A 54,892-nucleotide genomic window follows, 5' to 3' on the forward strand; every position below is an offset into this window, starting at 1 on the left:
TTTTTTATCAAACAGGTTACATAATAATTGATTGAAATATTAATAATCCCATCTTATTGAAATTAATTTCCCGCTTAAATATAAAACACAGTTTTTAAAAAATAATTTTATATAGTGGTGTTCCAAATAAATACAATTAAAGTTTATTGAACAAAGTCACAAAGTTTACATCTACTTCACGTCAAAACTACCCTTCACTCATTTTTTCGATAATATAGGCTTTGTTTGAGGCTTATCCGGTGTTAATGAGCACTCAAAACAATTAAATACTTCGTTATACTATGGTTGTATGAGGCGATTATGAGTTGTTCCAACCCATTCCCAGGACAAACTACAAATATTTTTAAAGACAAGTTTTGTAAATGGCCAAGACTGCTTCAAATTAGTATCGTTCTCTCTTTTCTACCTATTTTTGCTGTTCTCATTGCAGTAAAGCAAAATATAGCCTCGTTACAATCACTCTCTGATACCATTGTCGTGATGGGTTTTTTTAATATCTTTCTTCTTGCTTGGGGTTTGATCCTATTTTTTAAGGCTCGCAAACATTGGTATCGTAATTACCACATAGGGAAAAGCCTATTGGTTGCGGTTCTTCCGGTTTTTTTGAGTGGTTATATCCTCATCAACGATCTTCCTGATAATCGTACCGTGCAGCAAGAAACCTCTAAAGTTGTAGAATTTTCCATCAACTAATCGATTTTTAAAGATTTTTTGCTTTTGCTGAAATAAAAACGCGCTACCCTCGGTCTTTGTTGCTAATTCAGTACACTTTGACAGTAAGGGTTGTCCGTGCGTATTCAAGCTAAGAAAAAATATTCCATCTTTATCCGCCCATTACTTTGGTTACAAGAACGACACTATGGTAGCGTTTTAAATCCAGCCAAGTTATGGGGACGAAAGCCAACACTATTTTGGCTTGTTGCAGGATTCTTTGGATACTTAGACCGCTCGAAGTCCCCCCTATCACCTGTTTTACGTTCGCTCGTCTGTGTTCGAGTATCACAACTTAACGATTGCGCCTTTTGTGTTGATGCCAATGGAATGAAGCTTGCTGAGCGCTGCAATTCTGTTGATAAAATCAAACAACTTGCACATTGGCAAGAGAGTGAACTATTTTCGGATCAGGAGCGTGTCGTTCTTGAATACACCGAAGCCATGACCATTACAGGTTCAAAAGTGACTGAAGAGATGATCGCAACATTAAGTCAATGGTTTAATGAAGATTCGCTGGTGGAGTTAACCGCTCTGATTGCGTTTCAGAATTTATCGGCCAAGTTCAATACAGCACTTGATGTTCCCGCTCAAGGTTTTTGCTCATTACCAATTCAACCAAAATCAGAGCAAGAAAAGAGTCAGGATAATAGCGATATTTAAACGTTTAATTGAGGTCTGTTTATGGACAAAAGAAAACTCTTTTTACTTGGAATAATCGCGGCCGTTATCGGGATATGGTTATATTTTGATTTAAGCCAGTATTTCACGCTAGAGCAAGCAAAAGCACAGCAATTAGCTCTTCAAGACACCATCCAAACACACCCTGTTTGGGCAAGTCTTGTTTTCTTCTTTGCTTATGTTGCCGTCACGGCCCTTTCTCTGCCAGGAGCTGCCATCATGACACTGCTTGGGGCAGCTTTATTTGGCTTTTGGTGGAGTTTAGTATTGGTTTCCTTTGCCAGTACTATTGGTGCAACCCTTGCGTTCTTATTCAGTCGCTTTATTTTACGCGATTGGGTACAAACTAAATTTGGTTCACGCTTATCTGCAATTAATGACGGCGTTAAAAAGCAAGGCAGTTTTTACTTACTCAGCCTTCGCCTAATTCCAGTGTTTCCTTTTTTCTTAATCAACTTATTGATGGGATTGACCCCAATAAGGGCAAAACAGTTTTTCTTTGTTAGTCAATTGGGCATGCTACCCGGAACGGCTGTTTATGTTAATGCAGGAACACAGCTTGGAGAAATTAATACTCTTTCTGGAATTATCTCTTTGCCGGTACTGATTTCACTGGCGTTGTTGGGACTTTTCCCCCTCATAGCAAAAGCGGTAATGAATCAAATTCAAGCGCGTAAGATCTATCAGAAATGGCAAAAACCGACCTCTTTTGATCAAAACATGGTCGTGATTGGTGCAGGTTCCGGCGGTTTGGTGAGTGCTTATATTGCAGCGGCAGTAAAGGCAGAAGTTACTCTGATTGAAAAACATAAAATGGGTGGCGATTGCCTTAATACAGGTTGTGTCCCTTCAAAAGCACTGATTCGTGCTGCACATAATATGGCCGAAATCCAACGAGCTGCTGAGTTTGGGGTTTCAACAGGTCCTATCGCCATTGATTTTAAACAGGTTATGACGCGAGTACAAAAGGTTATCAGCAAGATTGAACCACATGACTCTATCGAGCGCTACCGTTCTCTTGGCGTCAATTGTATTACGGGTGAAGCGATCATTCGTTCTCCTTGGGAGGTTGAAGTCGCTGGTAAAATCATTACCACAAAAAATATCGTTATTGCTACAGGTGCTCGTCCATTAGTTCCTAATATTCCAGGTTTACAATCGGTAAACTATTTAACCTCAGATACCGTATGGTCGCAGCAAGAACAGCCACAAAAACTCTTGGTATTAGGCGGTGGGCCAATTGGGTGTGAATTAGCTCAAAGTTTTGCTCGCCTTGGCACAAAGGTCACATTAGTTGAAATGGCTCCACAATTATTAATTCGTGAAGACAGTGATGCGGCAAAATTAGTCCAAGATAGCCTTATTGCAGATGGGGTTGAGATTAAACTGGAACACAAAGCGATGCGTTTTGAATCCATTGTCGATGCGAATGGAAAAATAATGGGGAAAGTGTATCTTGATTTCCATAATGAGCAGCAGGTAACCGTTGAATTCGACGCCGTATTACTTGCTCTAGGTCGAGTTGCGAATGTTCAAGGCTTTGGCTTAGAAGAGTTAGGTATTACAACAACAGCAAGAGGTACTGTTGAAGTTAACGACTACCTCCAAACCCAATACCCTAATATATACGCTGTGGGTGATGTTGTCGGTCCATATCAACTTACACACGCGGCAAGTCATCAAGCGTGGTATGCCGCTGTTAATGGGCTATTTGGGCAGTTTAAACGCTTTAAAGCCGACTATTCTGTTATGCCTGCAGCAACCTACACATCTCCAGAAGTTGCTCGGGTTGGCCTCAATGAGAAAGAGGCAACCGCCCAAGGTATTGAGTTTGATGTTGTCACTTATGGCATTGATGATCTTGATCGAGCGATTACAGATGGAGAAGATCATGGCTTTATCAAAGTTATTACCCCAAAAGGCAAAGATACCATCTTGGGTGCGACCATAGTAGGTACAAATGCAGGCGATCTTCTTGCTGAATTTACCCTAGCGATGCGCCATAATCTTGGATTAAACAAAATCTTAGCGACCGTACACCCCTACCCAACCATGAGTGAAGCGGTAAAATATACTGCCGGAGTTTGGAAACGTAATAATGCTCCCGAAAAATTATTAGAGTGGGTCGCAAAATATCATCGCTGGATGCGTAAATAAGGATTGGATGCTTTATGTTAACAAAATCATTTAAACACATAGCCTGCGCATTATTAGCCAGCTTTTCTCTGCTTTCTTACGCACAAGAAAGTGATTCCAAGCAGGACCTCACTTCACCATTACATGACAACTGGCAGCATATTGTCGCAAAAGCTAAGGGGCAAACAGTCTATTTTAATGCTTGGGGAGGCAGTCAAGAGATCAATGAGTATCTACGTTGGGCTAACCAGGAGTTGCAACAACAATATGGCGTCACGCTAAAGCAAGTTAAGGTTGCCGATATCTCCGAAACGGTACAGCGTCTAGTAGCAGAAAAAGCGGCTGGAAAAAACCATGACGGCAGTGTCGATATGGTCTGGATTAACGGCGAAAACTTCCGAACCATGAAACAAAATAATCTTCTTTTTGGTCCTTTTGTTCATCAGTTACCCAATTGGGCATTAGTGAACAAAAAACTTCCCGTAGAACAGGACTTTACACAAGCAACAGAAGGTTACGAAGCGCCATGGGGAGTTGGTCAGCTGGTCTTTATCTACGACAGTGCTAAGTTAAGTAACCCACCGAAAAGTTTTACTCAGTTATTAACTTTCGCTCAGCAACACCCAGGAAAAGTAAGCTATCCTAAGCCGCCAGAATTTCATGGCAGCAGTTTCTTAAAAGCGGCACTGCTTGAATTAACACCGGATAAAAAGGCCTTATATCAACCATTAGTATTGCCACAGGATCAAGCAACGTTTGATCGTGTCACAGCTCCACTTTGGCACTATTTGGATCAGTTGCACAAGGTCGCATGGCAGCAAGGTAAAAAGTTCCCTTCAGGATCGGCTGAGATCATGCAACTACTCGATGATCAGCAACTTCTATTAGCCATTACCTTCAACCCAAATGCCGCAAAAGCCGCTATTGAAAATGGTAATTTAACTGAAACGGCTAAAACTTATGCTTTTGACCAAGGAGCATTAACCAATGTGCATTTTCTTGCTATACCTTGGAATGCGCAGGCCAAAGAGGGAGCGATGGTTGCAATCAACTTCTTAATGAGCCCACAAGCTCAGGCAAGAAAAGCTGATACAACAATTTGGGGCGATCCAACGGTGTTAACCACTCAAGCATTGCAGAAAGATCAAGCTAAAGGCCAATCAACATTCCAACTTTATAAAGCCATTTCTGAACCAGATCCGAGTTGGCTAACCGCTATTGAGCACAAATGGCAACAGCGTTACGGTAACTAAATCATAACGGATATCTCACCCAATCTAACCCAGTAGATAATCATATAAAACTGGGTTAGATTTTTTATCAAAATCGTCAAGAACCTTTTATGCGTCGTAGCTTATTCATACTAACAATCATTATTGTTTTTCTGCCTATAATACCTGGGTTATTTGGCGTCATCTTACCTGCATTTTCTTATATCCCAACCTTGGGGTTACACCATATTTCGCTTCAAGGCTTTTATCAGGTATTTCAATGGCCTCATGTTACAGATTCCATTGTTATCACCGTTTGGAGTGGACTAATTAGTACCGCTATTTCACTCTATTTAACCTATTCTTTTTTACGACTATTTTGGTATACAGATCAATGGAAAAAACTGGAAGCATGGCTATCACCGCTACTTGCCATCCCCCATGTTGCTTTTGCTATTGGTTTAGTTTTTTTAGTCAGTCCAACAGGATGGCTTAATCGTTTATTGGATTTAATCAGCTCGAAACTGGCGATCATTAATCTGGCTCAAGACCCTTATGCTCTTGGGTTGATTTTGGTTCTAACAATCAAAGAGACACCTTTTCTTATTTTGATGAGCATTGCTGTATTACAACAGCTTAATACGCCGCAATTAGTTCGAATTAGTGCCAGTCTCGGTTATTCACCCCAACAAACATGGCAAAAAGTGATTTTTCCGCAATGGCTACCAAAAATTAGGCTCCCCCTTTATGCGGTTGTTGCTTATGGTTTATCCGTGGTCGACTTAAATCTAATCATTGGGCCTAGTCAACCGAGTTCATTTTCGGTATTGGTTTGGCAGTGGTTTAACGACAGTGATTTATCTCTACTACCCAGAGCAACAGCGGGAGCACTCGTTTTACTGCTTATTGCCGGTATCGTATTATGTGTTGTCCGTAGTCTGGAGTGGGTTATTCTCCATCACAGACGACACTGGCTGATTAAAGGAACAAATAGCGATTATCCACCAGCCAATGGTTGGTTTGTTAGCACAGCTCCATTACGCAAAGCGAGTCTATTGATATTTCTTAGTTTGCCTATTGTGACTCTACCTTTGCTGGGAATATGGTCTTTTGCGCTACGTTGGCGTTTTCCCGATATTTTACCCTCTCGTTGGTCTGAACGTTTTTGGCAACAAGAGATAGATCAAATCACTCAGCTATTAACCACCAGCACTTTATTTGCCGTTCTGAGTGCTTTGATTTGTCTTATTTTAGTCATAGGAAGTTTAGAATTTAGAGATAAGTACCAACTGAATATTCCAGTTGTAATTATTGCGATACCTTTAGTCGTTCCACAACTATCTCTATTATTTGGTATTCAAATCACTACATTATATTTTCCGACCAATACTTATTTTTTATGGGTGTTATGGGGCCATATTTTTTATGTTTTTCCCTATATGTATTTAGCTCTCGATGGCACATGGCGCAGTTATGATCCTAGATACTCTTACACTGCTGCAAGCTTAGGAATATCGCCAATACGAGTTTGGTGGCAAGTAAAACGGCCACAGTTAATGACTGGAATCATATTTGCTTTTGCTATGGGCTTAAGTGTTAGTTTTGCCCAATACTTACCAACACAAATGTTAGGGGCTGGGCGAATAACAACACTCACAACAGAAGCCGTTGCTCTAGCCAGCGGACAAGATCGCCGAGTAACTGCAATTTATGGTTTGCTCCAAGGTCTATTACCTTTAGTTAGTTTTACTCTTGCTTTAATTTTCAGCAAAAAATACCGGATAAACTCATAGTATGACATCTCTTATTATTAAAGAACTTACGGTCAAAAATCACCATACCCCAATATTTGGTCCTATGAGTTTTACCGTAAAACCAGGAGAAGTTTTATCTCTTATGGGGCCTAGTGGTTGTGGTAAGTCCACGCTTCTCAATATCGTCGCAGGACACAACAATACGCCATTTACCTATACTGGAAATCTTTATCTTGGTCATAAATCTCTCGATAAACTCCCAGCATATCAGAGAGAAATAGGACTATTATTTCAAGATGATTTACTGTTTCCTCATCTTAATATTTGGGAGAATCTAGCGTTTGCCTTACCAGCAGAAATAAAAGATACAAAACGTCATCAGCAAGCCCTTGAGGCATTAGAATCTATTGGCCTGATAACCCTAGCTAATCACCATCCTAGTCAAGTATCCGGTGGACAGAGAGCAAGAATAAGTCTGATGAGAACATTATTAGCAAAGCCCAAAGCCATATTACTTGATGAACCATTTAGTAAATTAGATCCCGATTTACGCCAAGATTTTCGACAATTTGTGTTTAATCACATATCTGACTGTAATGTTCCAACTTTAATGGTGACGCATAACAGCGAAGACATTCCATTAAATGGTAAAGTATTAACTTGGCCTTGGTAATATTGAATTAATCATCTCTCAATAACAGCTAAATACTGGGTTATAGCCCGCACTTAAGACCGTTAGAGTCTATGAATAGGAACACGAATGTTAGATCGTTACGCAATAAAAATTATAAAATTGCCACTTAAAACGCTAGCTGCTTTACCTGATAAATTGGGTATTAGTGCCAATCAAGTAACCATCACAGGATTTATTATTGGTCTATTTACTCTACCGGCCCTTACTTTTCAACGTTATGACTTGGCGTTAATCTTTATTGTTATTAATCGCCTATTAGATGGATTAGACGGTGCGATTGCACGGCGCCAAGGCATTACCGATTGCGGCGGTTTTTTAGATATTACGTTGGATTTTATCTTTTACTCTTTAGTGCCATTTGGATTTGTGTTAGCCGATCCAAATAATAATGCTATTGCTGGTGCGTTCTTAATTTACTCATTTATTGGTACAGGTTCGAGCTTTCTGGCATTTGCGATTATGGCAGGTAAGCGTAATATCGAAAGCCCTGTGTATAAACAAAAATCACTCTATTACATTGGTGGGTTAACCGAGGGAACAGAAACCATTGCCTGCTTTGTTTTGTTCTGTTTATTTCCCTCATACTTTTCGATAATTGCGTGGATATTTGGTGCCCTTTGCTGGGTGACAACAGCGACTCGTATTTGGGCTGGTTACCAAACATTAAAACAGCAGCCTTAACGCATCCAATCTCGGTGCAGTTTGTCGCTGTCACCGAGGTAATCTAAAATCCATGTTACCGCAGGGCTTAATCGTTCTTTATTCCAAGCCAAACAACATGGACTGACAGCAGGTTTAACCGCCAACTCACGTTCAACCAACTCCCCTTTCTCTAATAATGGTATGGCCATATGAGTGGGTACCACAGAAATTCCCAGCCCCGCTTTTAAACACTGTAACGCACTATGCCAATTAGGAACCATAATTCGTCGCTGGTTATCCATTAACCAAGTAACTCGTTTGGGCAGTGTTCTTGATGTATCTTCCAAACAGATTGCAGGGTATTTTGCTAACTCATCTGAGGTTAATGGTTCTTTAGCATCGGCTAATGGGTGATCTGGCGCGAGTACAAAAGTCCAAGTCAGCATTCCCATGTCTCGATAGTCAAAATTTCCTCCCACAGGAACCGCAGCTGTCGCACCAATGGCGATATCAGCGCGACCATCAGCAAGAGCATCCCAAACACCATTAAACACTTCCATTGTAAGGTGCAGCTCAACATCGGGAAATTCACGATAAAAATCTCTTACCAGCATATTGGCCTGACGTTCTCGAACCACAGTATCTAACGCAACCGAGACACTCTCAGACCAACCATTAGCGACTTGTTGAGTACGAAATTTGATCTGCTCCATTTGCTTGATCAACTTGCGGGCTTCTTCGACAAAATACTCACCAGCAGGCGTTAATTTCACCTGCCGATGCATGCGAACAAATAAATCGACAGCTAATCGCTCTTCTATTGAACGAACTGTATAACTTATCGCACTTGGAACTTTGTGTAATTCTTCAGCAGCGGCGGAAAAGCTGCCACGACGGGCGACAACGTCGATAACAAGGAGATCATGGTAAGAGAACATTTCACATCAAATTTTTTGAAAGCAATGTTTAAATTTTACCGTTTCACAGCGCATTTGGCTATGGGTACACTACACAATAACGAAACACCAATAAAAGACTATAATAATGAATCAACAACCATCCAAAATGACTCTAATCTGGTTTGCATGTTTAAGTATGCTTGGTTTCCTAGCAACCGACATGTATCTACCAGCATTTGAAACGATTCGTGTTGCATTTGGTACAACGCAATCATTAATCGGCTTAACTCTTAGTGTATTCTTACTTGGAATGGCACTAGGTCAACTTGTCTATGGACCTTTATCTGATCGCATCGGTCGTAAAAAGGTTCTTTTAGGCGGTATGGCATTATTCAGTGTCGCTACACTACTTTGCTCTATTGCTCCGAACATTGAAACTTTCTTAATTGCCCGTTTTGTTCAAGCTCTAGGTGCCTGCTCTGCAACTGTTATTTGGCAAGCCGTTGTTGTTGATCGCTACCACGGTAAAACTTCAGAGCGTATCTTTGCGACCATCATGCCTCTTGTTGCTTTATCTCCTGCGCTTGCACCACTTGCAGGTGCTATGCTGGAGCATCAACTAGGCTGGCGTAGTATCTTTATTACACTTGTCGCTTTTGGTGTCATCATGTGTGTTATGACACTAAGCGAAAAAGAAAGTGCACCAATCGATAAAGAACATGAAAAAGTATCGATTCAGTTACGCCGTGATTACCGTGATATTTTAAGTTCAAAGAAATTTGTTGGTAACATGCTTATCTTTGCCGCATGTTCAGCTGCCTTCTTTGCCTACTTAACAGGTTCACCATTTGTCATGTCAGCGATGGGTTACTCAGGCGCAGATATCGGCTTAAGTTATGCACCTCAAACCGTAGCGTTTATCGTTGGTGGTTATGGTTGTCGTACTTTACTTAACCGTTACGAAGGTCGTCAGATTCTACCTTGGTTATTGGTTCTGTTTTTCGCTAGTGTGCTTATCATGTTTGTTATTTCTATCAGCATGGAAGTCACAACGATTTGGCCAATTCTTATCCCATTCTGTCTACTTGCTGTAGCAAATGGTGCAATTTACCCAATCGTGATTAACTCAGCACTAGGCGACTTTAAACACTGTAGTGCAACTGCGGCAGGCTTACTGAACTTCTTGCAAACAATGGTCTGTTTTGCGGCAAGTGGCCTGGTATCAACATTTGCAGGTTATGGCTTAATTACAGTGACTACAGGTATGTTCATTGCTGGATTCGTAACATTAATTGGCTACTCATTTGTAAAAAGTGCACACCATCAGCAGTCAATGAAACCTGCCGAGGCTTAATACTGAAAAGTTAGCGCTCTACTTATATCGCTAATGTAACCACCAAGCCACTCGCTTAAGTCTGCTTTTCATAAAGAGTCTTATGCGGTGGCTTTTTCTTTATAGATACACACTCATCTCTTTTCTTCTGCCCTCTCCTTCGTCGGTTTATTCCTTCTTATGCATATTTCTAGCGATAACAGTCTTTTTTAAGCAGACTTTTGCTAGTTATTTGCATTCAAAGTCGCCAATATTAAATAAAGAAGAAATAATTATGCAAACCACACCAACCAACAAATAAGAGTCCATCACGGAGCTCTTTTATCACAAACAGCAGAAGCGGACTAAAAACCAACACAAGCAGACTAAAAAACTAGCAAAAACCCATTAATTAATAAGAAAACACAGCAATAAAAATTTTTATACATTTTTATTGCATAAAAAAACAATTGGGATAGTATAAATCACAGGTGAGAAATAATGCAGATTTTTAACATGGGTATTCAAGTTAGTAACGTAAATAAATCCTATGGGACCACCCAAGTACTTCATGATATCAACTTTGAATGTGATCAAGGTGACACTCTGGTTTTGCTCGGTCCTAGTGGTGCAGGAAAAAGCTCTCTTCTAAGAGTGCTAAACCTTCTTGAAGATGCAAACAGTGGGCAACTCAATATCGCCAATGGTCGGTATGACTTCGATGCTGGTATCTGTGAGAAAGAGGGCTTAGCACTACGACGAAAAGTAGGCATGGTATTTCAGCAATATAATCTATGGCCTCATATGACGGTATTAGAGAATCTAATTGAAGCGCCAATGAAAGTTGCAGGGCTTAATAAAGACCAAGCAATAAAAGAGGCAAAAGATATTTTGAGAACACTTCATTTAGAAGATAAAGCGGATGCTTGGCCTCTACACCTATCTGGTGGGCAACAACAACGGGTAGCGATTGCAAGAGCGTTAATGATGAAGCCTGAAGTCCTCCTATTTGATGAACCGACTGCAGCACTTGACCCTGAAATTACCGCACAAGTTGTCAATATCATCAAACAATTAAGTGCAACGGGTATTACTCAAATTATCGTGACTCACGAAGTCGATTTTGCCAAAAAAGTAGCCAGTCATATTTTGTATTTGGAACAAGGAAAAGTCGTTGAGCATGGCGATAGCAGTTCATTTACATCACCCAAAACACAAGCATTTTCTGATTACTTAAAACATTAATTAAACACAACATATATAAAGCAGCGATAAGTTCGCATGGAGTAACGCGATGAAAAAGATTGTTTTAGCAACCCTGATTGGCCTGGCATCAACTCACGCTCTAGCAGCAGAGCAAGAACTAAAGTTCGCAATGGAAGCAACTTATGCCCCATTTGAGTACATTGATGAGAATAATCAGATTCAAGGTTTCGACGTGGATTTGGCTAACGCCCTTTGTCAACAGATGGACGTAAAATGTACGTTTCATAATCAAGCTTTTGATAGCCTAATCCCCGCTCTAAAGTTTAAACGCTACGATGCCGCTATTTCTGGCATCGATATTACTGAAGCTCGTCAGCAACAAGTGAGTTTTTCAGAACCCTACTATGACAATGCAGCCGCCTTCGTCAGCCTAAAGGATAAAGTCGCCGATCAAGCAGCCTTAACCGGTAAGCGTATTGGGGTGCAAAATGGCTCCACGCACCAAAGTTACTTGCTTGATAACATGTCAGGAGTGACTGCAGTACCCTATTCAAGCTATCAAGATGCATTTATTGATATGCAAAATGGACGTATCGATGCAGTCTTTGGTGACACAGCTGTGGTTGCAGAATGGTTCAAAAAAGATCCTAATTTAGCTTATGTTGGTAAACCCATTACCAACCAAAAATATTTCGGCAACGGCTTTGGTATTGCAGTCAATAAGTCAAACCAAGAGTTGGTCAATAAGCTAAATACCGCGCTTAAAACAGTAAAAGCAAACGGTCAGTACCAAGTTATTTACGATAAATACTTTAGTAATAAATAAGATACGGTAAAAAAATGGGATTAACAGGTTACTCTTTATCCCTGCTAGAAGCGAGTTGGATGACTATTCAGCTCGCTTTTACCAGCCTTGCTGTCGGTTTGGTATTAGCAGTGATTTTTGCAGCAGGTGAGATGTCGCGGCATAAATTATTAGCTTGGACAACAACTGGTTGGGTTACTCTGCTTCGTGGATTACCTGAAATACTGGTTGTATTGTTTATTTTCTTTGGCTCATCTCAGATTTTGTTTTATATCACTGGCGACTACATTGAAGTCAGCCCTTTTCTTTCAGGGGTTATTGCTCTCTCCCTCATTTTTTCAGCTTACGCCTCTCAAACCATCCGAGGTGCTCTTAAAGCCGTATCAAAGGGGCAAAGAGAAGCCGCATCCGCATTGGGGCTAAGTTCAGGGCGTACTTTTTTCAAAATTATTTTGCCACAAACTGTACGCCATGCTTTGCCAGGTTTAACCAATCAATGGTTAGTGCTGCTAAAAGATACCGCGCTTGTCTCGCTCATTGGAGTAACGGATCTATTAAAACAAGCACAATTAACCTCAGCAGCAACTCATGAGAGTTTTACGTGGTATGCAACAGCGGCTGCTATTTATTTAGTCATTACGCTATTAACGCAACAACTTATCAAAGTAGTAGAAAAGAAATATCAGATTCAAGATACCCAAAGTTACGATATAAAAAGTAAAAAGAAAATTAGCAAGAAACCTATTGCTCAAGGAGTTTCATGATGAATGAGCACTATTTTTGGCAACTCGTTGAGGGATTAGGTACCAGCTTACAACTCACCGTTGTTTCTTTAGCTGTCGGCTGTACCCTAGCCTTACTCATGACATTAAGTTTGATCCTAAAAACCCCCGTTATCTCTCAACTTAACAAAGGGATCATTATCCTATTTACGGGTACACCATTGCTGGTTCAAATATTTCTTGTTTATTACGGACCAGGACAATTTGAAGCAGTAAGGAACAGTTTTGTATGGCACTGGTTAAGTCAACCTTGGTTTTGTGCCATGCTTGCGCTAGCTCTAAACACCGCAGCCTATAGCACACAGCTGTTCAAAGGGGCGTTTAATGCAATACCATCTGGTCAATGGCTAGCTTGTCGAGCTTTAGGAATGAATACCCGTCAGTCTCTCGGGGTCTTATTACCTTTTGCCATCCGCCGTGCAGTGCCCGCATACTCAAATGAAGTTATTTTAGTATTTAAAGGGACATCGCTAGCCAGTACGATCACCATTATGGATTTAATGGGCTATGCACAACGTATTAATGGGCAAACATACGATACCTTAACGGTGTTTGGTATTGCAGGCGCTATGTACTTGTTGGTTAATGGCATTTTAACCTTAATTTTCCGTCAAATCGAAAAAAGAGCGCTCGCGTTTGAAGTAGCGAACTGATTCTAGTTCCGCTATTATCAAGTCACTTGGATATAAGCAGTCAGTACATAAGAAAGGTTATCAATGGAATATTTGCATACTATGGTTCGAGTAGCGGATCTGAACCAATCTCTCGACTTTTATTGCAATCAATTAGGGTTAGTGGAAACACATCGAAAAGAGAGCGAAAAAGGCCGTTTCACCCTAGTCTTTCTTGCCGCACCCGGTGATGCTAAACAAGCTGAGCAGACAAAAAGTCCATTATTAGAACTCACCTACAACTGGGATTCAGAAACCTATACTGGCGGTCGTAATTTTGGTCATTTAGCATTTCGTGTCGATGATATCTATGCGCTATGTGAACACATGCAACAAGCGGGTGTTATCATTAATCGACCACCACGCGATGGTCATATGGCATTTGTAAAATCACCCGATGGTATCTCGATTGAACTACTACAAAAAGGTGAGCCATTACCACCAGCAGAACCGTGGCTTTCTATGGAAAATACCGGAAGTTGGTAATTACCAATTCATGCGTTCACCATATTAAATACCATGAGTATGGTGAACGTTTTTACTTAGCTCAGAACCACAATACCCAATTGATTGAGTAACTGCTCTTGCTGCCAATCACAAATTTGTACTCCAGTAAAATCAACGTAGCGAATATCAACACCATCAAGATCTACATGAGTCAAATTTACTTTATGCCAAACACACTGCCGCCACTGCTCTTGAGAAAACTCTCCTCGACTTAAATCAGAACCGACAAACGAGACCCCTAATAAATTGGCACCATTCCACCGATTTTCAAATAACTCACACTCTTCAAATTTCACATCTTCAAAATTACAGTATGAAAGGTTGCATGCCGAAATATAAGCTGAGCAAAAATACGTATTATGAGAGATATAATTAGTAAATGAAGCCTGCTGAAAATCGGCCCCTTGCAAATTAGTTTCTCTTAATTCAAGGCCAAAACACTGTGCCCCACGAAAGTTAGCAAAACTTAGATTACACCCTTTAAAACTGGCATCTTTTAACTGGGCGTATGCAAAGTCACAGCCTTGACTATCGCCAGATTCGATAAAGCAACAATCAATAAATTGAGTATCAGTAAGGTTAGCTCTTGAAAAGTCACACAGAATAAAACGACAGTGGCGATATATTTGTCCTGCTAAATCTTGTTGACTAAAATCTTCTCGCTCAAAATGCATCTGTTCCAACGTTCTATTCCTTTCAATAAAAAAACCACCAAGACTCTTAAACTCTAACCAAAGTTAGAATAGAACCTTGATGGTCATTATACTTGATACTCAATAGGTTAAGTATTGTTTACTTGCGTATTTCTTATTCGTGATGAGAGCCGCAGTGATGTTCAGTCTCTTCAGCAAGTTTTACTTCTTTTACGTCGTACTCACCTTTTAGGCTACGGAATACTTTCGCTGCGTACTCTTTACCATCTTCAGTCGTAAACTTAACGTAGTAGTTAAGGCCCGCAACAACTTGCTGGCTCACAGAGTCAACTTGTTTTAGTTTTTGATCTGCACCAAGACTCTTCACAGCGGCATTTGCTGCATCGATAACTTCAGGGGTAATCTCGCCTTTAGACCAGCCACCTGGCAAACTGTGGTGAGATTCAGCACACTCAGGAGAGGTTGCTTTACGAACTTCATCAGCACCAGATGCAACAGCAGCAGAGATCTTATCTGCAGCCTCATTGACTTGCTCAGCTGTTTTATCTGACATATCGCTTGCAGCAACCTTCGCTGAATCACTTAACTCTTTTACTTTTTGTGAAGCATCATCTGCCGCAGCTTTCGCAGAATCGCCTAGCTCACCCGCTTTTTCTGATGCGGTATTTAGTAGATCTTTTGCCGACTCTTGTAAATCAGCCGCTTTTTGCTGTAGCTCAGCTTGCGCTTCTACTTGAGTGTCTTGCTTTGGCTGTGGATCTTTAGCATCACAAGCCATTAATGTCATTGAACCTAATGCGACAACTAATAATTTTTTATACATATCTAAATCCTTCTTACTGCAACACAAAACAGAATAATTGTTTTAATTGTAATATCCGATGATCATAGTTCATGGAATTTCGAACACTGTATCAGGTTATAATGTAACAACTGTCAATAACTTGCAAAATGATAGCGACAGAAAACACTTCTATAAAAGTAGTAAACCTATAACTAAATACCAAATAAACTCATCATTCCTCACCCTCTTAAGATAGAAAATACTTAAGAAGCTTAAACTAAGTATTAATACAACAGATAGGCATTGGATTTCCATAGCAGTAAAAAACCTAAAATAAATTATACGCATATATTTATTGCACGTTATTTGTAAATTACAGTTAATTATATAAAAAACATTGAGTTATTAGCTAATCGTTGAATCCCCCTCTCATAATAGCAGTAATCTACTTGCCAACTTGCATCAAAAGAGAAATATTCCAAATAAGAATAAAAATAAGATAGTTATCGTCAGCAACACTTTCAACTCATGCTAGGTTAAATCAATTATGAAAAAGTCAGTACTTACATTGACGCTTGCTTTACTGTGTTCACAAAATGTATTTGCACAAGATCAACCAACTCTTGATCCAGGTAAATCAACTTATACTTCTGTACGTTGTTGGTATCGTTCTGGTGCAACTCATGACGAGGCAAGCACAGAGTGGAAATGGGCCAAAAACAGTGATGGTAGTTATTATACAGTTCCAGGATACTGGTATTCTTCAGTATCACCGGTGAATATGTTTTTTACCGATGTAGGCCAAGAGACCATTAAACAGCAGTGTAAACAAACTTTAGGTATTGATCATAACGCTGCTGATATTACCTATTTTGCCTCTGATATGCGTTATTCATTTAATCACTCATTTTGGACAAACGATAAATCAAACCAGACAGGTAAAATTAATAAAATCGTGAGTTTTGGTGACAGTATCTCTGATACCGGAAATATCTTTAATGCGTTTCAATGGCGTTTCCCAAACCCAAACTCTTGGTTCTTAGGCCACTTCAGTAATGGATTTGTCTGGACTGAATACTTAGCGCAAGAAAAACACTTACCGCTTTATACTTGGGCTGTTGGTGGTGCTGCGGGTGAGACTGAATATGGATTTTTATCAGGTATTCATGACCAAGTGAACTCCTATCTTCAATATATGACGATGGCGAAAAACTATAATCCTCAAAATACATTGTTTACGATTGAATTTGGTTTAAATGATTTTATCAATTACAACCGTACTGTTGCTGAAGTCTCAAAAGATTTCACAACGGCACTCACAACGCTATTCAAAAATGGTGCTGAAAATATTGTTGTTTTAACGCTACCAGATGCTTCTATTGCCCCTCAATTTAAATACTCAACACCTGAACATGCACAAGAAGTGAGCGCTAAAATTAAGCAATTTAATCAGTATGTCACAACTGAGGCGATGCGTTTTCGTATGGAAGGCCACAATGTTGCACTATTTGATTCAATGGCTTTATTTAATGATATGACAACAACCCCTGCTAAATATGGTTTCCATAACATTAAAGATGCCTGTTTAAATATCAACCGCAGTTCATCTAAAGACTATTTAATGAGTCATGCTTTAACCAACGATTGTGCAAGCTATGGTTCGGACAGTTATATGTTTTGGGGTGTAACCCATCCAACGACTCACACCCACCATATTCTTGCTGAAGAAGTCGCTAAAAAAGTATCGTCACAATTTAACTTCTAACTAAATAAGGCTCTGGTAATATTACACCAGGGCCTCATATTTCTTTGCCCGCTTCTTTTTATAGATAAGCTATGTGCGTAAGAGGCATCAACCTTTAAAAGGTAAACACTTTATCAGCCTCAAGAGTCCACTGTGCCAAATCATCCAAGGTTGCAACAGAACATCCCTCTACAAGAGCGATATCACTAAGCCCTCTCGCTTGAATACACGTTTTACACATTTTGATCTCGCTTCCCTGAGCTAAAGCAATCTCTAACATTTGCTGAATATCATAACCTTCGGCTGGATTCTGCTTAGTAATAGCGCACGTTACCGCATCAGACATTAAGAAAATTCGGACTTGAGCCGCCTCTAATTCTTGCTCATTGAGTTTAATCGCTAAACGTAGCGCATTAAATGGGCGTTCACTCCCGTATGGAGCATCATTAATTATAATAAGAATGGATTGCATGATTGCGTATTCCTTTAACAATATAGACTGAATTAGTTCAGTCGTCTTTATACCCAAGTGACTTCAAGATGTGAGGTTACTTGGGTATATATATAATACAAATTATCTGAGCATTTCCTGTTTATGCTCAAATTTATGTGTAAAAATTAAACATAAGTTGGGATTTCATAAGATTATCCTATGATCTATAGACATAATTTGGCAAAGTACGCACCTGCTTGCTATCGTCATGCAGATTGTTACTATTTCCAATTTACTTCCAGCTCTCAGAGAGGCGGCTGATGACACCAAGTTTGAATCTAACCTACGCACCAAATGTTTTATTTCTTTTTGGCCTATCAGGGGCTGGGAAATCTTATGTTGGAGACGTAATCGGTCAAAACAGTGGCTGGCATGTATATCATGCAGATGAAGATTTAACTCAAGAAATGCGCCGAGTCATTAGCGAACAGAAGCCTTTTACAGAGCAAATGCGTGACGATTTTTTTGTTAAAATTGTTTCTCGCATCAAACAATTACAAAAACAACACAAGAAAATTGTCGTTACTCAAGGTGCATACAAGAATAAACATCGCCATTATTTACTGCAAAGTATTGATGATTTAGAACTTATTATGGTTTCAGCATCTGACTCTCTTATTCATAAAAGATTAGAACATCGCCATAACGGTATATCAAATCAGAGTGCTGCTGCAATTAAGCATGTATTTGAAACGCCTAACCATTTAGCTCATGTCATTGAAAATAATGAAGGGTCAGAATTTATCATTCAGCAACTTAACGCGTTATATGCCAATGCTCGTAGTGCTGCGGCCTAAATTCTATCTGATAAAGCAGACATAAATATATGCAACTTTAGACTTATATCACTATACTCAAGTGTAGATGAATATAGGGATATAAGTCTAACATGAAACAAGTTCTCATTCGCTTTATTGGAATTTTACTGCCTTTGATTGCCATTGTCGCAACCGCTTCGTGGTATTTCTACCAACAAGATGTTGCCCAACTGCAAGAGCGAGTAAAAGAGAAAGAGCACAACTACCATTCATCTCTGATGCAGATTCATAAATTGCATTTTAAATCGACTATTCACGATTTAACTTACCTTTCAGGAAAAATTCAGCCACAGCATGGCAACAAGCTCTCAGTTGAAGAGATACGCAAAACATTTAACCAACTGATGATTAATACTCCTGAATATTTTTCTATTGCTTTATTGGATAAGAAAGGCTATCCCATAATCCAAACTAACTCGCTTAAGTCTCAACAGAATCTTCCACCCCAAGATATTTATCGACACTATCAAACGATAATAAAGAACATTCCGGAGCGCTCAATTCTTGTTTCGCCCTTCTTATACTATGAAAATGAAATTCTATACAATTTCATGTTAACCATAGGTCATAACAAGTTCTCTTCTATTCTTCTTTCTTATCGGCTAAACACCTTTTTAAATGATTTTTCGAAAGATTATTCTTGGACTAATGGAAAAAACTTCATACTTGATGAAAATGGCAACTTAATAGTTAAAGCTGAAAATGAACTTTGGCCATATTCAATGACAAAAGAGAAGTTCAGCGACCTATATAAAAAAGAATGGGATTTAATTAAAAATAATAAACAAGGACAATTCACGATAGAAGGTCAACTTTTCACCTTTACAAATTTTTCATTAATTAATATAACTGCTTCAAACTCAAACATTCCCTCAGTAAACTTTCCTTGGGTTATTATTACCAAAACAGATATTCACCAAGAAGTGAATCATCTCTTATATTCGCAACAAAGAATTATTAAGATCATTGCTTTCGTTGTCTTTATTATGTCACTTTTTTCAGCTTGTATCGTTCTTGCTTGGCACTTTTCGCAACAACTCTTATATGAAAAGAAACTAAGAAAGGAACGCGATAATATTTTAGACCGATACTCATCCGTAATAAGGAATACGGCTGATGGATTAATTTTAATCAACCGTAAGAAACAGATAAAATCATTAAACTATGCAGCATGCAGTATCTTTAATATTACAACAGACAGCGTTGGACAATCTATCCTTTCCATCACGACTGACAAAACCGTAACCGCAGAAATACTACGATTATTTAACCTTGTAAGTGCAGAAAAACCCAATTCTAAGCATACTATTTTTAAAGCAAAAACAATTCTTAATACAATATCAATTCGACATATTGAACTGATGGTATCTAAAATTGATTCCACTAACCAAGATGAATTTCTATTCAATATAAAAGATATCACTTATTGGGTACAACGAGAAAATAAAATAAGAAATCTATCCCAAGTTATTGAACAAAGTGATGATGGTATTGTTATTATTTCTTTTGATGGCATCATTGAGTATGTCAACAAATCGTTTGAACTAGCCAAAAACAAGCGCTCTTATGAATTGGTTGGAACCAAAGCTGAAGTATTGTTAGAACCTTATAATATTCCAGATTTAGAGCTAGAACAATTACATAAAAAAATACAACGCGGTGAAACAATCCAATATATTGTTGATTATTTTGATAATAACCATAACACTATCTACGAACATAAGAAAATATCACCAATTAAAAATAACAATGGGGATATCACTCATTATGTTTCAATTACTAGAAATATTACCGAACAAATTATAGCAGAAGAAAAACTTAAACGTTTAGCACATTATGATGATAAGACTAGTCTACCTAATCGAGTTCATCTTACTAATAAAATAGCTAACTATATTCAATCCTCAGAAACACCGGCTATTTTATTAGATATAGATTTAGATAATTTTAAAACAGTAAATGAAACATTGGGCATGGAATGCGGAGATGAGATATTACTTGTTATTGCGCAGCGACTACAAATTTTTGCTCAATCAGGCATTATAGCAAGAGTTAGCGGTGATGAATTTGTACTATTTTTAACAAACTTGGCCGTTATCCCTGATTTTCAGCGCTTTTGCCAACAAATTCATGAGTATATTAGCCAACCAATACAGATTCAGCATAAGAGTTTATCCATTAATATCAGTATAGGGATCGCTCGATACCCTCAAGATGCAACAACAACCGATAGTTTAATTAAATACGCAAATATTGCTCTTTATGAAGCTAAAGATCGCGGACGTAATAGAGATTGTTACTTTGATATAGAAATGGCAGAGCGTTCAACCAAACAGTTACAACTTGAGATGCAACTACGAGAATCGCTAGGAACTGAGCGATATGAATTATTTTATCAGCCAAAAGTAGATACACGTACTCATAAATTAGTTGGCGCAGAGGCTTTACTTCGATGGCGAGATCAATACGGAAAGCTGGTTTCACCTACAGATGTCATCCCTATTTTAGAATTATCAGGTTTAATCATCCCTGTCGGTGAGCAGTTAATTACACAAGCTTGTATGACGTTAAAACGTTGGCAAGAGCAAGGATTACAGTTACATCTAGCTTTAAATCTATCGGCGAAACAACTGGAAGATTCAGATATCGTTGAAACCTTTGAACGTAGTATTATTCTCACAGGTTGTGATCCGAGTCTACTCCAAGTTGAGCTCACCGAGAGCATATTAATGACGGATGTTAAATTGGCTTTAGATACGCTAACTCGCTTACAAACATTAGGTATTAAGATTGCCATTGATGATTTTGGTACTGGCTATTCATCTCTCGCGTACCTCCATACATTTCCAATTCATATACTCAAAGTTGACCGTTCATTTGTAAAAGACTTACCCTTCTGTGCCGATAGCATCACAATATCTAAAGCCATTGTTGAACTAGCCCATAGTTTGAATCTTCAAGTCGTTGCTGAAGGCGTGGAAGACAAACATCAAGCCGCTTTCTTGAACTCAATTAACGTTGATGAGTTACAAGGATTTTACTTTGGGAAACCAATGCCAATTCAAGATTTTGAAACACATTTTTTGCCAAATAATAGTAAGAATCACTCGCCATGTTCAGAATCAGCTAAACAATGAGAAAAATCACTCGCAAGTAAATCAGCCGCGACTTCTGCTTGATCTTCATCAACCATAAGTCTTACGCCACCCATGGCATTGGAATATAACCACTGCATATTCACCGTATGCTCATCGGCAAGAAAAGCATGTATTCCTGCCGAATTTAGACTGGCTTTAGCAATATGTGCTTCGTGAGGAAAAAGAAAACGTGCAATGGTGATCATAAGTCGTACTCCCAAATGGCGTCTACTAGAGTATAATTCTTAATCAGCATATACCCAAACCACTTGGTAAAACCAATTCAGATACCTTGTGCTGGTGCAAATTTGATACAGATCCTGTTGTGTAATACTCTCTTTACCCAAGCCTTTCTTATCGAAGCCTAAACTTGAGAATTACTTGGGTGTAGAACCGATGTATTGAGAATCCCTACTCGATTATTCGGTTCATTTAGGTATACAATGAACCTATGGTTGATGCTCACGGTGCAAAAAATGAATTTTAACAATTATCAAAGTTTCAGTGATTACCTTGATGATCTTAATAAACAAAAACAGAACGCACAAATACAAGGTAAACCACAAGCCTACCCTCAGCGTACTCAGGTTGTTGTAGACCCAACCGATCAAAGTAAAGCAAGAGAAGCGCTAGCTAAAGAGCAGGAGCTTGCTTCAAGAAAGGCCGAACAAGAAACGAAAATGCAGCATTATCGTATTAGTGGCCGCTACGTATTGGAAAATGAAGCCGTTTCTCAACAAAAACAACAGAAACCAACACGACCAGCAGATCCAAATCGAATTGCATACATTCAGCAGTTACGTAAAGAGCTAAAACTGGTGAAGCGTTAAAATAAATTAGATAGACCAAGCAGTAATCGATCATTTTTTAGCATTACTGTTTGGGGTTAATTTCCCCTTTTTATCCTACAATAAACCCGATTTCTATTATTCTTACTCTGCATTCTTTACTTCATTTATAGTTTATCGCTATATCATCTGTAAAAATTTCCTCTTTTTAATTTTCTCCTATTATCAAAATAAACCACGCACCTTCTCTTATATCGAGTAAACAATTTTATATCAGGTAAAAAATTTCGCTACATCTCGCCTATTGAGAATTGCGACTAATGAATTAATAGATCTTTCCTACTGATTCTTCTCACTCTATGAGAGGATTTTTTTTATTATTACCCAAAATAATCTTTCGAACGCCGTTTTATTAACCAGAAAAATGTCTTAATTTAACAATTGAATGGTGTTTTTATAAATATGAAGGAAAAATAATCGATGAAATTTAGATTATTTTTCCCACAATCTCATCAAATGAGAATATTAAATTTATTTTTTATTCCAGTTTTGGCAAATCATATTTCATATTAACTTATTGATTACACACCATACGATATGAACATAAGAGAATTAGATAAAAACATACGCCAATAAAAAACATAACCACATGAAATAAAAGAAAATAAAATCAACACCTAAATAATAATCTCAAAAATGGAAAGGTTAACAAATAAAAATGCAACTACCATAAGATTAGAATGAGCAATAATAAACAAAACAATAAATATACATATAGCTAACAATTATATTTTTCATTTGCCATTTTTAACATAAATAACAAATATCACCCAAAGTTTTTTCTCATTGCCTACACTAAATCATAAATTAATGCAATATATGCAGAAGGCTTTTTAGGGGTTAAAATTAGCCCTCATAAGAAAGAACGAAGAAGATTAATGATGAACACAACAATTCATATTAATGAACTTGAGTCATTGCTTATCGCAATCATTGTGCTTTTTCTTGGCTCATTTATTAACTCTAAAATCAAGGTTCTGCAAAAATACAATATTCCAGAACCTATTGTTGGTGGTTTGATCGTTGCTATCTTAATTACATTACTTCATTTAGAAGGTGTTGATGTTGTTTTCAAACTCTCAATGAAAGACACATTAATGCAAATGTTTTTTGCCACGGTAGGCCTAGCAGCGAGTTATAAGCTACTTCTACAAGGTGGTTCACGTGTATTACTATTTTTAGGCTTAGCTACAGTATTTATTATTATTCAAGATGCTGTTGGTGTGAGCTTAGCGAAAGTACTTGGACTTGACCCACTACTTGGCTTAATTGTTGGCTCGATTACCTTATCTGGTGGACACGGTACAGGTGCCGCTTGGTCTCAAACGTTTGCCCAACAATATGGCTTAACCAATACACTTGAACTTTCGATGGCTGCGGCAACGTTTGGTCTGGTAATGGGTGGTATTATTGGCGGTCCGATTGCACAAAGACTGATCAAGAAACATAACTTAACTTCATCATTTGGTGAAGGTAAAAACCACCATGACCAACACCCTGAATTGGTGACATACAGTGAAAATGAAGAAGATCGCATAACCTCTAAAACAACGATTGAGGTTCTCTTTATTCTTCTTGTTTGTGTGGCTGGTGCTTCACATGTAAAAACCTTTATTGATGGTTTTGGTATTAGCTCACTCAATATTCCAGAATTTGTTTACTCTCTGTTTATTGGTGTGTTTATTACTAACATTTGTGAAAGTACAAAAGCATACAAAATTAACAATGAAACAGTGGATGCACTAGGTACCATTTCTTTATCGCTATTCTTAGCAATGGCCTTAATGAGTTTGCATCTATGGGAATTGCTGGATCTGGCGTTACCGATGCTAGCTATTCTTGCGGTTCAAACGGTAGTTCTTGGTCTATTTACCTACTTTGTGACATTCCGTGTTATGGGTAGTAACTACGATGCTGCGGTTATTGTCGGTGGCCACTGTGGTTTTGGTATGGGTGCAACCCCTACAGCTGTGATGAACATGGGCTCTTTGGTGTCTCGTTATGGTCCATCACCGCAAGCCTTTATGGTTGTTCCTATTGTTGGTGCATTCTTCATCGATATTGCCAACCTAATTGTGCTACAAGGTTACTTGATGTTTATCGCACCAAACTAACAGTTAGTATCGAAATCTCTCAAAAGGGAAGGTTTTATGCCTTCCCTTTTTGTTATATTTCAGAACCATATTCCCTATAAGGATTATGAAGAAAAAAGCTGAAATATGACAAACACCTTTCATTTGTAACAAATCTTTTCCCCCTATTTTCTCAAAAAATAATACTGATAGAATCCGCGCTCATTTTGCTGATTAGCGTGATACTTATCACAGCTAGTTGTCGTTAGCATTTTATTTTTTGAGAGAACAATGAAGAAATTTGATAGAGCAATGCAGATCCTATTCGCAGGATTCTGTATCAACCTTTGTATGGGTATCCTTTATGCGTGGAGTGTTTTCAAAAAAGCTCTAGTCGTTGATCTTGGCTGGTCAAACGCTGACGCATCACTACCATACACAGTTGCCATTATTACCTTCTCTCTATCCCTTCTTGTTGCTGGTATTCTTCAAGACCGTATGGGCCCTCGCAAAGTGCTTATTTTAGGTACTGTGATGGTTGGTCTTGGCATGATTGTGTCGAGTTTTGCTAATTCACCTATGATGCTGGTGCTTACTTTTGGTATCTTAACGGGTTGTGGTATTGGTTTTGGCTATGCCTGCCTAAGTCCGTCTGCGATGAAGTGGTTCCACCCATCGAAAAAAGGGTTAGTTAACGGCTTAATTGCTGCAGGTTTTGGCTTGGCTGCGGTTTACCTTGCTCCACTAACATCAATGCTAATCTCAACTTATGGTATTAACACCAGCTTCTTAATTCTTGGTATTGCCGTTATTATTATTGCGGTTCCATTAGCATTTACTATCAATAATCCACCAGCTGACTACGTACCAGAAGCTCCTAAAGGTTACGATGCAACAAATAAGTCAACTAAGATCGTTGATATTAACTGGCGTGGAATGTTGAAAACACCTCAGTTTTACTCTCTATGGGTAATGTATGCTTTTGCGTCAGCGGCAGGTTTAATGATCATCGGTAACATCACGTCGATTGCTGCAACGCAAGCTAATATCACAGATGCGGCATACCTTGTTGTTATCTTGGCTATTTTCAACTCAGGTGGTCGTGTTGTCGCGGGTATTCTGTCTGATAAAATTGGTGGCGTAAAAACACTGATGCTTGCTTTTATTATGCAAGGTATCAATATGGTTATGTTTGCAAGCTTTAAAACAGATTTCACTCTAATTATTGGTGCAGCAGTTGCTGGTGTGGGTTACGGTACCCTACTGGCAGTATTCCCTTCAATTATTGCTGACTTCTATGGCCTTAAAAACTACGGTGCTAACTACGGTGTGCTGTATACAGCATGGGGTGTAAGTGGTTTTATTGGTCCAGTCGTTGCCGCATACGCAGTTGATACAACAGGCACTTACACATTAGCTTATACTGTATGTTCTGTCATGATTGCTGTTGCTGTTGTACTGTCATTTATCACTAAAAAAGTTGATGCCGAAGCCCTAGAGAAAAAATTAGCTTCTGCCTAAACAATATAAAAAATAGATCTGTCACGAAAAGCCTAGATGTTTCTATCTAGGCTTTTTTCGTATTGAAAAACATAGACCTAGCCAATTTCATTTTCGCTTTTTTCAAAAGTACTTTCTATACTCAATGCATAATGCTTAGCAAGGATGAAAGCCATGGTTAGTCATCGATTATCAATACAACAGCTAGGGCTTGTATTAGTTGCTCTATTGTTCAGTTATGCATCGGTAGCAAGCTCAACATTAGAGACAGTAAAAAAAAGAGGTTACATCAAATGTGGTGTGAGTACTGGATTATTAGGATTTTCTGAGCCCAATCAAAAAGGGATTTGGCACGGGTTTGATGTTGAATTTTGTCGGGCCGTTGCCGCTGCAGTATTAAAAGATAAAGGGCAGGTAAAATTTATCCCTCTCACAGCTAAAGAGCGCTTCTTTGCATTACAAAACAACGATGTGGATTTATTGGCTCGAAATACCAGTTGGACGCTTCATCGTGACACCTCATTAAATGTATTATTCACAGGCGTTAGTTATTACGATGGTCAAGGTTTCTTAGTCAAAACCTCAGCTAATATTAATAAAATTACGGAATTATCAAATCCAAGAATCTGTTTTCAAACGGGAACGACAACAGAGCTTAATCTCTCTGAATATTTTGCTCAAATAAAACAGCCGTTTCAATCCATCCCCTTTGATGCGAAACCACAGCTAGTGACCGCTTTTGAAGATGATCGATGTGATGTTATCAGCAGTGATAAGGCGGGCTTATATTCTATTAAACAATCATTAAAAGATCCCCTATCAGCTCATATATTAGTTAGCGTTATTTCTAAAGAACCTTTAGGTCCAGTTGTACGTGACAACGATAGCCAGTGGTTTAACATCGTAAAATGGACGCTGTTTACATTACTTAATGCCGAAGAAAATCGTATTAGCTCTGAAAATATTGATGATTTAAAAGACTCATCTATCCCCCATATAGCTCGTTTTCTCTCAACCAAAGACAACTTAAGTGAAGGGCTTCAGCTTCCTCTTGACTGGCGTTACCAGATCATTAAGCAAGTTGGGAACTATGGTCAAATATATGAACGCACCTTAGGTCATTCATCTAAACTTAAGATGGAACGAGGGCTCAATGCGTTATGGATTGATGGCGGTATTCAGTATGCTCCGCCGATTCGATAACGATAGATGTTAGACAGTTGAAACATCCATTTACAACTTTACTCACATAAAAAACACAAATGGAAATATACTGTTGTTCAAGGGGTTAGCTTGTGGGCTAATGCAAAAAAATCAGTCATGAAGCACATATAAAGCTTGCATTTATTGGTTGAAACCCTCATATATGTGTTAACGAGAATATTTCTTACATCCCAAGGGGACTATCATATGAACGAACGTATTGTCAGTCGTAATTCCTACGAAGGCGTACTTTCAACAAACAAGGTTTTACGAAATACCTATTTCCTACTATCCATGACGCTACTGTGGTCAGCAGTTGTTGCAGGTGTGGCAATGGCTATGAACCTTCCACCTGTTCACTGGATTGTTACCCTTGTTGGTTTTTACGGCCTTCTATTCTTAACTGAGCGTAACCGCGATAGCAGTGTAGGTTTGGTGTGCGTATTTGCACTAACAGGCTTTATGGGCTACACCCTAGGTCCTATCCTAAATATGTACGTAGGTGCAGGTCTAGGTAGCGCAATTGTTCCTGCTCTAGGTGGTACAGCGCTAACATTCTTAGCGTGTTCTGCTTATGCCCTAACTACAAAGCGTGATTTGTCATTCTTAAATGGCGTGATGCTTGCTGGTTTCATCGCGATTATTGTTGCTGTGATTGCTAACATCTTCCTACAGATGTCTGTTCTATCACTTGTGATTAGTGGTATGTTTGTTCTATTTTCATCTGCTGCGATTTTGCTTACAACGCAATCAATCGTTCGTGGTGGTGAGACAAACTACATTTCAGCAACTGTGACGCTATACGTTTCTATCTACAACCTATTCCTAAGCTTGCTTCAAATCTTAGGTGTGGTGAATAGTAACGACTAATTCGGTATTACCGTATAAAATTAAAGCGCCTGCTCTTGGAGTGGGCGTTTTTTATTTATGGACAATAATTTGTACTTGCAGCGATGCCACGCTCATTTTATCCTTTCGTCCATTAATTATATCGAGGCTTATTATGCTTGAGTTTGAAGACAACCAAATCGAAACAGATGCTCAAGGGTATCTTAAAAATGTTGATGATTGGTCAAAAGAGCTAGTAACGCTACTAGCCGAAGAAGAAGGAATTGAACTGACTGAAGCTCATTGGGAAGTTATTCACTTTGTCCGTGAGTTTTATCTTGAGTTTAATACATCTCCTGCTATTCGTATGCTGGTTAAGGCTATGGCGAAACAGTATGGAGAAGAAAAAGGTAGCTCGCGCTATCTCTATAAACTCTTTCCTAAAGGCCCAGCAAAGCAAGCAACAAAACTTGCAGGCCTACCAAAACCAGTAAAGTGTATCTAACGACTGGTACTCTAAGGCGTACATTCGTTGATCATCATTGGTATACGACTTAGCAAATAGAATAATTGATGAGTACTGCATTGCAATCGACCTTATTACAATGTAGTACCCCTTTTATTTATCGGTTTCACTATAGAATTTGAAACCCATCCATACGACGCCACTCAACTTCATCTGCATTGAGATAATCAACACGTCCCGACCTTGGTCCTGTCTCTAACCATTTAATCAGTTTCAGTACGTTCTCCTCATGACCACAGGCGATTACTTCAACACTGCCATCAGAGAGATTCTTGGCGTATCCAGTTAACCCCAGTTTCAATCCTTCGTGAGCAGTATGAAAACGAAATCCCACGCCTTGGACTACGCCTTTCACGTTCGCTTTCATGCAGATTTGAGACATACTCATCACCTTAAATTTAAAATGCACTGGTTTTAGTTTATACCCAAGTATTTATATCCCTCAATACTCACGTCACAGTCTGTTATGTTTGCTTCCCTTGCTTTTAATATCATCCAGATACTTGATCTCCGTAGCATCTTTTACACTTTTCGGTATAATACGCCCCCATTCGAATCCATTCTGGGTATGTCATGACAGCTTCTATTTATTTGGTTAAAGGCCGCGAGAAATCTCTTCTTCGTCGCCACCCTTGGGTATTTTCACGTGGTATTGCGCGAGTTGAAGGCGATCCACAACTAGGTGATACCGTCGAAATTTTTGATAACAAGGGCCAATGGCTTGCACGTGGTGCTTACTCACCTCAATCACAAATCCGTGTTCGTGTTTGGACATTTAATAAAAACGAAAAGATTGATGTTGAGTTTTTTGTTAACCGTCTGCAAACCGCTCAAGCGCTACGTGATGTTCTTGCAGCTCGCGATGGTCTAACAGGTTATCGTCTAATTGCAGCTGAATCTGATGGTCTTCCTGGTATTACCATCGATAAATATCAAGATTACTTAGTATGTCAGCTATTAAGTGCTGGTGCAGAAGCCCAAAAAGAGGCCTTAGTAGAAGCGCTTCAGATTTGTTACCCTCTTTGTAATGTATACGAACGCTCAGATGTTGCGGTTCGTAAGAAAGAAGGTTTAGCACAGCGTACTGGTGTTTTAGTAGGCAATGAGCCACCTAAGTTCGTTACTATTGAAGAAAATGGCGTCAAAATTAACGTTGATATCAAAGGCGGTCATAAAACTGGCTTCTACCTTGATCAACGTGATAGCCGTGAAGCGGCCGTTAAATACGTTAATGGTAAGCGCGTACTTAACTGCTTCTGTTACACAGGTGGCTTTGGTCTGTACGCTCTTAAAGGCGGAGCAAGCCAAGTTGTAAACGTAGATGTTTCTCAACCTGCACTTGATACTGCGAAGATGAACGCAGAAATGAACGGCTATCCACTTGAGAATGCTGAATTCTTAAATGCTGATGTGTTTAAGCTACTTCGTGAATACCGTGATCGTGGCGAGCAGTTTGATGTTGTCATTATGGATCCACCTAAATTTGCAGAGTCTAAGTCTCAGCTTGTTGGTGCGTGTCGCGGTTACAAAGATATCAACATGCTTGCAATGCAAATTACCAAGCCAGGCGGTATGCTACTTACCTACTCTTGCTCTGGTTTGATGGATGGTAACCTATTCCAGAAAATTATTGCAGATGCAGCATTAGATGCTAAACGTGATGTTCAGTTTATTGAACGCTTTGCTCAAGCAGCTGATCACCCATTAGATAGCGCTTACCCTGAAGGTTTCTATCTAAAAGGCTTTGCTTGTTACGTTAAGTAATTTGCCAGTTTGATATTACAAGTTCCTAAAAACCTATTGGCTTTCGAGTTAATAGGTTTTTTATTTCTTTAAGAATATTCCGTCGCTACTGATTACTAAGTTATTGAGTAAAAATATGAAACTCATCACTTGGTTTCTATTCTCATCAAGCATATACTCCTTAAACATTCAGCTTAAATTCAGCCAGAATAAGCACAATATTGTTATTGCTGCTATAACCAATTTACTTTGTAACTATTCTATTAATCAATTTGGTTTGAGCTAATAATTTTCAAGGACTTAATATGAAACTGCACTCTCTTTTCCTAGTACTTGCTGCGGCAGGTTTTAGCTGTTCAACGCTTGCAGATGTAACAGTAAATTTGCCAAATAATGCTGAACTTGTACTGGTTAATGGCGCGTCAGCAAAAGGAAATGACCCAATTACACTTCCTAATGGCGAAAACCAGATTGCTCTGCGCTATAACGGCAATTTCCGTCAAGGTGGCAATTTCCAAGCATTTGAGTCTGATGTTGTTATCATGAAGTTTGCTGGTGATAATACAACATATACCCTGACTATGCCGCAAATTCGCAATGAGCAACAAGCGGATAACTTCAATGAAAATCCACAAATTTCATTAAAGAATGCTCAAGGTAATAACATTAGCTTTGAGCAAGATAAGCTAATGAAAAAAGGGTTTCAAATTGGCCGTAACTACGAAGTTGAAATAGCAAAATACAATCAAACAAATGGACCTGCGGCTCTAGCAAGCCTACCAAGCGTGGTTGTACTTCCAGCGACAATAAACCCAGCAGATTACCCAGCAACTCAAAAAGGCAAAGCTCAAGAGACCGCAGCGAAGATGCTAAATTACTGGTGGAGCCAAGCAGACGCGACTACTCGTGAAGCATTTAAAAAGAAAATCCAATAATTGCGTGTTATAAAATAATTAGGAAAAGAGTTCGCTCTTAGATTAGATAGACGTATTTTCTTTCGTTTCAATCAGCGTCAATAACCTCTATCCAATATGTTAACACCGCAGGAACAATACTCATTTTAGTCATTGGACTCGATAAGCCAAATCGAGTCCAATGATTATATTTTCGGCTTTCATCCCACTTCTTCTACTATTTTCATCTACAAACCACCCACCAGCAAAATGCAACATACTGCTTATTAATTCATTCTTAGACTCTCTTACCTAATGAGAAAGCACTCAATAAATTATTAGTTATTGATACAAAATAAGAACATGTTTGTTACATAAAACAAGCATAAGTATGCGAAGTCGAATGAAAAACGAACGATTTCTTAATGCATATTTATAGTATTCACCTATAGTTTTTTTTCGAAGAAGCAGAAGTTATTAGAACAATTAACCTCAATAAAAGGATGAATACATGGTTCACCAAAAGCAAGGAACGATAACCAAACGTATTTTCACCCTCAGCACCCTAACGGCATCGTGCTTACTGGCATTTAATGCTCAGGCAGCCATAGATTGTACCAATCTTGCTGAATGGGAAGCGGGAAAAGTTTACGTTGGCGGTGATCAAGTCCAACAAAATAGTAAAGCTTACAAAGCAAACTATTGGACACAAAATAATAGCCCAGATAAAAATACCGGTCCTTATGACGAATGGAATCTAATCGATAGCTGCGACACAGATACAACCCCTCCTACAGATAATGTATTGCCTTCTATCGATATTACCGCCCCAACCTCTAACCAAGTCTTTACTACGGGCGATCTTGTTACCTTATCAGCCAACGCGACCGATAGTGATGGCTCCGTTACTAAAGTTGAATTCTTTATTAATGGACAATTACATGCAACATCAGCAACGGCTCCATACACATCTCAATGGACCGCAACTACAGGTCAGCACACTCTAGTGGCAAAAGTTTTCGATGACCAAGGTGCAACAACTGAATCGCAACTCTCTTTTAGCGCTCAAGATACGGCGAATGTGCCACCAAGTGTTGATTTCACATTATCGGCAACTGAAGTAGATCAAGGGCAAGTTGTTACGCTTACTGCAACTGCCACCGACAGTGATGGTACTGTTGAAAAAGTCGATTTTTATGCTAACAACAAATTAATCGGAACTGCCGCTACTGAACCTTACACTTTAGATTACACAGCCAATACATCAGGTCAGCTTTCAATCACCGCAAAAGCCATTGATAACCAAGGTGCGATAACCATTTCTACAGCCCAAACGATCACGGTTATTGGCGCGCCAATGGTTAAGAGCTGCCGCCCAGATGGACTCTATCAAACAGAAGGGATTAACGTTCCTTACTGTTCTATTTATGATGAAGATGGCCGAGAAATGATGGGAGCCGATCACCCTCGACGTGTTATCGGTTATTTCACAAGTTGGCGTGCAGGTAATGACCCACAAAGTAGCTATCTTGTCAGTGATATTCCGTGGGAACAGCTTACCCATATTAACTACGCTTTCGTCAGCATTGGCGCAGATGGTAAAGTGAATATTGGTGATGTCAACGACCCTAAAAGTGCGGCCGTTGGCATGGAGTGGGATGGTGTTGAAATCGACCCAGCTCTTGGCTTTAAAGGCCACTTTGGAGCACTTGCTACCGCTAAGGTAAAACATGATGTTAAGACGCTCATCTCTATCGGTGGTTGGGCAGAAACTGGCGGACACTTTGATACTAATGGCGATCGTGTTGCTGATGGCGGTTTCTATACAATGACCACCAATGCTGATGGCTCAATTAATCATGCGGGTATCGAGAAGTTTGCGGCATCAGCTGTTGAAATGATGCGCAAATACAAATTCGACGGTCTCGACATTGACTACGAATATCCGACCTCAATGGCAGGTGCTGGTAACCCATACGATAAAGAGTTCATGGAACCGCGCCGTCCATATCTATGGGCTTCGTACCAGGAATTAATGAAAGTTCTGCGTGAGAAACTAGATGCGGCGTCGGCTCAAGATGGCATCCATTACATGCTCACTATCGCAGCACCATCTTCAGGTTATCTATTACGCGGAATGGAAACATTCGATGTTACTCAGTACCTCGACTACGTTAACATCATGTCTTACGATCTCCATGGCGCATGGAATGATCACGTAGGTCACAACGCTGCTCTATTTGATACCGGAAAAGACTCAGAACTGGCGGCATGGAATGTTTATGGCACGGCGGCATATGGCGGTATCGGCTACTTAAATACTGACTGGGCTTACCATTATTTCCGCGGTTCAATGCCAGCAGGTCGAATTAATATCGGTGTTCCATACTATACTCGTGGCTGGCAAGGCGTTACGGGCGGAGAAAATGGTCTTTGGGGTAAAGCACCACTACCAAATCAGTCTGAATGTGCACCAGGTACAGGAGAAGGCGAGAAAAATAACTGCGGTTATGGTGCCATCGGTATTGATAACATGTGGCATGACCTCGACCCTCAAGGAAAAGAGATGGGTGCAGGCTCTAACCCTATGTGGCATGCTAAAAACTTAGAGCATGGCGTATTTGGCTCATATGCTGCGGCCTACGGGTTGGATCCAGCAAATGATCCTGATGATAAATTGGTTGGAACATACTCTCGTAACTACGACTCTGTTGCCGTTGCTCCTTGGTTATGGAACGCAGAGAAAAGCGTATTCCTATCAACCGAAGATAAAGCCTCTGTCAGTGTAAAAGCAGACTACATTATCGATAAAGAGATTGGCGGCATCATGTTCTGGGAACTGGCTGGTGACTACAGCTGTTACCTACTTGATGACAATGGCAAGCGTACAGCAACCATTGATGCAACAGAAAAAGCTTGTGCATCGGGTAACGGTGAATACCACATGGGTAATACCATGACGAAAGCCATCTATGAGAAGTTTAAGTCTGCCTCTCCTTATGGCAATACTGTTGCAACTGGCGCTATTCCAACTGAGGCAGCTGATATCGCAGTATCCGTTGGAGGCTTTAAAGTAGGCGATCAGAACTATCCAATTAATCCTAAGATCACATTTACTAATAATACCGGTGTTGATCTACCTGGTGGTACTGAGTTCCAATTTGATATCCCTACTTCAGCACCTGATAACGCAAAAGATCAGTCAGGCGGTGGATTGAAAGTCATTGCTTCTGGCCATACAAAAGCGAATAACATTGGCGGTCTTGAAGGTGTCATGCATCGCGTTGCCTTTACACTACCAAAATGGAAGTCTCTACCTGCCGGTGAAAGCTATGAGCTGGATATGGTTTACTACTTACCAATTACTGGGCCAGCTAACTATGTAGTGATTGTTAATGGTAAAGAGTACGCCTTTAAGTTTGAACAACCAGATTTACCTCTTGGTGATCTAACCACTGGTGGTGGCGAAGGAGGCGGCGGTGATGGTGGTACTTGCGATACAGCAGGCGTTAACACTTATCCAGATTGGCCTCAAGCAGATTGGGCTGGTAACCCATCCCATGCCAATACAGGTGATCAACTAATTTATAACGGTGTTATCTATAAAGCTAACTGGTGGACAAGTTCAGTTCCTGGTAGTGATGGCAGTTGGTCAAAAGTGTGTAAGATTTAATTTATTACCCTCTACCAACACCTACTTTAAGCGCGAGTATTAAGTCTCGCGCTTTTTTATTCTATCAACAGATATACTCAAGTGACTTCAAGGTGCGAGGTTACTTGGGTATACACTGCTGAATTTGAGCTAGAACCCCACGTTCAATAAACATCAGTACTTTTCAGAACAACTCTCAGCTATCAATAAACGAGAGTACTTATCAATAAAACAGAATATAAAGCCTGCCCTGCATCACATTTACTTAAGACAATTAAAACTATCAGTATTAGCATTAAATACTATGTTCAAAAAAATAACTCTATGTTATTTAAATAGAAGAACATTGTTCATTATTTTATAGCGAATATGTCCACAAAAAAATGCACTAATTTTTACATACCTAGGACTTAATTTTATTATTTTTTATGCTAGAGTCGGCACTCATTTTCAAATTTGGTTGTATTGAAGAGAGATTTAAAAGGATATGAAAAAAGCACTTGCTCTATTCCTTTTGATGTTTAGTTATATGCCTCTTCAAGCCTATGCAAGTAATGTAGTACACCACCACTCATATACTGAGCGAAAGAATTCAGACATTGTGGTTGAGTATGTTTATGAAAAAGCGAAGCTCAACGGCATTGTAGACTACGAAGCATTTAAGAAAGGCTTTAACGCATATAACAAAATCAAAGGAAAGAAAAAATCGTTACTGACAATTATTGACTACAGTAAACCGTCTAACGAAAAACGCTTTTATGTTATTGATTTAAAAAGAAATAAACTATTGTATAAAACCTATGTTGCCCATGGTGTTAATAGTGGTTTATTAATGGCTAAGAATTTTTCTAATACGGTAGATTCGCATAAAACCTCATTAGGAACTTATCTAACAGCCACCACATATAATGGAAGCAATGGTTATTCTCTTAAGTTACAAGGTCTTACAAGAGGAAAAAATACCAATGCTTTAAAACGCTATATTGTGATTCATGGTGCAAAATACGCAACTGAAGCTTTTATTAAACATAATGGTTATTTAGGTCGCAGTTGGGGATGCCCTGCTCTTCCTCCACAATTAGCTAGGAAAATTATCGATACCATTAAAGGTGGTAGTGTCATCTTTGCTTATGGTTAATCTGTTATTTTAAAAATAAGCCCTAATTACTTACTCAGTATTAGGGCTTTTTTATTGCAAAATCACTTTTCACTTCAAACTTATAATCCATCTATAAAATCCATCTATAATCAAGACAGCATTTAATTTGATAAAGAGCCTATAATGAATAAAGCATTAATTGCCATTGATTTTATTAACGATATTGTTGATGCAAAAGGAAAAATCCCTAGTTGTGCAGAACAAGTAAAAACTCATCGTGTCATTGATAAAGCCAATCTTGCGATTTCATGGGCAAGAAACCAACACATTCCAGTCATTTTTGTAAAAGTTGGTTTTCAAGACAATTATTTTGCCCAACCAAAGCACTCTCCTATATTTGGCAAAGCGGATCAGTTTGGCGCTTTAAATCTGTCAGGATGGGGAACTGAATTCCATTGTGATCTTGATGTTCAACCTCATGACTCTGTTGTGATTAAGCCAAGAGTAAACCCATTCTACAATACTTCTCTTGATGCTATGTTGCGGGCAAATAAAATCGAGCAGCTATACTTTTGTGGTGTTAGCACCAGTTGGGCAATTCAAAGTGCGGTACGTGATGCCCACGATAGAGACTATCAAGTTCATCTGATCACAGATGCGTGTGCTTCACATAGCTATGAAGATCATCAAGCCTCTTTGGCAATGTTAGAGCGATTAGTTACGCCTCATTTAGCAGAAGAGCTTTAATAAGTTTTCTACGCGAGACTAAACATCTTTGGCCCAGATAATAACGCCCAAATCTATCATGTAATTTGGGCGTTCATTTTAGGCGTTGGTTAGTTTATCGCTTTATCTGCAGGGTAATAAGGTAAATCTAGAGCCGTAGATACACTTTCACAGGTTACTTTTCCACGATAAACATTTAACCCATTAAGCAGATGTTTATCATGTTGAAGCGCTTTCTTATAACCCATATTTGCGAGCTTGAGTATATATGGCAAGGTGGCATTATTAAGGGCAAAGGTTGATGTTCTTGCCACCGCCCCAGGCATATTCGCAACACAATAGTGAACCACATCATCCACCATATAAGTAGGATCATTATGTGTTGTTGGATGTGACGTTTCGACACACCCACCTTGATCAATCGCTACATCCACAATGGCCGAGCCGGTTGCATCTTTTTGATCATATCGGCAGTAACCAGTTTTGGTGCCGCAGCGCCAGCAACTAGCACACACCCAACGACAAGATCTGCATCTAAAACATGCTTTTCGACAGATTCTTTCGTCGAATAAATACATTGTACCTGTCCTGAAAACTGTTGATCTAATTGGCGCAATACATCCAAATTACGATCAAGAATCACAACATTGGCACGTAAACCAATCGCCATTTGTGCAGCGTTAGCTCCAACAACCCCACCGCCTAAAATAACCACCTTTGCCGGCTCTACTCCAGGGACACCAGCCAGTAATAGACCTTTACCACCATGAGATTTTTCAAGTGCTAAAGCGCCAGCTTGAATTGACATCCGCCCAGCAACCTCAGACATAGGTGCAAGCAAAGGTAGGCGACCTTTATCATCAGTTACCGTTTCATAAGCAATACAAATCGCCTTACTATTGATTAAGTCATGAGTTTGCTCAGGATCGGGAGCTAAATGTAGATAGGTGAAAAGAATCTGCCCTTCTCGCAACATCGCCCGTTCAATAGCTTGAGGCTCTTTTACTTTTACGATCATATCTGCTTCAGCGAATACGGCAGCAGCGCTTGGTAAAATGAGGGCCCCAGCATCAACATAGTCTTGATCGCTAAAACCAATACCTTGTCCAGCCAGTGTTTCTACATACACTTTATGGCCATGTGCAACCGCTTCAACAACCGATGCAGGGATCATCCCTACTCGATACTCATGAACTTTAATCTCTTTAGGTACACCGATAATCATTGTTCTATCCTCGCAGTCTCGTCTACCAGCATTAGCAAACCGCTAAAAATACGATAATGGAATTAAAGCAGAATGTGTAACCATAATTTAAACAATAATTAACAAATCAATCTAAGTATAGTTTAGAACCTAGTTGATTAAACCAAACTTGATTAAGATCACATGATATAAAGCCATACAAACCCACAAAATAAGAGTTAGCATCTAGTTACATATTGAAATACAGATAAACACATTGCAGATAACAGAAATAACAGGAGGATGTACTTAAGATATTTACCACAAAACAAAAAGCGAGCGAGTAATTTAATACCCACTAAGAGTACTAAACCACTCACTCGCCTTATTTAAATCTATCGTTTTTGTTTCGATAAATTTTAATCAGGATTGATGATTACTCGTCATCTGTCCATGGCATATCTGGTAGTGCTGACAGATTTTCACTGTAACGTTTTAGGTCAAATTTACCTTCGTTTTTCATTACGTCAAACACTTCAATTGATAGCGCACAAGCCATCATTTCAATAGCGTCTTCGCGAGATGTACCTGTCATCATAAGACGCATTAAAGTCTCTTTCACAACAATAGGATTACTATCTGCTAGTTGGTTTTCTACTGTTTCAACCAGCATATCGCCTGTCATGATTTCGTCTTGGTTTTCCATTTTTATCCTGTTCTTACCGCTAAGAGAGTTATAACCCAAAGGTTAGTCGTTCATTAGGCCACATGTTGCTTGTTATTTTTGTCACAATCAAGACTTAGCATGGCACAAATTGTTGGTTGAGCTTCAATTAAATCAGAAAAATGTCGAGCAGCTTGCCCACTTATTGGCAAATTAATCGTATTTACAAAAATTGTCTTAAGCCCTGCAGTTAATGCAGACGTCGCCCCTGTTGTACTATCTTCCACCGCAATTACAGATTCCGTAGGTAGTTCAAAGTGCTGACATGCTAGCTGATAGATATCTGGAGCAGGCTTATTGTGTTCGACATCGTCCCCTGTAAAGATAACATCAAACCACTCTAACCAACCTTTTTGCGCTAGAATTCCTTCAACATAGATGCGCGGAGCCCCTGTAACAACAGCCAATGGTACTTTACCAGTTAGCTGCTTTAACAAAGTCTCAGCCCCCTCTTTCGCGGGAATACCTTTCGCTCGAATTTGCTCTTCAGTTAGCGCTTCCATATCATCCACAATCTGTTGTGGTTCAATGTTAAGCTGAAATTTTTCAATCAGGATCTTGGCAATATTTGGCCATGTTACCCCTGCGTACTTATGCATGAAAACATCTGCCGATAACTCAACATCATGGCTTGCCATATAAAGCGACCAATTTGCCGCGTGAAAAACTTCGGAGTCGACTAAGGTTCCATCAAAATCAAAACAGATTGCTTGCATGCACTATTATTCCACTTAGTAATTTTCTTATCTTTATAACATGACACACTATAGATTACTAAGAGATAGAAGTGTGAGATGTAGAAACACTCTGTTTTGGTAGCCAAACAGAAATAATTGTTGTTAATACCAAAAACACTACCGATACCCATAAACAAGCAACAAAACCCTGAGTTTGATAGATCCAGCCGGATAAAAGGGTACCCATTAAACGCCCCATTGCATTAGCCATATAATAGAAACCCACATCTAAGCTGACGCCATCTTCTTTGGCATAGCTAACAATCAAATACGAATGTAATGATGAGTTAACCGCGAAAATGGCACCAAAAATCATAAGGCCCAATGCAATAGTGATTTGAGGAGAAAGGTTAAAGGTGACAAGAAGCGCAATCAGAGCAGTTACGGTTGCTAGCAAGCCAGCCCAGCCCATTGCAGCTCGACCATCGGGTGTTTTACCTTGTGCTTTTCCAGTAACCTTAGGAGCAAGGGTTTGAACAATACCATATCCAATGATCCAAAGAGCAATAAAGCCACCAACCCAGAGATGATCCCAACCAAATACTTGACCAAGGTAGATAGGTAGAGCAATAACAAACCAAACATCACGAGCGCCAAATAGAAACATTCGAGCCGCAGATAAAATATTCACACTCGGGCTTTTTGAGAAAATCTGACTGAATTTCACTTTTTGCTTAGCTTTGCCTAAATCTCCTTTTAAATAGCAGAGACTAAGGATAAATACCGCAAGTAAAACGCCCGCCATCGCTATAACCGCACCAGAAAAACCTAACCATGACAAAAGGAAACCGCCTAAAAAGAAGCCCGCACCTTTTAAAGCATTTTTAGAGCCTGTCAGAATGGCAATCCATTTATAGAGGGCGCCCTGTTCGCCACTTGGTACCAATGTTTTAATGGCGCTTTTGGCACTCATTTTATTGAGATCTTTAGCAATACCTGAGATTGCTTGCGCGAGCATGACCCAAATTACCGTTAACATATCAGTGGGCACTGCAAGCATACTCAATGCAATTATTTGTAGCGCCAACCCGATATTCATAGTGCGATTTAGACCAAGTTTGGCTCCCAACCAACCACCAATCAAGTTAGTAATCACCCCAAAAAACTCATAGAACAAGAATAAAGAGGCGATTTCTAATGGCGAATAACCTAGCTGATGAAAATACAGCACCACCAGCATACGTAAAGCGCCATCGGTAACGGTAAAATTCCAATAATTAAATGTCACCAACATGTATTGACGAACATTAGCAGGAATGGTTGAGAACATAGTCAAAAAACCTAATTATGATATTTCAAATGCTGGATTCTGTGCGCGATTATTGCTTTACGTTTGCCAATTGCTGAACATAGTGTTGTTGATCAGCAAGGGTAAACGCATTTGGCCTTAATGCTTGAACTTGTTCAATAATCGTGTCGATATTCCATCCATATTCCAATAACAAGTGAGCAGCCAACAAACCTGTACGACCCGAACCACCCATACAGTGCAACATAACATTGTCTTGATTTTCAATAACTTGATGCAATTGAGAAGATACCGCTTGCCATTGAGTAACGAAATGTTCATCGGGTACCGCATCATCATCAATAGGTAAAGAAAACCATTTCATACCGAGTTCTTGGGCTTTCTCCCCCAGCAAGCCAACTCCTTTGCTCTCTAGCTCAGCTTGGCTTAATGCGGTCACAATGGCTTTCACACCTTGCTGCTTTAATTGTTGTAAAGACGCATCAAGCGATACCCCTTTTGTTCCTGGGCACGGAGTAAGAACCAATTGCCCTTTTGCTTTATCTACGGGTAAAAACCATACCGGATGTTCCATTATCTCTTTCTCCTAAGATCATGATTTTATCGAGTTTATACTATTTTTTATGCTCTTTTGTATTATTGTATTTTATCTGCTAAACCAACTTTACGAACCAATTCAGCTGTGCGCGTTGCATATCCCATTTCATTATCGTACCAAGCATAGATTTTCACCATTCGCCCATTCACCACCATGGTTGAAAGTGCATCAACAACGGTCGAACGCTGCTCCCCTTTATAATCGATAGAGACTAAGGGACGAGCTTCAAAACCTAAGATGCCCGATAGCTCATTGTCAGCAGCTTGCTGTAGCAATGTATTGATCTCATCAACACTCGTCTCTTCAGCCAGGTTAAAAATAATGTCGGTCATGGAAGCATTAGCAAGCGGTACACGAACAGCATGGCCATCAATTTTGCCATCAAGTTCAGGGAAAATATCGATAATGGCTTTGGCAGAACCCGTTGTGGTTGGAATTAAGCTCATACCACAAGCGCGAGCACGACGAAGATCTTTATGCGGTGCATCTAAAATAGTTTGTGTATTTGTTAAATCATGAATTGTCGTAAAAGAAGATTGCTCAATGGTAAAGTGCTCATTGATCACTTTGACGATTGGAGCAATACAGTTGGTTGTGCATGATGCCGCAGTCACTATAGTGTGTTTCTCCGGCTCAAATAGGTTGTCATTAACACCAACCACAATATTTTGTACATCAGGATGTTTAACAGGGGCTGAGACGACAACTCGCTTTACACCCTGCGCAATATATTGATCGAGCAATGCTTTATTACGATGAACACCTGTTGCTTCTAACACGACATCGCAACCAGACCAATCTACAGCCGTAATCTCTTTTTCTTGGCTACAAGTGATGGCTTTGCCGTTAATAAGCATTGTCTGACCATCAACAGCAACAGTCTTATTCCATCGACCTTGAACTGAATCAAACTCTAATAAGTGAGCTAAGGTTGCTGTATCGCCGGCTACATCATTAATTTGAACAACTTCAATCTCCGGCCAATCAAATGCAGCGCGCATCGTTAAACGACCAATACGTCCAAAACCATTAATACCCACTTTTATCGTCATCTTATGTTCTCCACTTATTACCTAATCAATATTCGACAAACCATATATATGGAATATCGTATATATACTTTTTTTAGGCTAACTTGTCATCATTTTTATTAATACATAAATAAAAAAGGCCTGTTAATGACATAGCACTAACAAGCCTTTTCGCAACATTAAAGAACCTATTTTTAGTTTTTTTTCTTTATGCCTAAGTGACGCAGCAGTTTTTTCTCGTGATTGATAATATCTGGATTACCCGTTCTTACTGTGTCTAACGTATGTTTAATCCATATTGGTAGCTGATTAGATAATTGATAGAAAATCCATAAACCTTGGCGTTCTATCTGCAAAATACCGCTATCTCTTAACAGAGCAAGATGACGAGAAACTTTAGGCTGACTTACTTCCAATACCGAGGTTAAATCAGAAACGGAAAGCGCTTTTTCATCAACCAGTAACATTAAAATTCGTAAACGGAGTGGATCACTCATGACTTTAAACAGTTCAACAGGTCCCAAAACATCACTTGAGTCTTCACCGTTTAATAATAAGAAAAGTGCGATACGCCCTTTTAGCTCATTGAATACTCGTCGAAAGCCATCAATGCCTTCTTCAGATTTTGGGTCTTTAAAATCCCAATGAATAAACGCTTCAGAATCATCAAAGAATGCACACTCGTTATTGGCTTTATCGCAGAGTGTGATCACGACATCAAAATGTTGATCTTGATATTCATCCACTGATTGACTGATAAGATCATCACTATCAATACCGTTTTCAGCCAATACTATCGCGACCCGATGATCCACACCCTCGGGTTTTACACCTGCGCTGGCCACTTGATAAGTGATATTTTGCTCTCGACACATATGGCGCATTAAGCCTTCAGCTAACTGAGAGCGTGCTGAATTACCGGTACATAAAAATAAAATACGTTTCACAATCAATCTCTAATGGACTGTAATAGTTATCCCCTGTGCTGGGACTGACATCCTATCTTATTTTTTGTCTTTTTGCTGAGCTATGTTTAACCAATTAACGATTTGATTTAATACTAAAGGGCTGCTCAGAAGTCCTAAATGCGTCACTTTTTCAGCCAGAAATCGATGCGATTCCCCGTACCCTAAGCCAACCAAACCACTTTCACTCATTCCCCAAGCACTTGTAACAGGAACTAACCCATCTCCAATAAGATGTAACTGTTGATCAACTCGGCGACTTGTAACGCATGAGGCAATGGCATAACACTGGACATGTTCAGGCAGTTCCGATCTCTTTTTGGGTGGATTGGGCGGTAAATATTTATCTAGCTTGGGATCTCTATCTTGAGTCCAATCTTGATGAATAATATAACCACAGCTCAGATCACGAGTACCATCACTACGAATATCGGCTAATTGATTCAATAGCTTAAAAGTCGCTTTTTGCTTAACATTATCATCAATCCAATTTGCCATTTCAGCCAGTGGCGCACCGTTATGCGGGGTGCCAAGAGTAATGAATGACGTTAGTTGTGAAAGCCAGTTTAATTGATGTTCTTTCGCATAATAACAGGCACTGCGGGTCACTAATCCCCCCATACTGTGACCAATAATAACCAACTCTTCAATCGCGACAGGCCAAGCTTGTAATAACTTCTCTAATCGAAACGCAAACTCTTCACCGTTTAAAGAGATATGTTTACCTGTGTTGTAATTTAAATAAATCGGAGAATAACCGTAGGCCTTCAATGCTTGTCCATGATCATGCTGCTGATAAAGCCACTGTTTATCTGACATGCACCAACCATGGACACAGACTACAACTTTATTACTTAAATTCGGGTACTGTTTACTAAGCACATTTGTTTGATCGCTTAATACTTGGTCCTGATCGGTGAGTGCCATCGTGATGGCATAAGGACTATTACGAGCGGCTAACTTATCCCCCATCATGCCATTAAAAGCAGCCAATACAATATCGTTACTAACCGATGGTAAAAGCATATCAATTTTATCTTTCCACTCTTGGCTCTGATTTTGCCAATGAGTGCGCCATTGATTAAACAGCGACTGAGGTGATTTCATCCGATTCCTCAAAAATATTATCTTGTAAAATAAGATCCGATGCTTTTTCTGCAATCATAATGGTCGGGGCATTTGTATTCCCCCCGATTAAGGTTGGCATAATAGAAGCATCAACGACTCTTAACTGATCTATCCCCCGAACACGTAAGCAACTGTCTACTACTGCCGCTTTATCATTTCCCATCTTACAAGTCCCTACTGGGTGATAAATTGACTCTGCTTTTTGACGAATAAAGGATCTTAATTCATCATCTGTCGCCACCTCTTTTCCTGGAAAAGCTTCTTTGCCTCGATAATGGTCAAACGCTTTCTGAGCCAATATTTGGCGCGATACTTTAAGGCCTTTTAGCATGACTTCAATATCATCAGGATGACTTAAATAATTGGGTTGTAGAATCGGTGGGCTCTGCGGATTGCTGTCTCGGAGCATCAACACACCACGGCTTTTTGGACGTAAACAACAAGCATGAAGAGAATAACCATGTTTGACAGTTTGTAATAAATCCAAACCATGATTATCTAAAAAACAAGGTGAAAAATGAAACTGAACATCGGGTTTATCGAGCCCGTCATCAGTTTTTAAAAAACCTCCCGCTTCTGCAACATTAGTGGTGAAATTACCTTGCCTAAATAGCCAATAATCAAACGCCCCTTTAATAGCACGCAGCATGGCAATAGGAGAAAAGCCGACAGAATGGAATGTTCTTTCACGGGTAACCACTAAAATATCGAGATGATCTTGCAGATTTTGTCCCACTCCGGGAAGATCAGCCACACATTCGATACCATGTGCATTAAGATGTTCTTTATCACCAATACCAGACAGCATTAGAAGTTGAGGACTGTTTATTGCTCCGCCACTTAAAATGACTTCTTTACGAGCATGAACCGCTTTTATTTCACCTCCTTGTTGATACTCGACACCAACAGCAACACCATTATCGATTAAGACTTTATTCACCATAGCATTTGTTATTATGGTTAAATTATCTCTGGTCTCAGCTTCTCGTAAATAGGCGACAGCACTGCTACAACGTTGACCATTTTTTTGTGTCACTTGATAAAAACCAACCCCCTCTTGTTGCTGGCCATTAAAGTCATCGTTATAACGTAAACCGGCTTGTTTAGCGGCTTTGATAAAGGCTTGAGAAAGTGGATTTTTAATACGCAATTCCGAAACATGCAACGGGCCATTGCTGCCATGATAAATATCTTCACCAAATTCTTGATGCTCAGCTTTACGAAAATAAGGCAAAACATCCTGGTAACTCCAACCTGCGTTACCTAATGATGCCCAATGATCATAATCGGATGCGTGGCCTCGAATATAACACATCGCGTTTGATGAACTGCTACCTCCTAACGTTTTACCTCGTGGCCAAAATAGTTTTCGTTCATTAAGGGCAGGTTCTGGCTCGGTATAATAACGCCAATTCATTACCTTGGAGTGCATCATACCAATAAGTCCTAGAGGGACATGAATCATTGGGTGTTTATCTTGAGGTCCGGCTTCAATTAAACACACCTTGTTATGAGAATTTGCTGATAGACGATTAGCAAGAACGCACCCAGCAGATCCAGCCCCGACAATAATATAATCGAACATACGCCCTCCATGAGCAACAAAATTCAATATTTACAACAACTTCTATAACAAACAAATGATAAATAAGGATAATATATTTACTTTTATAAATTTAACTATAGAAAAATAAGTGATCCATGCATTATTTTTATAGATTAATTACAGACAAAAAAGATTATTGCGTTAAAGTAAAACATAAGAAACAAAAAGCATAAAAAGGAACTTTAATATGTCTAATTTACAAGCCCAATTTGAACAAGCACAAGCAGATGTTAAACAACTGACTCAACGTCCTACTAATGATGAACTGCTTAGCCTGTATGCCTTATTTAAACAAGCAACCGAAGGCGATGTTCATGGTAAACGCCCAGGTCTTTTTGACCTTAAAGGCGGTGCAAAATATGCGGCTTGGGAAGAGCTAAAAGGAATGAGCCAAGAAGATGCCCAAACCCAATACGTTGATAAAGTCAGTCAACTAAGCCAAGTTTACGCTTAATACCTTTCCCTTATATACCCAACTTTTCCATATATCCAAGTGGTTTAAGGTATTCCGTTACTTATTATCTGAAATTAGGGGTATAAGGCTCTTAAGTTTGTCACTAAGAGCCTTTTTTATTGCCACCAATTTTTACCCATTCAAAGTTAAGCGCTTAACTCAACCTTCTTCTTAGTCTGCTTACGAGGTTTCGCCACTTTCTTTTTCACATCTTCATCATTAACCGCGACCAATTTAGGATCGAGCTTAATGGTATTTTCCAAAGCAGCTGTCAGTTGAGCTAATTGACGCTCTAACTCTTCAACTCGTTGCATCTTCTGCTGATAAATAACATCAAAAGCACTGTCAGTCGGCCTCAATGACTCTCTTGCCGCCACGACAGCCATTTCTAAAGCAAGGGATTCTTCATCATGAAAACTTACCTGCTCACCAACAGCATCTATTGCGACATCCATCACTTCAGCTTCAAGATCGCCTAATGCTTCTTGCATGTATGAACCAATATCTTCAAAACCGGGTAATGATTGATTACAAGCAACCAAAGAGTAATGTAACATCCCTGCATAGCTGTAAAACGTTATATTAAGAGTCTGTCCAGGCATTAACAGTGAAACTGGATATTGAGCATCTACTTTTGCTCCCATAAAATAAGCCGTTGCTTTTTGCCCTGGCACATTTGAAATCAATAAATTACTTGCTGGTGGTACAAAGCTGTTTAAGCCAAATTTACCGCTAATTAGTGAGACACCATTAACCAAAAATGAGTAGTTCACATAAGCATCTGGTGAGATATTCAACGCTTCATTTTTCAAATCGACGGTTGCACGTTGAATCGTTTCAAGCCGCTCTAATACCGTTAAATCACGTTTACCTAGCTCAACATGACCAATCGACATACGATTACTTTTGCTGCCGTCCCCTTCTTTACGTAAGTTAATTGGCATCATCGCCACCAACGGCTTACGAAGTGGAACCGCTCTATCATTTAGGTAGCGGTTTAATGCCTGATCACTAATTGCAAACAGCACATCATTTACCGATGCCCCCGTGATACTGCGAATATGATTGAGCTGAGCAAATGAAAACTTACCAGTACTCACTGCTCGACTGCGTTTAGGGCTAAGATTAAGTATGGTTTTAGGCGCAGTAAATGGCAATTTTAGATCACAATCGGCAATGTTAAGGGCTTTTAATGCCAATTTACTGCCTAATCGAAACATAGATGGAATGAGCGATAATTGTCTTGTGGCTTGAATCGCCGCTTTTGTTACTAGATCAGCTAAATGTTTTTCTTGTGCTCTTTCCTTCGCCGTTTTTGTTAAATCAAACTGCCACATCGGTTTATTAAACGACTCTTCCGGTGTTAGACCACAACTACGGTTAAAAATAGAACTTGCTTTTATCCCATCAGCCATAGAGTGATGGATCTTTAAAACTAAAGCGACTTTATCATCTTGCAAACCGCCAATAATCCATACTTCCCACATCGGCTTGCTACGATCTAAAGTTTGACCATGAATACGCCCTACCACTTTTTGTAATTGTTCTTCTGTTCCGGGCGATGGCAACATGGTAATACGCAGATGATCATCTAAATTCACCGACTTTAATTGCTGCCAACTTGGTTTTCCAGTTATAGACCACTGTAGTCGCCAATTAAAAGGAGCGCTCACTTTAGTCTCTTGCAATAAAGCAGCATAGAGATCTTGCGCATAGTGATGTTTATGCTCTTTGGGTGGATCAAGAACAACCAGACCAATAACATGCATTGGTGTTTGCTGCGACTCAAAAAACAAAAAACTAAAATCCAGTAGTGAAACACTTGGCATGGGTACATTCCTGTAGCAAAACAAAATCCAGATTTATTATCCAAATGAGTTCATAAAAAGTGACTCTGCTTTGAGAGTAGCAAGCAAAATTAGATCTCTCTTTCTAAAATCGACAGAGATCACGCAATTCTTTCATTTTCTCTCTTTAATAACATTCATAAAATTAGAACGAACTGTCTATTTTTTCGACCTATAGTTACTGGGGTGATTATGATTTAAAAAGCAATGCTGCTTGTTGCTAAGTAATGTGAGAGCTAACCATGAAGAATCAAAACCAGAAACTGGCGGTGTGTCCCTACGCAGCAATATGGGGATGTAAAAAATGCCCGGTAAAACGTGTTTGTCCTGGTAAAACCACCCTTGGTGATCAACCAAGCCGTAAATGGACAAATCGTAAATAACATAAAACAATCAATAACATAGCCTCAGGAAAACCTACGTTTGCTGAGGCTATAATTTATAATAAAACAATTTATTACCGCATCAGTTGTTCAAATAAGAGACGACTTACTCTAAATTTCGGCTCAGCGTTTAGCCAGGTATAACGGTAAGTTTGAGCAATCCTTTCTCTACAAATTGAAACTAGAATGAAGATCAGAATAGTAGTGTTAAATATGGTCAATCAGGCCACTTTAATAAAGAAGCGTAATATTATTTTATTGCCTCTATAGGTGTGACTTTTTTACTGTCAACGTTAACTTCAAGATATGAAATTTTATCGCTGCCATCTTGATAATCATAACTAAAGAGATAACAACTCTGACAGTCAAAAATCTTCTGCTGATAAGCGGGAACTAAGTTAGTTCCATTGTCCTTGTAGTATTCACTATTCATAGCTAACCCCACTGCTTCTTTTTGCTTTGTTTCATAATCAAAAATAGGTGCAGTTGAAGTATTCAGTGGGTATCCATCTGCAGAATAACGTAAGGAATGCATTGCTCCATCACTATAAGCAATAATATCGTGCCATCCCAAATGTACTTCATTGCCTAATAGTATCGGGCGATCCATAACAGTAAATTTCGCAACTTGCTGTTTTTTATTATCAAAGACAAATCCTGTGCATCCACCACTCCCACAATAATCTTGATTCTGCATTAATATCAAAATTTCATCTTCGCCATTGTTATTAAGATCAGCAGTGCCATAAATATATGGTGGATAACCATTGGGATTTTCAGGAAGTGTTTCTCCCGCTTTATAAATATGTTTAGCCACAATATCGGCAACAAATGCATCTCGGGCTTCAATTGAACTTGGTAATCCAGAATTGGCTTGTTCTGCTTTTTCTGCTGAATCACAACCCGACAATAACAACACGATGAATGCTGAACAGTACGATGCTTTCACTATTGATGTTCTTATCTTCATACTCTTTCCTTTGTTCATGAACCCGTTATCTGTTTAGTTTATACCATAAGTCCCTAAAAATGCCTTTACCGTCACAGAATGTACAAATGAGATAGATAACACTATTGAGTATATTGATTGCATATTTCATCATCAACAAAGTCTTCTAAAAAGATATAATATCAATAGGTTAAACATCTAAGGTCTGATTATGGGTATTAATAACATTTGCTTTTCCACGCTGTATAAAAATCATATAAAACAAGTTCGCCCAACCCCAAGACCACCAGAACACTGGGATAAAAAAGCTGAACAACTTCCTCAGAAAGCAGTGAATGCAAAAGATCATTATGTCGAACAGTTTATTGATTTTATGGATTTTTCAGATGCTAAGACATTATTTGATATGGGATGTGGTACAGGATCGATTGCGCTCTCTGTCGCAGATTGGTTTGATGATGTTTATGCCGTGGACTACAGTCCGAAGATGCTAGAAATTTGTCAACATCGCGCTGATACACAACATGTTGATAATATTCATCTCATTAATAAAGCTTGGGAAGATTCTTGGCAAGAGATACCACAATGTGATATTGCCATTGCTTCACGATCAACATTGGTTCAAGACTTAGAAGCGGCTCTTATTAAGCTAAACAATCAGGCCAAACTTCGTGTTTATACCACTCATACAGTGAACGATTCTTTTATTGACCCAGAGATCATTCGAGCCTTGAAACGTGAAGTGAACTCAGGTCCTAATTATATCTACGCCGTTAATATTCTTCATGAATTAGGTATTAATCCTAAACTAAACTATATAACAAACCCAAACAGTCAGAAAACGGTCGAAACCTATGAAGAGTTAGAACAACAAGTTAAATTAGGGTTAGGTTCATTGACTGATGCTGAACAATCTTTATTGCAGGAGTACTTTGCTAAAAAGAAAGCGCTTGGAGAAGTTATCAAAAAGCCATCCCGTGACTGGGCTATCGTTTATTGGGATGTTACAAAAAAGCTGTAATAAAAATAGTTATTTATGATACCCAAGCCTTAAAACAGTTGGGTATCATACAGTTTATTATGCGGCGTGAATAAGATGCTGCTGGCACGAACAAGCAGCAAAACCGACTGGAGAAACCATTTTGCATTCTTCGCATTGCTCAAAATATTGAGGCGATGCCAAACAATCAATTAATTTATCCATAGCTTCAAAAATATGCGCTTCATGAAAACGAGCTACCGTCTGCCACTGATAACCAGTCACAGAATCTGCACTTGACGTACATACTTGTATCTCTATTGGCAGAAGATGATCAACATTCGTTTTTTCAGGCTCTGTCATTCCAAAAAAATCAATAGCGACACGAGAGGTCATGCGAACAAATGGATAAGCACTGGATAATCCCTCTAGAGTAAGCAGATTAACGCGAGGAATGTCATAATTGACTCTTTCACTTTCGATATAAACCAGAACACCTTGGCGCAAGTTATCGTCGATATATGCTAGACCATGATGAAGAACTTCAATAGCAAGAGAATGAGCAGAACTACCATCAAGATTACGAAGCACAGAATCTGCTGTATCAAACTGTTGGATATTTGAGTAAACACCAAGATTCTTTAAGTGCCATTCATATTGAGGACTGTTGGTCATGATGCCATTTGATGGTTTAATTTCAATACGGCCCTTTTGATCCGGTTCAAATACCGCAGCATCACCCGTTCTATCAATAAATAGGAAATGTCCTGGTTGATCTGCACCTGCTAGTACAACAAATTTACCTTGGTGCGCTTCAACATATTCACGGGCTTCAGCAACCGTTTTACAGTGAGACAAAATTAAATAAGGCGTTGCCAATACATCAATCATTTCTTCAGATGCTTTTGTTACTACCTCATAGGTTGCCATATTTGGATAATATAAAACACCAACCGATAAACCCTCTTCGTTAAAACCATCACTTAAAAATTCAAGGCCAGATGCCGCTTCACCAAATAGCTCACCAATGTTACATCCGATGACGGCATATTTGGCTTTTCTTAATTTAGTACTTTTACCAATAGCAAAGTTTGGTACATCATAGTTACGAGGGAAAAAGCTCACATTATTTCGATAGTACTGTCCAAATTCGTTAGTACGACCAGTAATAATATCATTTTGTAATGTTTTAATTGAAATTTGAGTACACATAATACATACCTCTGTTTACGATTTTTTGGATAAAGAATAATTTGGAATATTTTTCGTTAAAGTGAAGATACTAATAAAACACATTGCAGCTAATACTAACCATGATAATTGCGCAGCAGATTTACGAGCTTCACGATTAATATCAATTAATACAGGATAGTCTTGTTTTTCGGTAATATTTGTTTCAACCAATTGAGTAAAATCTTTATCACTTAAAAATGGAATTGATGCAATTTGCTCTACTTGCTGCTTGGTTTGAACACTGATCAAATCGCTATTAGCTGCATCGGATTTAACCATATTAGTTAAAGAGAACATCAATACACTGCCTAATACCGCGATACCAATGGTTTGGCCAATATTACGGGACGTAGCCTGCACACCACCCGATTGGGTTGCATCTCGTTGGTTCACTGCTGCCGTCACAATTAATGAAGCTTGTGAAGCAATAACACCACAGCCAAGACCCGTAAAGAGTGCTGAACCAAAGAAAATCATATTAACGGAATCAAGCTCTGTTCCTAAAGCTCCAGAAATTGCGGCAAGAACGCAAAATCCAATACCAATCATGCACAATTTACGACAAGATACATGAGCAAACTTAGTTGGAGTGGCCAATGAGGTAATCAACATTCCGGTAGAGAACACCATTAATAATAGTGCAGTATCTGTTGCGCTGTATCCTGCTACTAATTGACAATAGGTGATACCAATTAAAATATAAGCACCTAAGACAAAAAAGACCATACCACACATATATAATCCATCTCGTAACTGAGGTGTCTTAATAAAGGATTGCGGCATCAAACATGCACCGTTTTTTATCTCAAATTGATTTTCCCATTTAAGAAAAATAAGTAGAACAGCAATACCAAATAAAACTAGCGGCAGTGCAGGACTGATACCTAAAATATGGAAACTTGGTGATAATGGTGAGATCAATCCCCACTCCGATATTTTAAGTAAACCAACGATCACAGCAAGTAAGCCAATCGATACTAAAATCGTACCAACAAAATCAAACTTAATTTTTACGGTTGGTTTTTCAATTTTTTCTAATGCAAAACCTAAAACAAAAACTACACCAAAATAAATAGCTAGAGCTTCAAAAGCGACACGATAATCAAATTTATCAATCAAAAAGCCAAATACTAATGGTGCAGCCGTATTTGCTACTCCTACTGCTGCTGCGACGGCACCAAATGCAATAGCTCGATCTTTGGTATCGGTATAAATTCCAACGATCAAACCAAGTACTGCTGGAATTAAAAAGCTTGCGCCAAAACCTGATAAACTGCGAGCGGCAAAAATAAAAACTTGGATGTTATCGGTATAAGCAGCAATGATTTCTGCTAAACAAAGCAGTAAAGCACCGACTTGGAATAGGCGTTTCCACCCCCAAATTAAGCCCAACATCCCACCGGCAATCATGCAGGCACCAGCAATCAACGGATACATGGCATTGGCGAAAGCGATATCTGAAACTGATGCGCCAAGTTCATTAATTAACGATGCTGTGGCAACAGATAGTCCTGAGTTATCACCCATTGTACCAACCTGTGCCATCAGCAAAATAACTAAGCTAAACCATTTTGCTATCCCCGTTTTTGCATTACTAGCATCGGGGGCTAATTTCGATGTATTGTCCATTAATACTTATCCCTCATACTTCACGTTATTATTCACATTGTTGTTTTCTTTAATTCGGAAGTATTCTTGCTCACTTTTCTCACCAAGTAATCTCTGTTATGTTGGGATTATCCAAACATAAATCATTTAGAGAGTCAGGGATGAAAAAGTTTACGTTTGAGCAAGTAGATGCGTTTGTTGCGGTAGTTGAGGCGGGATCATTCAGTGCTGCGGCGCGTAGACTTAGAAAAGATAAATCATCAATACATCAATTGGTAAGTTATTTAGAAATAGAGCTAGGAATCGAGCTTTTTAATCGTGAGAAAAAACTCCCCATATTGAGACCTGAAGCCAAAAACATATACAACTACAGTAAGTTGTTACTCGAACAGCACAAAGAGATTCAAAGCTTAGCTGATAACCTTTTCCACGGTATAGAAGACAGTCTTACCATTAGTTATGACATTGTGATCCCTCGTCGTATTATTGCTGATATAAGTGCTCAACTATCTAAAGAATACCCGTCATCACAAATTCATTGGTTATGCCAAAATAAAGCAATGGCGATTCATGCACTAGATAATCAAAGCATAGATATCACACTGCAAGCTTTATCTCACCGAGCTAAGCCGCAAGATGGCCTTGAAGCACTCACTTTAGGTCAGGTCGCTTGCTCTCTTTATGTAAATAAAAATACCGTAGATCAGAACCAGTCTTATACTCGCTCCTATCTTCAAGTTAAGCCTCAGTTTATTTTAGAAAGTTTTGTCGCAGCAGAATTAGACGAGTTAGCCATTCTCAGCCCTTTTTATCGTCTATTTACTGAAGTGTACCTCATGATCGAATGTATGAGTCAAACACCTCATTCTTGGGCAATCATTCCAGACCACTTAGCAGAGCCTTTTGTTGATAATAAGCTGACTAAATTAAAGGATAGTGGATTTTCTGCACAAGAGGTTTTATGGCCCTGTGTAATGCTCACCAACCAGAAAGGCGTTAAAGGCCCCGTATTTCAACGAGCCTCCGAGTTGATTATTGAAAAAATGCGAGGGTTTGATTTGTAATTGGTAGGGAGTCTATATTTGGGGATAGATAACAATGAAATCATTGCTATCCCATTAAAATACAAAATATAGAACTGCAGATACAACAAAGCCCCAGCGTTAGCTGAGGCTTTATTATTTGAATTGGTGCCCGAGGTCGGACTTGAACCGACACTCCCGAAGGAAACGGATTTTGAATCCGTCGTGTATACCAATTTCACCACTCGGGCTTTATATTCTCAATGAGAATGGAGACGCGTCCCGGAGTCGAACCGAGGTCCACGGATTTGCAATCCGCTGCATAGCCACTCTGCCAACGCGCCATTTCTTTACTTACAAAGAATAAGATGGTGCCCCGGGCCGGACTTGAACCGGCACAGCGCGAACGCCGAGGGATTTTAAATCCCTTGTGTCTACCAATTCCACCACCAGGGCACACAATTCG

48 protein-coding genes, 3 tRNA genes and 2 pseudogenes are annotated in these 54,892 nt (G+C 39.2%); 31 read left to right on the forward strand and 22 right to left on the reverse strand.

What is annotated here, in order from left to right; all coding sequences use genetic code 11:
* The first annotated feature begins 300 nt into the window (after window positions 1-300).
* From CTN07_RS07630 to CTN07_RS07660, 7 genes are all read left to right on the forward strand, one after another.
* Window positions 301-693, forward strand: a complete 393-nt coding sequence (locus CTN07_RS07630; protein WP_050787764.1) for a hypothetical protein — start codon at window positions 301-303, stop codon at window positions 691-693.
* Window positions 694-789: 96 nt separating this feature from the next.
* Window positions 790-1,374, forward strand: coding sequence for a carboxymuconolactone decarboxylase family protein (locus tag CTN07_RS07635; protein ID WP_005299693.1), 585 nt, complete (start codon window positions 790-792; stop codon window positions 1,372-1,374).
* Between the two features lie 21 nt (window positions 1,375-1,395).
* Complete coding sequence (lpdA, locus tag CTN07_RS07640; RefSeq protein WP_005299695.1) at window positions 1,396-3,549, forward strand: dihydrolipoyl dehydrogenase; 2,154 nt, start codon at window positions 1,396-1,398, stop codon at window positions 3,547-3,549.
* Between the two features lie 14 nt (window positions 3,550-3,563).
* Window positions 3,564-4,781, forward strand: a complete 1,218-nt coding sequence (locus tag CTN07_RS07645) for an ABC transporter substrate-binding protein (RefSeq protein WP_005299697.1) — start codon at window positions 3,564-3,566, stop codon at window positions 4,779-4,781.
* 89 nt (window positions 4,782-4,870) lie between these two features.
* Window positions 4,871-6,532, forward strand: a complete 1,662-nt coding sequence (locus CTN07_RS07650; protein ID WP_005299699.1) for an ABC transporter permease — start codon at window positions 4,871-4,873, stop codon at window positions 6,530-6,532.
* A 1-nt stretch (window position 6,533) separates the two neighbouring features.
* Window positions 6,534-7,166, forward strand: a complete 633-nt coding sequence (locus tag CTN07_RS07655) for an ATP-binding cassette domain-containing protein (protein ID WP_005299701.1) — start codon at window positions 6,534-6,536, stop codon at window positions 7,164-7,166.
* Window positions 7,167-7,253: 87 nt separating this feature from the next.
* A complete protein-coding gene (locus tag CTN07_RS07660) occupies window positions 7,254-7,868 on the forward strand; it encodes a CDP-alcohol phosphatidyltransferase family protein (protein ID WP_005299703.1) in 615 nt (204 codons plus the stop codon).
* On the opposite strand, the gene punR is transcribed toward CTN07_RS07660, so the two are convergent.
* Window positions 7,865-8,767 (reverse strand): DNA-binding transcriptional activator PunR, encoded by a 903-nt coding sequence (punR, locus tag CTN07_RS07665; protein ID WP_005299705.1) that lies wholly within the window; start codon window positions 8,765-8,767, stop codon window positions 7,865-7,867. The genes CTN07_RS07660 and punR overlap by 4 nt on opposite strands.
* A gap of 106 nt (window positions 8,768-8,873) precedes the next feature.
* On the opposite strand from punR, the gene punC reads away from it, so the two are divergent.
* From punC to gloA, 6 genes are all read left to right on the forward strand, one after another.
* Window positions 8,874-10,082, forward strand: coding sequence for a purine nucleoside transporter PunC (gene punC, locus CTN07_RS07670; protein WP_005299707.1), 1,209 nt, complete (start codon window positions 8,874-8,876; stop codon window positions 10,080-10,082).
* A gap of 474 nt (window positions 10,083-10,556) precedes the next feature.
* Entirely contained in the window at window positions 10,557-11,285 is a 729-nt protein-coding gene (gene artP, locus CTN07_RS07675) for an arginine ABC transporter ATP-binding protein ArtP (RefSeq protein WP_085999139.1), read from the forward strand.
* Window positions 11,286-11,334: 49 nt separating this feature from the next.
* Window positions 11,335-12,072 (forward strand): arginine ABC transporter substrate-binding protein, encoded by a 738-nt coding sequence (locus CTN07_RS07680; RefSeq protein WP_005299712.1) that lies wholly within the window; start codon window positions 11,335-11,337, stop codon window positions 12,070-12,072.
* A 14-nt stretch (window positions 12,073-12,086) separates the two neighbouring features.
* Complete coding sequence (artQ, locus tag CTN07_RS07685) at window positions 12,087-12,815, forward strand: arginine ABC transporter permease ArtQ (RefSeq protein ID WP_005299714.1); 729 nt, start codon at window positions 12,087-12,089, stop codon at window positions 12,813-12,815.
* Window positions 12,815-13,486: an arginine ABC transporter permease ArtM gene (gene artM, locus CTN07_RS07690; RefSeq protein WP_036763988.1), complete on the forward strand. Its 672-nt coding sequence runs from the start codon at window positions 12,815-12,817 to the stop codon at window positions 13,484-13,486. The genes artQ and artM overlap by 1 nt, the downstream gene beginning before the upstream one ends.
* A gap of 63 nt (window positions 13,487-13,549) precedes the next feature.
* Window positions 13,550-13,990, forward strand: a complete 441-nt coding sequence (gene gloA, locus CTN07_RS07695; protein WP_036763990.1) for a lactoylglutathione lyase — start codon at window positions 13,550-13,552, stop codon at window positions 13,988-13,990.
* Window positions 13,991-14,046: 56 nt separating this feature from the next.
* Here gloA and CTN07_RS07700 read toward each other — a convergent pair whose 3' ends face one another.
* Both CTN07_RS07700 and CTN07_RS07705 read right to left on the reverse strand, forming a co-directional pair.
* Entirely contained in the window at window positions 14,047-14,685 is a 639-nt protein-coding gene (locus CTN07_RS07700; RefSeq protein ID WP_036763992.1) for a Qnr family pentapeptide repeat protein, read from the reverse strand.
* Between the two features lie 133 nt (window positions 14,686-14,818).
* Complete coding sequence (locus CTN07_RS07705; RefSeq protein WP_050787765.1) at window positions 14,819-15,487, reverse strand: cystatin domain-containing protein; 669 nt, start codon at window positions 15,485-15,487, stop codon at window positions 14,819-14,821.
* Between the two features lie 508 nt (window positions 15,488-15,995).
* On the opposite strand from CTN07_RS07705, the gene CTN07_RS07710 reads away from it, so the two are divergent.
* Window positions 15,996-17,213: an SGNH/GDSL hydrolase family protein gene (locus CTN07_RS07710; RefSeq protein ID WP_005299721.1), complete on the forward strand. Its 1,218-nt coding sequence runs from the start codon at window positions 15,996-15,998 to the stop codon at window positions 17,211-17,213.
* A 94-nt stretch (window positions 17,214-17,307) separates the two neighbouring features.
* Here CTN07_RS07710 and CTN07_RS07715 read toward each other — a convergent pair whose 3' ends face one another.
* Window positions 17,308-17,664, reverse strand: coding sequence for a DsrE/DsrF/TusD sulfur relay family protein (locus tag CTN07_RS07715; protein ID WP_036763994.1), 357 nt, complete (start codon window positions 17,662-17,664; stop codon window positions 17,308-17,310).
* A gap of 281 nt (window positions 17,665-17,945) precedes the next feature.
* Here CTN07_RS07715 and CTN07_RS07720 point away from each other — a divergent pair, with 281 nt between their 5' ends.
* Together CTN07_RS07720 and CTN07_RS07725 are read left to right on the forward strand one after the other, a co-directional pair.
* The gene (locus CTN07_RS07720) at window positions 17,946-18,482 is read left to right on the forward strand and encodes a shikimate kinase (RefSeq protein ID WP_005299722.1); all 537 of its coding nucleotides are present in this window, start codon (window positions 17,946-17,948) and stop codon (window positions 18,480-18,482) included.
* Window positions 18,483-19,489: 1,007 nt separating this feature from the next.
* Window positions 19,490-21,640, forward strand: coding sequence for a sensor domain-containing protein (locus CTN07_RS07725; protein WP_418005629.1), 2,151 nt, complete (start codon window positions 19,490-19,492; stop codon window positions 21,638-21,640).
* Here the strand turns inward: CTN07_RS07725 and CTN07_RS07730 are convergent.
* Window positions 21,631-21,846 (reverse strand): annotated as a pseudogene (locus CTN07_RS07730) (putative signal transducing protein); the annotation flags it as partial. The gene CTN07_RS07725 and the pseudogene CTN07_RS07730 overlap by 10 nt on opposite strands.
* A 270-nt stretch (window positions 21,847-22,116) precedes the next feature.
* Here CTN07_RS07730 and CTN07_RS07735 point away from each other — a divergent pair.
* The 6 genes from CTN07_RS07735 (at window position 22,117) to tusE (ending at window position 28,596) form a co-directional block, all read left to right on the forward strand.
* On the forward strand, window positions 22,117-22,470 hold the full coding sequence (locus CTN07_RS07735) for a hypothetical protein (RefSeq protein ID WP_036765047.1): 354 nt from the start codon (window positions 22,117-22,119) through the stop codon (window positions 22,468-22,470).
* Window positions 22,471-23,369: 899 nt separating this feature from the next.
* Window positions 23,370-24,602, forward strand: coding sequence for a sodium/glutamate symporter (gene gltS / locus CTN07_RS07740; protein ID WP_005299727.1), 1,233 nt, complete (start codon window positions 23,370-23,372; stop codon window positions 24,600-24,602).
* A gap of 249 nt (window positions 24,603-24,851) precedes the next feature.
* Complete coding sequence (locus CTN07_RS07745; RefSeq protein ID WP_036763999.1) at window positions 24,852-26,081, forward strand: L-lactate MFS transporter; 1,230 nt, start codon at window positions 24,852-24,854, stop codon at window positions 26,079-26,081.
* Between the two features lie 153 nt (window positions 26,082-26,234).
* On the forward strand, window positions 26,235-27,263 hold the full coding sequence (locus CTN07_RS07750) for an amino acid ABC transporter substrate-binding protein (RefSeq protein ID WP_005299731.1): 1,029 nt from the start codon (window positions 26,235-26,237) through the stop codon (window positions 27,261-27,263).
* A 207-nt stretch (window positions 27,264-27,470) separates the two neighbouring features.
* The gene (locus tag CTN07_RS07755; RefSeq protein WP_036764002.1) at window positions 27,471-28,133 is read left to right on the forward strand and encodes a Bax inhibitor-1/YccA family protein; all 663 of its coding nucleotides are present in this window, start codon (window positions 27,471-27,473) and stop codon (window positions 28,131-28,133) included.
* 133 nt (window positions 28,134-28,266) lie between these two features.
* The gene (gene tusE / locus CTN07_RS07760) at window positions 28,267-28,596 is read left to right on the forward strand and encodes a sulfurtransferase TusE (protein ID WP_005299735.1); all 330 of its coding nucleotides are present in this window, start codon (window positions 28,267-28,269) and stop codon (window positions 28,594-28,596) included.
* A 130-nt stretch (window positions 28,597-28,726) separates the two neighbouring features.
* Here tusE and yccX read toward each other — a convergent pair whose 3' ends face one another.
* Window positions 28,727-28,999, reverse strand: a complete 273-nt coding sequence (yccX, locus tag CTN07_RS07765; protein WP_036764004.1) for an acylphosphatase — start codon at window positions 28,997-28,999, stop codon at window positions 28,727-28,729.
* A gap of 191 nt (window positions 29,000-29,190) precedes the next feature.
* Here yccX and CTN07_RS07770 point away from each other — a divergent pair, with 191 nt between their 5' ends.
* From CTN07_RS07770 to CTN07_RS07790, 5 genes are all read left to right on the forward strand, one after another.
* Window positions 29,191-30,381, forward strand: coding sequence for a class I SAM-dependent methyltransferase (locus CTN07_RS07770; protein WP_005299736.1), 1,191 nt, complete (start codon window positions 29,191-29,193; stop codon window positions 30,379-30,381).
* A gap of 284 nt (window positions 30,382-30,665) precedes the next feature.
* Window positions 30,666-31,295 (forward strand): YccT family protein, encoded by a 630-nt coding sequence (locus CTN07_RS07775; protein WP_005299737.1) that lies wholly within the window; start codon window positions 30,666-30,668, stop codon window positions 31,293-31,295.
* A 469-nt stretch (window positions 31,296-31,764) separates the two neighbouring features.
* Window positions 31,765-34,926 (forward strand): chitinase C-terminal domain-containing protein, encoded by a 3,162-nt coding sequence (locus CTN07_RS07780; RefSeq protein WP_036764006.1) that lies wholly within the window; start codon window positions 31,765-31,767, stop codon window positions 34,924-34,926.
* A 496-nt stretch (window positions 34,927-35,422) separates the two neighbouring features.
* Window positions 35,423-36,043, forward strand: coding sequence for a murein L,D-transpeptidase catalytic domain family protein (locus tag CTN07_RS07785; protein ID WP_370466070.1), 621 nt, complete (start codon window positions 35,423-35,425; stop codon window positions 36,041-36,043).
* 144 nt (window positions 36,044-36,187) lie between these two features.
* Entirely contained in the window at window positions 36,188-36,751 is a 564-nt protein-coding gene (locus CTN07_RS07790) for a cysteine hydrolase family protein (RefSeq protein ID WP_005299741.1), read from the forward strand.
* 89 nt (window positions 36,752-36,840) lie between these two features.
* Here CTN07_RS07790 and ald read toward each other — a convergent pair.
* The 9 genes and pseudogenes from ald to CTN07_RS07835 form a co-directional block, all read right to left on the reverse strand.
* A pseudogene (gene ald, locus CTN07_RS07795) lies at window positions 36,841-37,955 on the reverse strand (alanine dehydrogenase).
* A gap of 394 nt (window positions 37,956-38,349) precedes the next feature.
* Entirely contained in the window at window positions 38,350-38,619 is a 270-nt protein-coding gene (locus tag CTN07_RS07800) for a hypothetical protein (protein ID WP_005299743.1), read from the reverse strand.
* A gap of 53 nt (window positions 38,620-38,672) precedes the next feature.
* Window positions 38,673-39,353, reverse strand: a complete 681-nt coding sequence (locus CTN07_RS07805; RefSeq protein WP_005299744.1) for an HAD family hydrolase — start codon at window positions 39,351-39,353, stop codon at window positions 38,673-38,675.
* 58 nt (window positions 39,354-39,411) lie between these two features.
* Window positions 39,412-40,644, reverse strand: a complete 1,233-nt coding sequence (gene arsJ / locus CTN07_RS07810) for an organoarsenical effux MFS transporter ArsJ (protein ID WP_005299745.1) — start codon at window positions 40,642-40,644, stop codon at window positions 39,412-39,414.
* A gap of 49 nt (window positions 40,645-40,693) precedes the next feature.
* Window positions 40,694-41,197 (reverse strand): cyclin-dependent kinase inhibitor 3 family protein, encoded by a 504-nt coding sequence (locus tag CTN07_RS07815; protein ID WP_036764008.1) that lies wholly within the window; start codon window positions 41,195-41,197, stop codon window positions 40,694-40,696.
* A 62-nt stretch (window positions 41,198-41,259) separates the two neighbouring features.
* Window positions 41,260-42,273 carry an ArsJ-associated glyceraldehyde-3-phosphate dehydrogenase gene (locus tag CTN07_RS07820; RefSeq protein WP_005299747.1) on the reverse strand — a complete coding sequence of 338 codons (1,014 nt, stop codon included), beginning with the start codon at window positions 42,271-42,273 and terminating at the stop codon, window positions 41,260-41,262.
* 173 nt (window positions 42,274-42,446) lie between these two features.
* Entirely contained in the window at window positions 42,447-43,205 is a 759-nt protein-coding gene (locus CTN07_RS07825) for a metalloregulator ArsR/SmtB family transcription factor (protein ID WP_036764011.1), read from the reverse strand.
* Window positions 43,206-43,256: 51 nt separating this feature from the next.
* On the reverse strand, window positions 43,257-44,324 hold the full coding sequence (locus CTN07_RS07830; protein ID WP_005299754.1) for an alpha/beta hydrolase: 1,068 nt from the start codon (window positions 44,322-44,324) through the stop codon (window positions 43,257-43,259).
* Complete coding sequence (locus tag CTN07_RS07835; RefSeq protein WP_005299756.1) at window positions 44,299-45,930, reverse strand: GMC family oxidoreductase; 1,632 nt, start codon at window positions 45,928-45,930, stop codon at window positions 44,299-44,301. Before CTN07_RS07835 ends, CTN07_RS07830 begins: the two co-directional genes overlap by 26 nt.
* Before the next feature lie 208 nt (window positions 45,931-46,138).
* Between CTN07_RS07835 and CTN07_RS07840 the strand changes: the two genes are divergently transcribed.
* On the forward strand, window positions 46,139-46,405 hold the full coding sequence (locus CTN07_RS07840; protein WP_005299758.1) for an acyl-CoA-binding protein: 267 nt from the start codon (window positions 46,139-46,141) through the stop codon (window positions 46,403-46,405).
* A 146-nt stretch (window positions 46,406-46,551) separates the two neighbouring features.
* On the opposite strand, the gene CTN07_RS07845 is transcribed toward CTN07_RS07840, so the two are convergent.
* Entirely contained in the window at window positions 46,552-48,234 is a 1,683-nt protein-coding gene (locus CTN07_RS07845; protein WP_005299760.1) for a wax ester/triacylglycerol synthase family O-acyltransferase, read from the reverse strand.
* A 260-nt stretch (window positions 48,235-48,494) separates the two neighbouring features.
* Between CTN07_RS07845 and CTN07_RS22755 the strand changes: the two genes are divergently transcribed.
* Window positions 48,495-48,635, forward strand: a complete 141-nt coding sequence (locus CTN07_RS22755) for a hypothetical protein (RefSeq protein WP_170107343.1) — start codon at window positions 48,495-48,497, stop codon at window positions 48,633-48,635.
* A 250-nt stretch (window positions 48,636-48,885) separates the two neighbouring features.
* On the opposite strand, the gene CTN07_RS07850 is transcribed toward CTN07_RS22755, so the two are convergent.
* A complete protein-coding gene (locus CTN07_RS07850) occupies window positions 48,886-49,605 on the reverse strand; it encodes a COG3650 family protein (protein ID WP_005299761.1) in 720 nt (239 codons plus the stop codon).
* Between the two features lie 190 nt (window positions 49,606-49,795).
* Here CTN07_RS07850 and CTN07_RS07855 point away from each other — a divergent pair, with 190 nt between their 5' ends.
* Window positions 49,796-50,605, forward strand: a complete 810-nt coding sequence (locus CTN07_RS07855; RefSeq protein WP_005299762.1) for a class I SAM-dependent methyltransferase — start codon at window positions 49,796-49,798, stop codon at window positions 50,603-50,605.
* A gap of 57 nt (window positions 50,606-50,662) precedes the next feature.
* On the opposite strand, the gene CTN07_RS07860 is transcribed toward CTN07_RS07855, so the two are convergent.
* Entirely contained in the window at window positions 50,663-51,775 is a 1,113-nt protein-coding gene (locus CTN07_RS07860; RefSeq protein ID WP_005299764.1) for a linear amide C-N hydrolase, read from the reverse strand.
* Between the two features lie 15 nt (window positions 51,776-51,790).
* On the reverse strand, window positions 51,791-53,425 hold the full coding sequence (locus tag CTN07_RS07865) for an MFS transporter (protein WP_005299765.1): 1,635 nt from the start codon (window positions 53,423-53,425) through the stop codon (window positions 51,791-51,793).
* A gap of 140 nt (window positions 53,426-53,565) precedes the next feature.
* Between CTN07_RS07865 and CTN07_RS07870 the strand changes: the two genes are divergently transcribed.
* Window positions 53,566-54,468, forward strand: coding sequence for a LysR family transcriptional regulator (locus CTN07_RS07870; protein WP_005299766.1), 903 nt, complete (start codon window positions 53,566-53,568; stop codon window positions 54,466-54,468).
* 124 nt (window positions 54,469-54,592) lie between these two features.
* Here CTN07_RS07870 and CTN07_RS07875 read toward each other — a convergent pair.
* The 3 genes from CTN07_RS07875 to CTN07_RS07885 form a co-directional block, all read right to left on the reverse strand.
* Window positions 54,593-54,677: transfer RNA gene (locus tag CTN07_RS07875), tRNA-Leu, on the reverse strand.
* Window positions 54,678-54,696: 19 nt separating this feature from the next.
* Window positions 54,697-54,770: transfer RNA gene (locus tag CTN07_RS07880), tRNA-Cys, on the reverse strand.
* 25 nt (window positions 54,771-54,795) lie between these two features.
* Window positions 54,796-54,882 (reverse strand) — tRNA-Leu (locus CTN07_RS07885).
* Between the last annotated feature and the right edge of the window lie 10 nt (window positions 54,883-54,892).

It is taken from the genome of Photobacterium damselae, assembly GCF_003026815.1.
GTDB lineage: Bacteria > Pseudomonadota > Gammaproteobacteria > Enterobacterales > Vibrionaceae > Photobacterium > Photobacterium damselae.

Excerpts from the sequence above, each read along its gene's own strand:
- CTN07_RS07630 (WP_050787764.1), top strand. The coding sequence starts at position 301 with ATGAGTTGTTCCAACCCATTCCCAGGACAAACTACAAATATTTTTAAA.
- lpdA (WP_005299695.1), top strand. The coding sequence starts at position 1,396 with ATGGACAAAAGAAAACTCTTTTTACTTGGAATAATCGCGGCCGTTATC.
- CTN07_RS07645 (WP_005299697.1), top strand. The coding sequence starts at position 3,564 with ATGTTAACAAAATCATTTAAACACATAGCCTGCGCATTATTAGCCAGC.
- CTN07_RS07650 (WP_005299699.1), top strand. The coding sequence starts at position 4,871 with ATGCGTCGTAGCTTATTCATACTAACAATCATTATTGTTTTTCTGCCT.
- CTN07_RS07655 (WP_005299701.1), top strand. The coding sequence starts at position 6,534 with ATGACATCTCTTATTATTAAAGAACTTACGGTCAAAAATCACCATACC.
- CTN07_RS07660 (WP_005299703.1), top strand. The coding sequence starts at position 7,254 with ATGTTAGATCGTTACGCAATAAAAATTATAAAATTGCCACTTAAAACG.
- punR (WP_005299705.1), bottom strand. The coding sequence starts at position 8,767 with ATGTTCTCTTACCATGATCTCCTTGTTATCGACGTTGTCGCCCGTCGT.
- punC (WP_005299707.1), top strand. The coding sequence starts at position 8,874 with ATGAATCAACAACCATCCAAAATGACTCTAATCTGGTTTGCATGTTTA.
- artP (WP_085999139.1), top strand. The coding sequence starts at position 10,557 with ATGGGTATTCAAGTTAGTAACGTAAATAAATCCTATGGGACCACCCAA.
- CTN07_RS07680 (WP_005299712.1), top strand. The coding sequence starts at position 11,335 with ATGAAAAAGATTGTTTTAGCAACCCTGATTGGCCTGGCATCAACTCAC.
- artQ (WP_005299714.1), top strand. The coding sequence starts at position 12,087 with ATGGGATTAACAGGTTACTCTTTATCCCTGCTAGAAGCGAGTTGGATG.
- artM (WP_036763988.1), top strand. The coding sequence starts at position 12,815 with ATGAATGAGCACTATTTTTGGCAACTCGTTGAGGGATTAGGTACCAGC.
- gloA (WP_036763990.1), top strand. The coding sequence starts at position 13,550 with ATGGAATATTTGCATACTATGGTTCGAGTAGCGGATCTGAACCAATCT.
- CTN07_RS07700 (WP_036763992.1), bottom strand. The coding sequence starts at position 14,685 with ATGCATTTTGAGCGAGAAGATTTTAGTCAACAAGATTTAGCAGGACAA.
- CTN07_RS07705 (WP_050787765.1), bottom strand. The coding sequence starts at position 15,487 with ATGTATAAAAAATTATTAGTTGTCGCATTAGGTTCAATGACATTAATG.
- CTN07_RS07710 (WP_005299721.1), top strand. The coding sequence starts at position 15,996 with ATGAAAAAGTCAGTACTTACATTGACGCTTGCTTTACTGTGTTCACAA.
- CTN07_RS07715 (WP_036763994.1), bottom strand. The coding sequence starts at position 17,664 with ATGCAATCCATTCTTATTATAATTAATGATGCTCCATACGGGAGTGAA.
- CTN07_RS07720 (WP_005299722.1), top strand. The coding sequence starts at position 17,946 with ATGACACCAAGTTTGAATCTAACCTACGCACCAAATGTTTTATTTCTT.
- CTN07_RS07725 (WP_418005629.1), top strand. The coding sequence starts at position 19,490 with ATGTCACTTTTTTCAGCTTGTATCGTTCTTGCTTGGCACTTTTCGCAA.
- CTN07_RS07735 (WP_036765047.1), top strand. The coding sequence starts at position 22,117 with ATGAATTTTAACAATTATCAAAGTTTCAGTGATTACCTTGATGATCTT.
- gltS (WP_005299727.1), top strand. The coding sequence starts at position 23,370 with ATGAACACAACAATTCATATTAATGAACTTGAGTCATTGCTTATCGCA.
- CTN07_RS07745 (WP_036763999.1), top strand. The coding sequence starts at position 24,852 with ATGAAGAAATTTGATAGAGCAATGCAGATCCTATTCGCAGGATTCTGT.
- CTN07_RS07750 (WP_005299731.1), top strand. The coding sequence starts at position 26,235 with ATGGTTAGTCATCGATTATCAATACAACAGCTAGGGCTTGTATTAGTT.
- CTN07_RS07755 (WP_036764002.1), top strand. The coding sequence starts at position 27,471 with ATGAACGAACGTATTGTCAGTCGTAATTCCTACGAAGGCGTACTTTCA.
- tusE (WP_005299735.1), top strand. The coding sequence starts at position 28,267 with ATGCTTGAGTTTGAAGACAACCAAATCGAAACAGATGCTCAAGGGTAT.
- yccX (WP_036764004.1), bottom strand. The coding sequence starts at position 28,999 with ATGTCTCAAATCTGCATGAAAGCGAACGTGAAAGGCGTAGTCCAAGGC.
- CTN07_RS07770 (WP_005299736.1), top strand. The coding sequence starts at position 29,191 with ATGACAGCTTCTATTTATTTGGTTAAAGGCCGCGAGAAATCTCTTCTT.
- CTN07_RS07775 (WP_005299737.1), top strand. The coding sequence starts at position 30,666 with ATGAAACTGCACTCTCTTTTCCTAGTACTTGCTGCGGCAGGTTTTAGC.
- CTN07_RS07780 (WP_036764006.1), top strand. The coding sequence starts at position 31,765 with ATGGTTCACCAAAAGCAAGGAACGATAACCAAACGTATTTTCACCCTC.
- CTN07_RS07785 (WP_370466070.1), top strand. The coding sequence starts at position 35,423 with ATGTTTAGTTATATGCCTCTTCAAGCCTATGCAAGTAATGTAGTACAC.
- CTN07_RS07790 (WP_005299741.1), top strand. The coding sequence starts at position 36,188 with ATGAATAAAGCATTAATTGCCATTGATTTTATTAACGATATTGTTGAT.
- CTN07_RS07800 (WP_005299743.1), bottom strand. The coding sequence starts at position 38,619 with ATGGAAAACCAAGACGAAATCATGACAGGCGATATGCTGGTTGAAACA.
- CTN07_RS07805 (WP_005299744.1), bottom strand. The coding sequence starts at position 39,353 with ATGCAAGCAATCTGTTTTGATTTTGATGGAACCTTAGTCGACTCCGAA.
- arsJ (WP_005299745.1), bottom strand. The coding sequence starts at position 40,644 with ATGTTCTCAACCATTCCTGCTAATGTTCGTCAATACATGTTGGTGACA.
- CTN07_RS07815 (WP_036764008.1), bottom strand. The coding sequence starts at position 41,197 with ATGGAACATCCGGTATGGTTTTTACCCGTAGATAAAGCAAAAGGGCAA.
- CTN07_RS07820 (WP_005299747.1), bottom strand. The coding sequence starts at position 42,273 with ATGACGATAAAAGTGGGTATTAATGGTTTTGGACGTATTGGTCGTTTA.
- CTN07_RS07830 (WP_005299754.1), bottom strand. The coding sequence starts at position 44,324 with ATGAAATCACCTCAGTCGCTGTTTAATCAATGGCGCACTCATTGGCAA.
- CTN07_RS07835 (WP_005299756.1), bottom strand. The coding sequence starts at position 45,930 with ATGTTCGATTATATTATTGTCGGGGCTGGATCTGCTGGGTGCGTTCTT.
- CTN07_RS07840 (WP_005299758.1), top strand. The coding sequence starts at position 46,139 with ATGTCTAATTTACAAGCCCAATTTGAACAAGCACAAGCAGATGTTAAA.
- CTN07_RS07845 (WP_005299760.1), bottom strand. The coding sequence starts at position 48,234 with ATGCCAAGTGTTTCACTACTGGATTTTAGTTTTTTGTTTTTTGAGTCG.
- CTN07_RS22755 (WP_170107343.1), top strand. The coding sequence starts at position 48,495 with ATGAAGAATCAAAACCAGAAACTGGCGGTGTGTCCCTACGCAGCAATA.
- CTN07_RS07850 (WP_005299761.1), bottom strand. The coding sequence starts at position 49,605 with ATGAAGATAAGAACATCAATAGTGAAAGCATCGTACTGTTCAGCATTC.
- CTN07_RS07855 (WP_005299762.1), top strand. The coding sequence starts at position 49,796 with ATGGGTATTAATAACATTTGCTTTTCCACGCTGTATAAAAATCATATA.
- CTN07_RS07860 (WP_005299764.1), bottom strand. The coding sequence starts at position 51,775 with ATGTGTACTCAAATTTCAATTAAAACATTACAAAATGATATTATTACT.
- CTN07_RS07865 (WP_005299765.1), bottom strand. The coding sequence starts at position 53,425 with ATGGACAATACATCGAAATTAGCCCCCGATGCTAGTAATGCAAAAACG.
- CTN07_RS07870 (WP_005299766.1), top strand. The coding sequence starts at position 53,566 with ATGAAAAAGTTTACGTTTGAGCAAGTAGATGCGTTTGTTGCGGTAGTT.